Source organism: Sphingomonas sp. AC435 (genome assembly GCF_979253005.1).
The window spans coordinates 513271-570941 of sequence record NZ_CEEDCJ010000001.1; the positions used below are offsets into that span (position 1 = coordinate 513271).

50 protein-coding genes and 5 pseudogenes (2 of these 55 only partly in view) are annotated in these 57671 nt (G+C 64.3%); 16 read left to right on the forward strand and 39 right to left on the reverse strand.

Annotation, left to right across the window (positions count from 1 at the left end; genetic code table 11):
* The 3 genes from AC0CH8_RS02360 to AC0CH8_RS02370 all read right to left on the reverse strand — a co-directional run.
* Positions 1 to 1744 carry the 5' portion of a transglycosylase domain-containing protein gene (locus AC0CH8_RS02360; protein WP_465238523.1) on the reverse strand. Its footprint begins 422 nt before the window's first position, so only the first 1744 of its 2166 coding nucleotides appear in the window; its start codon is at positions 1742 to 1744; the stop codon falls past the left edge of the window.
* Between the two features lie 206 nt (positions 1745 to 1950).
* On the reverse strand, positions 1951 to 2883 hold the full coding sequence (locus tag AC0CH8_RS02365) for a Gfo/Idh/MocA family protein (RefSeq protein WP_465238524.1): 933 nt from the start codon (positions 2881 to 2883) through the stop codon (positions 1951 to 1953).
* A gap of 22 nt (positions 2884 to 2905) precedes the next feature.
* Positions 2906 to 3637, reverse strand: a complete 732-nt coding sequence (locus AC0CH8_RS02370; protein ID WP_465238724.1) for a FadR/GntR family transcriptional regulator — start codon at positions 3635 to 3637, stop codon at positions 2906 to 2908.
* Positions 3638 to 3766: 129 nt separating this feature from the next.
* On the opposite strand from AC0CH8_RS02370, the gene AC0CH8_RS02375 reads away from it, so the two are divergent.
* Genes AC0CH8_RS02375 through AC0CH8_RS02385 form a run of 3 tightly spaced genes read left to right on the forward strand, consistent with a single transcriptional unit; the run spans position 3767 to position 6886 of the window.
* Positions 3767 to 5359 carry a sodium:solute symporter family transporter gene (locus tag AC0CH8_RS02375; protein WP_204199139.1) on the forward strand — a complete coding sequence of 531 codons (1593 nt, stop codon included), beginning with the start codon at positions 3767 to 3769 and terminating at the stop codon, positions 5357 to 5359.
* 10 nt (positions 5360 to 5369) lie between these two features.
* Positions 5370 to 6263 (forward strand): 2-dehydro-3-deoxygalactonokinase, encoded by an 894-nt coding sequence (locus tag AC0CH8_RS02380; RefSeq protein ID WP_204199138.1) that lies wholly within the window; start codon positions 5370 to 5372, stop codon positions 6261 to 6263.
* Entirely contained in the window at positions 6263 to 6886 is a 624-nt protein-coding gene (locus AC0CH8_RS02385; protein ID WP_465238525.1) for a 2-dehydro-3-deoxy-6-phosphogalactonate aldolase, read from the forward strand. Before AC0CH8_RS02380 ends, AC0CH8_RS02385 begins: the two co-directional genes overlap by 1 nt.
* Before the next feature lie 10 nt (positions 6887 to 6896).
* Here the strand turns inward: AC0CH8_RS02385 and AC0CH8_RS02390 are convergent, their stop codons facing one another.
* The 8 genes and pseudogenes from AC0CH8_RS02390 to AC0CH8_RS02425 all read right to left on the reverse strand — a co-directional run bounded on the left by AC0CH8_RS02390 (position 6897) and on the right by AC0CH8_RS02425 (position 19397).
* Positions 6897 to 7766, reverse strand: coding sequence for an SMP-30/gluconolactonase/LRE family protein (locus AC0CH8_RS02390; protein WP_465238526.1), 870 nt, complete (start codon positions 7764 to 7766; stop codon positions 6897 to 6899).
* Positions 7767 to 7987: 221 nt separating this feature from the next.
* Positions 7988 to 10786, reverse strand: coding sequence for a TonB-dependent receptor (locus AC0CH8_RS02395; protein ID WP_465238527.1), 2799 nt, complete (start codon positions 10784 to 10786; stop codon positions 7988 to 7990).
* Positions 10787 to 11035: 249 nt separating this feature from the next.
* Positions 11036 to 11195, reverse strand: a pseudogene (locus tag AC0CH8_RS02400) (integrase core domain-containing protein); the annotation flags it as partial.
* A gap of 189 nt (positions 11196 to 11384) precedes the next feature.
* Positions 11385 to 12737, reverse strand: coding sequence for an HlyD family type I secretion periplasmic adaptor subunit (locus AC0CH8_RS02405; RefSeq protein ID WP_204199134.1), 1353 nt, complete (start codon positions 12735 to 12737; stop codon positions 11385 to 11387).
* Positions 12734 to 14503 carry a type I secretion system permease/ATPase gene (locus AC0CH8_RS02410; protein ID WP_465238528.1) on the reverse strand — a complete coding sequence of 590 codons (1770 nt, stop codon included), beginning with the start codon at positions 14501 to 14503 and terminating at the stop codon, positions 12734 to 12736. Before AC0CH8_RS02410 ends, AC0CH8_RS02405 begins: the two co-directional genes overlap by 4 nt.
* Positions 14504 to 14547: 44 nt before the next feature.
* Positions 14548 to 15069, reverse strand: a complete 522-nt coding sequence (locus tag AC0CH8_RS02415) for a PEPxxWA-CTERM sorting domain-containing protein (protein WP_204199132.1) — start codon at positions 15067 to 15069, stop codon at positions 14548 to 14550.
* Positions 15066 to 16706 carry a TolC family outer membrane protein gene (locus tag AC0CH8_RS02420; RefSeq protein ID WP_465238529.1) on the reverse strand — a complete coding sequence of 547 codons (1641 nt, stop codon included), beginning with the start codon at positions 16704 to 16706 and terminating at the stop codon, positions 15066 to 15068. The genes AC0CH8_RS02415 and AC0CH8_RS02420 overlap by 4 nt, the downstream gene beginning before the upstream one ends.
* 63 nt (positions 16707 to 16769) lie before the next feature.
* On the reverse strand, positions 16770 to 19397 hold the full coding sequence (locus AC0CH8_RS02425) for a S8 family serine peptidase (RefSeq protein WP_465238530.1): 2628 nt from the start codon (positions 19395 to 19397) through the stop codon (positions 16770 to 16772).
* Positions 19398 to 20136: 739 nt separating this feature from the next.
* On the opposite strand from AC0CH8_RS02425, the pseudogene AC0CH8_RS02430 reads away from it, so the two are divergent.
* A pseudogene (locus AC0CH8_RS02430) lies at positions 20137 to 20550 on the forward strand (transposase); the annotation flags it as partial.
* 807 nt (positions 20551 to 21357) lie between these two features.
* On the opposite strand, the pseudogene AC0CH8_RS02435 reads toward AC0CH8_RS02430, so the two are convergent.
* A pseudogene (locus AC0CH8_RS02435) lies at positions 21358 to 22107 on the reverse strand (IS5 family transposase).
* Positions 22108 to 22475: 368 nt separating this feature from the next.
* Between AC0CH8_RS02435 and AC0CH8_RS02440 the strand changes: the two are divergent.
* From AC0CH8_RS02440 to AC0CH8_RS02460, 5 genes and pseudogenes are all read left to right on the forward strand, one after another.
* Positions 22476 to 23411: a DEAD/DEAH box helicase gene (locus tag AC0CH8_RS02440; protein WP_465238531.1), complete on the forward strand. Its 936-nt coding sequence runs from the start codon at positions 22476 to 22478 to the stop codon at positions 23409 to 23411.
* 42 nt (positions 23412 to 23453) lie between these two features.
* Entirely contained in the window at positions 23454 to 23840 is a 387-nt protein-coding gene (locus AC0CH8_RS02445) for a helicase-related protein (protein ID WP_465238532.1), read from the forward strand.
* A gap of 10 nt (positions 23841 to 23850) precedes the next feature.
* A pseudogene (locus AC0CH8_RS02450) lies at positions 23851 to 24090 on the forward strand (transposase); the annotation flags it as partial.
* Entirely contained in the window at positions 23994 to 24572 is a 579-nt protein-coding gene (locus AC0CH8_RS02455) for an IS5 family transposase (protein WP_465238533.1), read from the forward strand. The pseudogene AC0CH8_RS02450 and the gene AC0CH8_RS02455, both read left to right, overlap by 97 nt.
* 502 nt (positions 24573 to 25074) lie before the next feature.
* The gene (locus AC0CH8_RS02460) at positions 25075 to 26343 is read left to right on the forward strand and encodes a tyrosine-type recombinase/integrase (RefSeq protein ID WP_465238534.1); all 1269 of its coding nucleotides are present in this window, start codon (positions 25075 to 25077) and stop codon (positions 26341 to 26343) included.
* A 354-nt stretch (positions 26344 to 26697) separates the two neighbouring features.
* Here the strand turns inward: AC0CH8_RS02460 and AC0CH8_RS02465 are convergent, their stop codons facing one another.
* The 18 genes from AC0CH8_RS02465 to AC0CH8_RS02550 all read right to left on the reverse strand — a co-directional run bounded on the left by AC0CH8_RS02465 (position 26698) and on the right by AC0CH8_RS02550 (position 42068).
* The gene (locus AC0CH8_RS02465; protein WP_465238535.1) at positions 26698 to 27810 is read right to left on the reverse strand and encodes a DUF4062 domain-containing protein; all 1113 of its coding nucleotides are present in this window, start codon (positions 27808 to 27810) and stop codon (positions 26698 to 26700) included.
* 363 nt (positions 27811 to 28173) lie between these two features.
* Positions 28174 to 28914: an arsenical resistance protein ArsH gene (gene arsH / locus AC0CH8_RS02470; protein ID WP_465238536.1), complete on the reverse strand. Its 741-nt coding sequence runs from the start codon at positions 28912 to 28914 to the stop codon at positions 28174 to 28176.
* Positions 28914 to 29237 (reverse strand): YnfA family protein, encoded by a 324-nt coding sequence (locus AC0CH8_RS02475; RefSeq protein ID WP_465238537.1) that lies wholly within the window; start codon positions 29235 to 29237, stop codon positions 28914 to 28916. The genes arsH and AC0CH8_RS02475 overlap by 1 nt, the downstream gene beginning before the upstream one ends.
* Positions 29234 to 30520 carry an arsenic transporter gene (locus AC0CH8_RS02480; RefSeq protein WP_465238538.1) on the reverse strand — a complete coding sequence of 429 codons (1287 nt, stop codon included), beginning with the start codon at positions 30518 to 30520 and terminating at the stop codon, positions 29234 to 29236. Before AC0CH8_RS02480 ends, AC0CH8_RS02475 begins: the two co-directional genes overlap by 4 nt.
* Complete coding sequence (gene arsC, locus AC0CH8_RS02485) at positions 30520 to 30948, reverse strand: arsenate reductase (glutaredoxin) (RefSeq protein ID WP_465238539.1); 429 nt, start codon at positions 30946 to 30948, stop codon at positions 30520 to 30522. The genes AC0CH8_RS02480 and arsC overlap by 1 nt, the downstream gene beginning before the upstream one ends.
* Before the next feature lie 11 nt (positions 30949 to 30959).
* Positions 30960 to 31292 carry an ArsR/SmtB family transcription factor gene (locus AC0CH8_RS02490; RefSeq protein WP_465238540.1) on the reverse strand — a complete coding sequence of 111 codons (333 nt, stop codon included), beginning with the start codon at positions 31290 to 31292 and terminating at the stop codon, positions 30960 to 30962.
* Positions 31293 to 31485: 193 nt separating this feature from the next.
* A complete protein-coding gene (locus AC0CH8_RS02495) occupies positions 31486 to 31836 on the reverse strand; it encodes a DUF3147 family protein (RefSeq protein WP_121905639.1) in 351 nt (116 codons plus the stop codon).
* A gap of 32 nt (positions 31837 to 31868) precedes the next feature.
* Positions 31869 to 32786 (reverse strand): cation diffusion facilitator family transporter, encoded by a 918-nt coding sequence (locus AC0CH8_RS02500; RefSeq protein WP_121905640.1) that lies wholly within the window; start codon positions 32784 to 32786, stop codon positions 31869 to 31871.
* Positions 32786 to 33223 carry a CopM family metallochaperone gene (copM, locus tag AC0CH8_RS02505; RefSeq protein WP_259466945.1) on the reverse strand — a complete coding sequence of 146 codons (438 nt, stop codon included), beginning with the start codon at positions 33221 to 33223 and terminating at the stop codon, positions 32786 to 32788. Before copM (AC0CH8_RS02505) ends, AC0CH8_RS02500 begins: the two co-directional genes overlap by 1 nt.
* Positions 33220 to 33903 carry a ZIP family metal transporter gene (locus tag AC0CH8_RS02510; RefSeq protein ID WP_121905642.1) on the reverse strand — a complete coding sequence of 228 codons (684 nt, stop codon included), beginning with the start codon at positions 33901 to 33903 and terminating at the stop codon, positions 33220 to 33222. Before AC0CH8_RS02510 ends, copM (AC0CH8_RS02505) begins: the two co-directional genes overlap by 4 nt.
* Positions 33904 to 33934: 31 nt before the next feature.
* A complete protein-coding gene (locus AC0CH8_RS02515) occupies positions 33935 to 34315 on the reverse strand; it encodes a hypothetical protein (protein ID WP_121905643.1) in 381 nt (126 codons plus the stop codon).
* Entirely contained in the window at positions 34312 to 34827 is a 516-nt protein-coding gene (locus AC0CH8_RS02520) for an SRPBCC family protein (protein ID WP_465238541.1), read from the reverse strand. Before AC0CH8_RS02520 ends, AC0CH8_RS02515 begins: the two co-directional genes overlap by 4 nt.
* Complete coding sequence (locus tag AC0CH8_RS02525) at positions 34814 to 35155, reverse strand: DUF190 domain-containing protein (RefSeq protein WP_121905544.1); 342 nt, start codon at positions 35153 to 35155, stop codon at positions 34814 to 34816. The genes AC0CH8_RS02520 and AC0CH8_RS02525 overlap by 14 nt, the downstream gene beginning before the upstream one ends.
* Positions 35152 to 38397, reverse strand: coding sequence for an efflux RND transporter permease subunit (locus tag AC0CH8_RS02530; RefSeq protein ID WP_465238542.1), 3246 nt, complete (start codon positions 38395 to 38397; stop codon positions 35152 to 35154). The genes AC0CH8_RS02525 and AC0CH8_RS02530 overlap by 4 nt, the downstream gene beginning before the upstream one ends.
* A 3-nt stretch (positions 38398 to 38400) precedes the next feature.
* Positions 38401 to 39564, reverse strand: coding sequence for an efflux RND transporter periplasmic adaptor subunit (locus tag AC0CH8_RS02535; RefSeq protein WP_183128848.1), 1164 nt, complete (start codon positions 39562 to 39564; stop codon positions 38401 to 38403).
* Positions 39564 to 40934, reverse strand: a complete 1371-nt coding sequence (locus AC0CH8_RS02540; RefSeq protein WP_465238543.1) for a TolC family protein — start codon at positions 40932 to 40934, stop codon at positions 39564 to 39566. The genes AC0CH8_RS02535 and AC0CH8_RS02540 overlap by 1 nt, the downstream gene beginning before the upstream one ends.
* Before the next feature lie 65 nt (positions 40935 to 40999).
* Positions 41000 to 41350, reverse strand: coding sequence for a hypothetical protein (locus AC0CH8_RS02545; protein WP_259466931.1), 351 nt, complete (start codon positions 41348 to 41350; stop codon positions 41000 to 41002).
* Between the two features lie 67 nt (positions 41351 to 41417).
* The gene (locus AC0CH8_RS02550) at positions 41418 to 42068 is read right to left on the reverse strand and encodes a cation efflux transmembrane domain-containing protein (protein ID WP_121905548.1); all 651 of its coding nucleotides are present in this window, start codon (positions 42066 to 42068) and stop codon (positions 41418 to 41420) included.
* Between the two features lie 70 nt (positions 42069 to 42138).
* Between AC0CH8_RS02550 and AC0CH8_RS02555 the strand changes: the two genes are divergently transcribed.
* On the forward strand, positions 42139 to 42531 hold the full coding sequence (locus AC0CH8_RS02555) for a MerR family transcriptional regulator (RefSeq protein WP_121905549.1): 393 nt from the start codon (positions 42139 to 42141) through the stop codon (positions 42529 to 42531).
* Positions 42532 to 42634: 103 nt separating this feature from the next.
* Complete coding sequence (locus tag AC0CH8_RS02560) at positions 42635 to 42844, forward strand: hypothetical protein (RefSeq protein WP_121905550.1); 210 nt, start codon at positions 42635 to 42637, stop codon at positions 42842 to 42844.
* 8 nt (positions 42845 to 42852) lie between these two features.
* On the opposite strand, the gene AC0CH8_RS02565 is transcribed toward AC0CH8_RS02560, so the two are convergent.
* The 4 genes from AC0CH8_RS02565 to copC all read right to left on the reverse strand — a co-directional run bounded on the left by AC0CH8_RS02565 (position 42853) and on the right by copC (position 47137).
* On the reverse strand, positions 42853 to 43236 hold the full coding sequence (locus tag AC0CH8_RS02565) for a MerR family DNA-binding protein (RefSeq protein ID WP_037527196.1): 384 nt from the start codon (positions 43234 to 43236) through the stop codon (positions 42853 to 42855).
* Positions 43233 to 45515, reverse strand: coding sequence for a heavy metal translocating P-type ATPase (locus AC0CH8_RS02570; RefSeq protein WP_465238725.1), 2283 nt, complete (start codon positions 45513 to 45515; stop codon positions 43233 to 43235). The genes AC0CH8_RS02565 and AC0CH8_RS02570 overlap by 4 nt, the downstream gene beginning before the upstream one ends.
* A gap of 319 nt (positions 45516 to 45834) precedes the next feature.
* Positions 45835 to 46764 (reverse strand): copper homeostasis membrane protein CopD, encoded by a 930-nt coding sequence (copD, locus tag AC0CH8_RS02575; protein WP_465238544.1) that lies wholly within the window; start codon positions 46762 to 46764, stop codon positions 45835 to 45837.
* A 1-nt stretch (position 46765) separates the two neighbouring features.
* Positions 46766 to 47137 carry a copper homeostasis periplasmic binding protein CopC gene (gene copC, locus AC0CH8_RS02580; RefSeq protein ID WP_465238545.1) on the reverse strand — a complete coding sequence of 124 codons (372 nt, stop codon included), beginning with the start codon at positions 47135 to 47137 and terminating at the stop codon, positions 46766 to 46768.
* A gap of 123 nt (positions 47138 to 47260) precedes the next feature.
* On the opposite strand from copC, the gene AC0CH8_RS02585 reads away from it, so the two are divergent.
* From AC0CH8_RS02585 to AC0CH8_RS02605, 5 genes are read left to right on the forward strand one after another with little or no spacing between them, the layout of a single operon-like run.
* Positions 47261 to 47536: a hypothetical protein gene (locus AC0CH8_RS02585; RefSeq protein WP_133192473.1), complete on the forward strand. Its 276-nt coding sequence runs from the start codon at positions 47261 to 47263 to the stop codon at positions 47534 to 47536.
* Entirely contained in the window at positions 47533 to 47973 is a 441-nt protein-coding gene (locus tag AC0CH8_RS02590; protein ID WP_465238546.1) for a periplasmic heavy metal sensor, read from the forward strand. The genes AC0CH8_RS02585 and AC0CH8_RS02590 overlap by 4 nt, the downstream gene beginning before the upstream one ends.
* Positions 47970 to 48563, forward strand: a complete 594-nt coding sequence (locus AC0CH8_RS02595) for an RNA polymerase sigma factor (RefSeq protein ID WP_465238547.1) — start codon at positions 47970 to 47972, stop codon at positions 48561 to 48563. The genes AC0CH8_RS02590 and AC0CH8_RS02595 overlap by 4 nt, the downstream gene beginning before the upstream one ends.
* 44 nt (positions 48564 to 48607) lie before the next feature.
* On the forward strand, positions 48608 to 50551 hold the full coding sequence (locus AC0CH8_RS02600; RefSeq protein WP_465238548.1) for a copper resistance system multicopper oxidase: 1944 nt from the start codon (positions 48608 to 48610) through the stop codon (positions 50549 to 50551).
* Positions 50548 to 51765 carry a copper resistance protein B gene (locus AC0CH8_RS02605; RefSeq protein ID WP_465238549.1) on the forward strand — a complete coding sequence of 406 codons (1218 nt, stop codon included), beginning with the start codon at positions 50548 to 50550 and terminating at the stop codon, positions 51763 to 51765. Before AC0CH8_RS02600 ends, AC0CH8_RS02605 begins: the two co-directional genes overlap by 4 nt.
* Positions 51766 to 51824: 59 nt before the next feature.
* On the opposite strand, the pseudogene AC0CH8_RS02610 reads toward AC0CH8_RS02605, so the two are convergent.
* The 5 genes and pseudogenes from AC0CH8_RS02610 to AC0CH8_RS02630 form a co-directional block, all read right to left on the reverse strand.
* A pseudogene (locus AC0CH8_RS02610) lies at positions 51825 to 54803 on the reverse strand (Tn3 family transposase).
* Between the two features lie 4 nt (positions 54804 to 54807).
* Positions 54808 to 55392 carry a recombinase family protein gene (locus AC0CH8_RS02615; protein WP_465238550.1) on the reverse strand — a complete coding sequence of 195 codons (585 nt, stop codon included), beginning with the start codon at positions 55390 to 55392 and terminating at the stop codon, positions 54808 to 54810.
* A gap of 221 nt (positions 55393 to 55613) precedes the next feature.
* Positions 55614 to 57032, reverse strand: a complete 1419-nt coding sequence (locus tag AC0CH8_RS02620) for a YncE family protein (RefSeq protein WP_037535052.1) — start codon at positions 57030 to 57032, stop codon at positions 55614 to 55616.
* A complete protein-coding gene (gene copM, locus AC0CH8_RS02625) occupies positions 57029 to 57397 on the reverse strand; it encodes a CopM family metallochaperone (RefSeq protein WP_465238551.1) in 369 nt (122 codons plus the stop codon). The genes AC0CH8_RS02620 and copM (AC0CH8_RS02625) overlap by 4 nt, the downstream gene beginning before the upstream one ends.
* A gap of 35 nt (positions 57398 to 57432) precedes the next feature.
* A protein-coding gene (locus tag AC0CH8_RS02630; RefSeq protein ID WP_043150680.1) for a hypothetical protein crosses the window boundary here: on the reverse strand, positions 57433 to 57671 show its final stretch. The gene runs 241 nt beyond the window's last position; the window shows 239 of its 480 coding nt (coding positions 242-480); its start codon lies beyond the right edge, outside the window; it ends in the stop codon at positions 57433 to 57435.

The window sequence follows — 57671 nt, forward strand, 5'->3', positions numbered from 1 at the left end:
CCAGATCGCCTGCGAAGCCGATGAACCATGCGTCGCGGCTGTCCTGCGACGTCCCCGTCTTGCCATAGCTCTTGATGCTCAGCACGGCTTCCTTGCCGGTGCCACGGATCGAGGAATTGAGCAGCGACAGCATCTGCTCACGCTGCTGCGCCGGGATTTCACGTGTGCCGCCGGTCAGTTGCTCGTACCAATTCTTGTCGTCCTTGGTATCGACGCCGCGCGGCGACACCGGATAGCGTCCGTTGGCGATGCCGGCATAGGCAGCGGTCAGTTCCAGCAGCGACACCTCCGAAGTGCCAAGGCCGATCGTCGCCTCGTTCGCGATCGGGGTGGAGATGCCGAGATCGCGCGCCGCCTTGATGACGTTCTTGACGCCGACCTCCTGCGTCAGCCGCGCGGCGGCGACGTTGGACGATCGGGCGAAAGCGCGCGCGAGGCTGATCTCGCCCAGATAGCGGCCGTCGTCGTTTTTCGGTTTCCATCCCGCGATCTCGACCGGGCTGTCGTCGACGGTTGACGAGGTAGTCATGCCGGCGCGGATCGCGGCGAGGTATACGAACAGCTTGAACGTCGATCCCGGCTGGCGGCGGGCCTGTGTCGCGCGGTTGAAGGGGCTTTTCCCGTAATCGCGGCCACCGACCAGCGCGACGACACGGCCGTCCGGGTGCATCGCGACGAGCGCTGCCTGTGCCTGACGCAAGCCGGCAGAGCGAATGGAGCGTTCGGCGATCCGCTGCATCCGGCGGTCGAGCGTCGTCTTGACGGTCGTCTCGGACTGCACCTCGCCCGCGCTGTCGCGCGCGGCGGGGAGGACCCAGTCGGCGAAATAGGTACCGCTGGGCAGCGCCCCCGCCTGCCGCGGCAGCACGCGCTGCGGCTGCACCGCCTGCGCCTGCGCGTGCGTCAGAAAGCCCGCGTCTTCCATCGCGCCGACCACGACCATCTCTCGGGCGCGGGCGCCCTTCAGATTCACGGTCGGGGCAAGGCGCGAGGGCGCCTTGACGAGGCCCGCGAGCATCGCCGCCTGACCGATGTTCAGCGCCTGCGGCGTACGGCCGAAATAATGCTTCGATGCGGCGGTGATGCCGTAGACATTGTCGCCGAAATACACGTTCGAGAGGTATCGCGACAGGATCTCGTCCTTGGTCAGCCAAGCCTCCAGCCAGAACGCGATCATCGCTTCGCGCAGCTTGCGCGTGGCGGTGCGGTCGGAATCGAGGAAGGCGTTCTTCGCCAGCTGCTGCGTAATCGTGCTGCCGCCCTGACGCACGCCGCCGGAGCCGACGTTCGCCCACGCCGCGCGCGCGATGCCGCGCGGATCGATGCCCCAGTGCGAATAGAAGCGCCGATCCTCGATCGCCAGAAACGCCTCGCGGACGTGACCGGGCAGCTTGGCGGCGTCAACCGGCGCGCCGATCACTGCACCGCGCCGCGCGATCGGGGTGCCGTCCTCTGCGGTCAGCGTGATCGAAGGCGGCGTTGGCGGCTTCAGCGATTGCGACAGCGGCGCGGTGATCGCGAGCCAGCCGATCGCGACGACCAGCAGCACCAGCGCCGCCGCCATGCCGCGCACGATCCAGCGCCCCCAGCGGATGCTGCCCCAGCGAATGCCGCGCCGAGGCGGCTCCGGCGGTTCGGGCGGCGGCGTCCACTGGCCGCCGGTCGGATAGGGCGGCGGCGTATCGCCGTCCCGCCAGGGTCGTGAACCGCTGAGCGCGTAGGGATCATAGGGGTCGGGGCGCATCGGCGGGTTCCAGGACACGGCCGCTGTCATACAGGGCTAGGACACCCGGCGCAATGACGCCGGTCGAAGCAGGTTTTGGGCGGAAAATCCTCCGCTGCAAGCGGACGTAGCGGTCCGCAGGGCTGACGGAGGGGTGAGACGGCCGGCGTGGACACCCCTCCGGCGCTTCGCGCCACCTCCCCTTTCGGGGGAGGATCGAGCGAACCTCAGAACTCGAAAGGGTCGGCCACGACGCGGTGAGCGACGAGGTAAGCGTCCGCCACCAGTTGCAGCGGGCGCAGGTCGACGTCGCGACCGGCACTGGGGACCAGCTCGGCGAAGCGGGCGTAGAGCCGCGGATACTCACCCTCGTCGATACCGCCACCCTCGGTCGCGCCCTCGCCGTCGATCGACAGTGTCTTGCCACCGTCGCGCAGCGTCAGCGTGCCAGCGGTCGTCTCCACGACGATATCCCACGACTGAGGGCCGGTCTGGAGGAAGTCGAGGTCGACGCGGCCCGGCGCGCCGTTGCCGCAGCGCATCTGCACGGTCGCGGCGATCGGCGACTCGCGGCCGTCGGGCACGTGCAGGGCACCGCTCTCTACCGACAGCTCGGTCGGCAAAATTTTCGTGACGATCGACAGGGCGTTGATGCCGGGATCGAACACGCCGAACCCGCCCGGCCCCAGGATCCAGTCCTGACCGGGATGCCAGACGCGGATGTCCTCGCGCCACGAGATCGCGACCGCCGTCACCTGCTTGTTCGCGAGCCAGTCGCGCGCAGCATCGACGCCCGACGCCTCCCGCGAATGCCATGTCGCGAACAGCGTCACGCCGGCATCCGCTGCCAGCCGCTCCAGCGCGACGACTTCGGAGACGGTGGCACCCGGCGGCTTCTCGATCATCACGTGCTTGCCCGCGGCGATCGCGGCACGGACGATGTCGCTGCGTCCGCCCGGCGGCGTGCAGATCGACACGGCGTCGAGATCGGGAACGCCCGCCAGCATATCCTCGATCGTCGCGAAGCTGGCGATGCCGTCGACGCTGGCATGGCGGCTGGCGGCAGCGACCAGATCGAAATGCGGGTTGGCGGCGATAGCGGGCAGATGCTGGTCGCGGGCGATCTTGCCGACGCCGACGATCCCGAGCCGGATAGTCATGAAGTCACGTTCCTTGTTACAGTCATTCGCGCTGGTCGGTATCTCGCTCGATCAGCTGGAGGACGTCGTCGATCAGCTTCGCCATCGCAGATCGCGCCGCGGTGGCATCGCCGGCCTGGATCGCGTCGGCGACCGCGGCATGATCCGCGATGCTGGCGCTTCTCCCGCTGATGCGATTGGTGAAACGGATCGACGTGCGCAAGGCCGTCGAGACGACTTCGCGAAATTGTACGAAGAATGGATTGTTCGACGCACGCAGGATGGCGACGTGGAAGGCGATATCGGCGTCCAGCGTGTCGTCGTCGCCCATTTCAGCATCGCGCATCCGGTCCAGCCCCGCGGCGATCGCCGCGCGCTGCTCCGCCGTCGCGCGATGCGCAGCGAGCCATGCCGCCTGCGGCTCGACGCCGATGCGCAGCTCGTTGAAGCGGCGTAGCAGCACGATCGAGGATTTGCGTTCGAGGAGCCAGCGCAGCACGTCTGTGTCGAACAGGTTCCACTGCTCGTCCGGCTGCACGAACGTGCCCTGTTTCGGGCGCGCGCCTAGCAGGCCCTTCGCGCCGAGCATCTTCACCGCCTCGCGCGTGACCGAACGGCTGACGCCGTGCAGCTTCACCAGCTCCGCCTCTGTCGGAAAGGCGCGGCCGCGATATTCGCCGACCACGATCGATCGGCCCAGAACCTCGAGCAGACCGAACGTCAGGTTGCGGCCGAGCTGGCCCCGAACCTGCAATCCGCCCTCCCCGCCAACCATGTCGCCGGTCACGTCATCCTCCCCGATGTTTGCGTGCAGCATGGCGAAGGTTTCCGCCCTCGACAAGTCCGAACGATCATATAAAAAGACCGTAACAGCCGGCGCTGATCGGCGGTGAGGGGATCGCAGATGCAGTTGGCCACGCTCGATATCATCGTCGTCATCGCCTACGCGATCGGCATCTTCGCGCTGGCGCAGTGGGTATCGCGCGACAAGGCCGGCGCCGGGCCGAAGAACTCGACCGATTATTTCCTCGCGTCTAAGAATCTGCCGTGGTGGGCGATCGGCGCGTCCCTGATCGCAGCCAACATCTCCGCCGAACAGATCGTCGGCATGTCCGGCTCCGGCTATGCCATCGGGCTGGCCATCGCTTCGTACGAATGGATGGCGGCGCTGACGCTGCTGATCGTCGGCAAGTTCTTCCTGCCGATCTTCCTGAAGAACGAAATCTACACGATGCCGCAGTTCCTGGAGCGGCGGTACGGCCCCAACATCCGTACGCTGATGGCGGTGTTCTGGCTGCTGCTGTACGTGTTCGTGAACCTGACGAGCATCATATGGCTCGGCTCGATCGCGGTCACCAAGGTGGCGGGCGTCGATCAGGACGTCGCGCTCTTCGCGCTCGGGGCGTTCGCGTTGCTCTATCAGTTGAAAGGCGGACTGAAGGCGGTGGCGCTGACCGACATCGTGCAGGTCACGTTGCTGGTGCTGGGTGGCCTCATCATCGCCTATCTGACGCTGGGCGAGATCGGCGGCGACGCGGGCGTGATCGGAGGCTTCAGTCGACTGACCACCGAGCTGCCCGGCCATTTCCACATGATCCTGGAAAAGGGCGATCCGCATTACATGGACCTGCCCGGCCTGTCGGTGCTGATCGGTGGCATGTGGATCGCGAACCTCAGCTACTGGGGGTTCAACCAGTACATCATCCAGCGCGCACTTGCCGCCAAGTCGCTGGACGAGGCGCAGAAGGGCGTGCTGTTCGCGTCGTTCATCAAGCTCATCATGCCGATCATCATCGTCCTGCCCGGGATCGCCGCGGTTGTACTGGCGCCGAACCTCGCCAAGCCGGACGAAGCCTATCCGACGATGATGCGGCTGTTGCCGACCGGCCTGCTCGGCCTCGTCTTCGCGGCGCTCATCGCGGCGATCATCGCGTCGACCGCATCGAAGATCAATTCCATCGCCACGATCTTCACGCTCGACGTGTGGGCGAAGATGAAGCGGCAGCGCAGCGCCGCGGAGGACGGTACCGGCGCCGACGACCGCAAGCTGGTGCTGGTCGGCCGGATCGCCGCAGCGGTGGCAATCCTGATCGCGATCCTGACCGCACGGCCGCTGCTCGGCGCGTCGGATCAGGCGTTCCAGTTCATCCAGGAGTTCACCGGCTTCTTCACACCCGGCATCACCGTCATCTTCCTGCTCGGCCTGTTCTGGAAGCGTGCGAACGAGGCTGGCGCGCTGGCGGCGGCGATCGCCTCCGTGGTGCTGTCGTGGCTGTTGAAGGTGGCGATGCCAACGCTGCCGTTCATGGACCGGATGGGCGTGGTGTTCCTCGCCGCGCTGGCGCTGGCCGTGGTCGCATCGCTCGTCATCCCGACGCGACGGGCCGCCGACACGATCGATACGGGTGACGTGCGCTACGCCACCAGTTCGGGGTTCAACGTCGGCGCGATCGGCGTCGTGCTGATCCTGATCGTCCTCTATGCGACCTTCTGGTGAGGCTGGGCGCATGACCGACATTTCCTTCATCGCCGTCGACTGGGGTACCACCAACCGCCGCGCCTACGCCATCGACGCGAACGGCGCGGTGTTGCGGACCGAGCGGGACGGCGACGGTATTCTCGCGGTGCCGGCGGGCGGCTTTCCCGACGCCGCCGCCGCGATCCGCGGACGTTTCGATAGCGACGCGCCGATGCTGCTCGCCGGGATGGTGGGATCGAACCGCGGCTGGGTCGACGCCGGCTATGTCCCCTGCACCGCCACACTGGATGCAGTCGCCGCCGCGACGGTCGTCGCCGGCGACGGCATCCGCATCGTGCCGGGCGTCAGCCGCAGCGCCGATGGGCGCGGCGACGTGATGCGCGGCGAGGAGGTGCAGTTGTTCGGCGCGGTCGCCGCCGGACTGGCACCCGGCGACGCGCTGCTCTGCCAGCCGGGTACGCATTGCAAATGGGCGTGGATGGCGGCAGGCGCGATCGCCGACTTCACCACCGCGATGACGGGGGAGTTGTTCTCGCTGTTGAAGGCGCACAGCCTGATCGGCGCGGACATGGCCGCGGGCGACGTGGCGGACGGCGACGCATTCCGCGCCGGTGTCGAGGATGCCCGCACGCGCGACCTGCCTGCCGCACTGTTCGGCGTTCGCGCGTCGGGCATCCTCGGGCTGCACGCGCGCGAGGACGCCGCCAGCTACGTCAGCGGCCTGCTGATCGGCAGCGACTGTCATGCGCGGCTCAGGGGCGATGCGCGCGACGTCTATTTGCTTGCCGATCCGGTGCTCGGCGCGCTCTACGCCACCGCCATCGACATCGCGGGGGGCCGTGCCCATCTGATCGACAGCCATGCCGCGTTCGTCGCCGGCATAACACGTATTCACGCCCGTATTCGCCAGGACCCGATCTGATGGACTTCGCCCCCGCCTTTGCCGCCTGCCCGCTCGTCGCGATCCTGCGCGGTGTGCGCCCCGACGAGGTCGAGGCGATCGGCGGCGTGCTGGTGGAGGCGGGCTTCACGCTGATCGAGGTGCCGCTGAACTCGCCCGATCCGTTCACGAGCATCGCGGCGCTGGCGAAGCGGCACGGCGACCGGGCTATGATCGGCGCGGGCACGGTGCTGACGGTCGAGGACGTGGCCCGCGTTCAGGATGCGGGGGGACGGATGATCATCTCCCCCAACACCAACCCCGACGTCATCCGCGCGACGGCAGCAAAGGGCATGGCCTCGCTGCCCGGCTATTTCACACCATCCGAGGGATTCGCCGCGCTGGCAGCGGGCGCGACCGCGCTGAAGCTGTTCCCGGCGGAGGCGGCCAGCCCCGGCGTGTTGAAGGCGCAGCGCGCGGTTTTGCCGAAGGATGTGCCGATGCTGGTCGTCGGCGGTGTCGCGCCGGATACGATGACGCCGTGGCTGGCCGCAGGGGCGAACGGCTTCGGCCTGGGTTCCGCGCTCTACAAGGTGGGCGACGATGCGGCAAAGGTCGGCGCGGCGGCCAAGGCGTTCGTGGCGGCGATCAACGCCGCGCGCTGAGCGCGCCCGTTCACCCCCGATACCGCAGCGTCGGCAAGCCGCGGACGCCCGGATCGACCTCGAACAGCGCGCCGCCCGCTGCTTCGTCGACACCGTCGCCCGACGACGTGACGAACATCCGGTCGAGGTTCGGCCCGGCAAAGGTGCAGCTGGTAATCTGAGACGCGGGCAGCGCGATGCTGCGGTCGCGTTTTCCCTCCGGCGTGAAGCGCGTGACGCAGGACCCGCCCCAGCAGCCGACCCACAGCCCACCCTCGGCATCGAAGGTCATGCCGTCCGGGCTGCCCCAGGCGTCCTCGAACACGATGAACGGCGTGCGGGGACCCAGCGAGCCGTCGTCGTTCACCGGATAGCGGAAGATGGTGCCGAGCGCGGTGTCGGTGTGGAGCAGGAACGACCCGTCCGCCGCGATCGCGGGGCCGTTGGCAATCGTGTAATCGTCATCCACGCGCGTCGCAGTGCCGTCGGTGTCGAGGCGGTAGAAGCTGCCGCTCGGCCGGTCGCAGGTGAAGGGCATCGACCCGGCCCAGATGCGGCCCTGCGCATCCGCCTTGGCATCGTTGAAGCGATTGCCTTCGCGATCGTCCTCCGGCGCGGCGATCGGCTGCACCGTCACCGGATCGAGCGTCAGCGCGACGAAGCGGCGGCCGACACCTGCGACGAAGCCAGGTCTATCCTCGCGCTCCACGACCCAGCCGATCGTGTCGGGCATCTCCCAACTCGTCACCGCATCGCTGGCGAGATCGAGGCGGCTCAGCCGCTGGCCGAGGATGTCGACCCAATACAGCGCATTCTCCCGCGCCGACCAGGTCGGGCCCTCTCCCAGCCGGTCGCTTCGGTCGCGGGTGATGATGCGCACACGGGGGGCCGGGGTGGTCATATCCGTCTCCTGATCGTCGCCAGCGCCATAGCCTAGCGGCGATTAGTCATACAAGATCGGTCATGACCGATCCGCAAGGCGGACTTGGCAGCCCTGAACAATCCCGTCGAGCAGTCGACCTCAACGAGATGCAAAATAGGAATATCGCGGCAGTCGACATGTCCGGGGAACTCCCGGAAAGGGCGCGGTGTCTTCCGACACGCGCGCCATTCCATGTCACATCAATACCGAACGCGAATGCTGCCTTGCACCGTTCGCGCCTGAAGCCGCACACCACTGCCGAGCAGGTTTTCCTTACCGAAATATTGGTATGCATTGTTGTTGGTCAGGTTCGTGGCTTCGATCGAGAACGTGACCCACCGCTTCGGCGTGTAGTTTACTGCTACGTCGAGACGTTCCGTTGCGTCCGAGAACTGCGAATATTCCGGGTTTCCAAGATCAGCGCCGTTTCTATAAGGTGAACGATAATTATACGCGATCCGAGTGCTGAACATCGGCGTGGTGTAGAACAGTGCCGCGTTGGCAGTCCATTTGGAAACGCCGTTACCGTCGTAGGCGCCCGGAAATCCTTCCTCGAACGGCAGGACCTGCCGCGCCTTGATCATATAGGTGCCGTTCAACGAAGCGCCGAAATTGGCCAGGGCGCCAGGCAAGAAGTCAAAAAACGCCTGCGCCTGTCCCTCGGTGCCGATGAATTCCCCAGCTCCGCCATTCCGGTTGGTCCGCAAGAATCCGGACCGACCCGGCTGGCCGTAACGACCCAGATCCAGAATCGGTTCACGATCATAATAGAGGAATCCGGTCGCCTTTTTATAGAAGCCGGCAAGGCTGAGGATGCCCCCGCGACTAAAATAGTTTTCAAGGCTCACGTTATACGAACGCTCCCGCTGCGCCCTGAGGTCCGGATTGCCAGCATCGACCGTTGGCGGATTGTCATTCGGGTTGATGAAGTAGGATGGACTCAACGCACCGAAGCCAGCGCGCTGGACATTCGTCGTGTAGGATAGACGCATCTGCGTTCTGTCGGTGAAATGAACAGTCGCAGTCACGGACGGCAAGAGATCGACGAAATTCCCACGGGCAAATGCAGCCCGGTTGACGTCATTCTCTACGATTTCGCCGTTCACGGTGCGCCGAATTCTTTCCGTGGCAGTGCTGCGGTTCGTGCCGAAATTGTTGACGTACCGCAGTCCGATCGTGCCGTCGATCGGAAATCCTAGTTTAAAACCATAGTTGATCTGACCGTAGAGTGCGAAGTTGTTTTCACGGCTGGCAAACTGTTGCCCCAATTGGCCTTGTGGGAAAACCGTGGCAAATTGGGCGCCTCCCTGACCTGGTACGGCCTGCTGAAGATAGGTACGGATGTCAGCGATCCTGTCGTAAAGCACCTTGCCCGGGATCGCTGCCCATTGCTGTGCTCCCCTGATGGGTGGCCCGATCGGGCGAGCGGACTCGGCCCCCGGCAAAGCCGCCAGGGGAGCGAAAAACTCCTCGCCCCCTATCACTATTCTCGGAAACGCATCACGAAAGCCAAAGCTGTTTGCTACCTCGCGGCGATTGGCGCGCATTCCGGCCTGGAACGTACGAAGAAAGCCGGTCTCGCTGAATTTGAGGGTCAGATCGACCTGAGCCTGATATTCCTTGTTGTGATCGCTGCCGCGAAGATCCTGGAAACGCTCCAGTCCCAGATCGTTGATATTGGTCGGATCGATCCCTTCTAGGGTAATCGTCGGCACCGAGTACCCGCCGACATTGCTGGCGAAATCGACCGTAGTCCGCTCCAATAGCGGAGGGCGGGGCAGGTTCTGGATGTTGTAGTTTCCGGAGTTGCTCCAGCTATGCAAGATGCTCGATGTGATGTCGGCGCGATCGCTCGTCCATCTCATCTCCCCGTTGATCTGGTAGAAACTGTTTTGGCTTCTGATGTAAAGATTGTCGATCCCGACGGCTATCGAGCCCGGTCGGTTCGAGATCATCGTCACCTTATCGACCGTTCGGCCGTCCGGCCTGATCGAGATGTCGGTAAGAGTCTCACCATATCCGCCTGTGATGGCGTAATATCGGTTGAGCTCGCGGCGTTCGCGTGAGCCCGTGTAGAGTCCTTCGACAACGAAACTGAGATTGGAGGAGGGTGCCCATTGAAATGCGGCGTTGAGCGATGGGCGATCCACATATCCGATGTCGATGCCTGACCGCGCCGCGAATGGAACGATGATGTTGCGCAAATTGGCCGGCAGCCGGGCGCGTGACGAGTTGGAATCGACCGTTCCGGTCTCGTCGTCACCGCAACATACCCTTGACGGCGACTCGCTCTGGATGAACGTCTCCAGATAATTCTGGCGGGTGAAGGAGCCGTTGACCAGAAAGCCCATATCGCCGATCCCGGTTTCCGCTCGATAGGCTACCAAGGCGCTCAGGAAGGGACCAGCCTTCTTGGCGATATCGTCATACAGGCCGCGCGCGCTGCCCGCGAGCGTCAATCCCTTGCTGAGGTCGAGGGGCCGGCGCAGTTCGATGTTCACCGTACCGGAGATGCTGCCTTCCACCTGATCCGCCGTACGCGTCTTGAATACGTCGACGGCCTTGATGAGTTCGGCCGGAACGTCGGCAAGGCTGATCGATCGGGCGGTGCCCAAATTGGCGTTGTTGCCGTTGACCGTTGTCTGAACGCCGCCCAGACCGCGGATCAACACTTCCTGCCCCTGCCCCCGTTCTCGGGTGATCTGAACCCCGGGAATTCGAGCAATGGCATCGACGACGTTGTTGTCCGGCAATTTGCCGACGTCTTCCGAAACGACGGAGTCCACGATCTGCTTCGCATTGCGCTTTTTATTGACCGCGCTGGTGATGCTGCCCCGAATACCGACGACGATGATGGCATTCTTGGCTGCCTCCTCCTCCGTCTCGGCCGTGCTATCGGATGAGACTGCCGACTGACTGCGAGACGCGTCTGCGGATTGTCGCTGTCTGGCCGAATCGTCTTGAGCGTGCGCGCTGCTCGTACCGAACACGAGCGCCATGACCCCACAAGTCATGGATAGATATGCCTTCGTCATACAGCCCCCCACTTACCCATATTATATGGTATAATATTGAGCATATCGGCTTGCAGGCGCTATTCAATATAAAAGTGCGTTTCGCAGCAGAAAACTTGACGAAGATTTTCTGCAGACTCGCACCAGGAGTTTGCCGCTGCTCCGCCGACTGAGCGGCGCCCAGGGGGTGGTCCGGGTAGATAGTTAGTGCACCGTGGTTTCCGCCATTGTTGCCTATAGGTGGAGCGAAGCGGATCGGGAGGCCGGCAATGGCGGCGTGGCCGCTTCCGGGGCCGGCGAGCGGTAGCCCAGGCTACTGTGTGGGCGCTCGGCGTGTAGTGCCGCCGCCAGGCTTGAATCAGCACCTAGCCTCGACGAGGCTGTAGACGATCTCGCGGCCTTCCTCGATCCAGACTGTCATAGTCAATGGATCACTCAGACGGGGGCAGCTCATATGAGCGCGAAGGTGCTTGTGTCGGATGATCCATAGGCGGAAAATAGCTCATGCAACCGACGAGGATATGGATTGATACGTCTTGTATCGAAGCAAGCGGAAAGTGGAGCGGCTAACAGCGCGCTTTGGTTAACGCTCCGAGAAGGACCGGGACAAAGTCTCCGTCAGGGGATCTAGCATGTACTGGAGTGCGCTTCGCTTTTGAAGCGTGACAGTTACCTGCACGGGTACGCCGGCGCGGATACCGGTGTCCGCGCCCCGCGCCGCTCGCAACATGGCCACCTGATCGTCGGGTATGACGATCGTGGCGGTGAACTGGCTGAGCCCGGTGCGATCGTCGCGGACGCTATCGGCCGACACCGTCCGGACCACGCCCATCAGGATCGGCAGGTCGCGGTCGTGCAGCGACAGAAACTTTACTTCCGCCGGCTTGCCGGACACCACACCGTCGATATCCTCCGGCGCGAAGGTCGCGCGAACCTCCAGCGGGGCGGCATCAGGTACGATGTCGAGGATCGGCTGTCCGGCCGCGATCACACCGCCCGCGGAATGCACCCTGAGGTCGACGACGCGCCCCGACACCGGCGCACGGACGATCGTCCGCTCCACCTGCTCCTTTGCGGCGATCCACTTGGGCAGCGCATCATTGAGCTGAAACTGCGTCTCACGGAGCATCTTCGCGTTTTCGTCGACGAGCTGCCGACGGGCTTGGGCGACCTGATCGCGCGTACCCGCGACCTGGGCGCGAGACGCGGCGGCCCGTGCGATTAGATCCGCGTTGCTGCCGTCCAGTGCCGCCATGTTTCGTTCGAGCGCACGGACGGTATTGCGCGAAACATCCCCGCTCTCGGCGAGGCGGCGCGTGCTTTCCATTTGCGCCTGCAAGGATTCTCGTTGCTCCGCCGTCGATGCGGACTGCGCCTCGAAGCCTTGGATCTGCCTCGCAAGTTGATCACGTTCGGATCGCAGTATACCGTAGCGAGACGACAAAAGATTACGCTGCGCCTGGGATTGTGCGAGCTGAAGCCGCTTGGCCGCGTCCACCAGCAACCGGTCCGCGCCCTCGACTTGCGCGAATTCCTTGGGCCAACGGATCGTCCCGCCGGTCACCTCCGCTTCGAGCCGCGCCCGTTGTGCCTGGAGATCGATTACCGCTCCTGCGAGCGCGCGTTCCGTCGCGGCGACTTCGGACCCCGATAGCCGGACCAGGGCATCGCCGGCGCGTACGCGCTGCCCGTCCCTGACCAGCACCTGCTCTACATCTCCGCCGTAGCGGTGCTGGATCACCTGCCGATTGCCGGCAACGACAACCTGACCGCCGCCGAAAGCCGCTGCGTCCAGTCGCGCCATGGCGGCCCAGCCCAGAAAGACGACGAAGAACAGAATCGCGACACCGCTGCCGACGATCAGCGCCCGCCGCGGGGAGTCGTCAAGATCGTTGACATCGCCGAACCGCCCGTGCGCCGGGGCCACCGCGATCATGCTCCGACCTCCGCCACTACCTTGGGCCCCTGCTGCGGCGCTGAAACACCTTGCGCAGATTGCCCGGCCATCGCCTCGGCGCGGCTCTTGAAGAACTCTACCTCGCCATCGCGAAGCAGCAGGATATGGTCGGCAACTTGCAACAGGCCGGTGCGATGCGTCGAAACGATCGTCGTGATGCCGTTCGCCTTTGCATGCGCTAGGACACCCGCCAACATCACCTCGCCATTCGTGTCGAGATGAGCGTTGGGCTCGTCGAGAAACAGGAAGCGGGGACGCCCGAACAGGGCCCGCGCCAGCGCGACGAGTTGCCGCTGCCCGGCAGAGAGGCCGCCGCTCTCGCGGATCGATAGCATCGTGTCATATCCCTGCGGCAGACGTAGGATCATCTCGTGTGCGCCCGCGCGCCGTGCAGCGTCGATCACCGCGGCATCGATATCACCCGATGTTTCCGATCTACTGAACCGCGAAATGTTCGCGTGGACACTGGCGGGGAACAGCGTCGGTGTCTGCGGCATGTACCCCAGATATCCACCGAGAGCCTGCGCATCCCAATCCGACAACTTGGCACCGTCTATCCTGACCTCGCCCGCGTCAGGTCGGATCGCACCGACGAGCGCGCGCAACAGGGTCGACTTGCCTGCGCCGCTGGGTCCGACCAACGCAACGACCTCCCCCGGCTTGGCAGAGAAGCTCACCGCCTTCAGAATCATCTTGTCGCTGCCAGGTGCCCGAACAACGACCCTCTCGACGTGGAGCAGGCCTTCCGGGGCCGGCAATGTCGTGGGCGGAGCCGTTGAGGAATTCAGGGCGAGGAACGTGGACAGGCCCTGGTACGCGGCACGGGCGCCGGTCACGTTCTTCCACGCGCCCAGTATCTGTTCCACGGGTTGAAGTGCCCGACCGACGAGCAACGACGCGGCGAAGATCGCGCCAGCCGATATGCTCTGCTGGATCGCCAGCCAGGCGCCCAGCGCCAGCGCCAAAGATTGGAACAGCAACCGCAGGAATTTGGTAGTTGCGAGAAAGCCGCCCGATGTCCTGGCGACCAGGCCCTGATCGGCCACTACGCTCGCGCGCTCCGACAGATGCCGGCCGACCAGAGCGTCGCGCATGCCCAGCGCACGTCCGACCTCCGCTGTCGCGATGGAGTAATCCTGCGAACGCGTGAGCACGCCCGCGCCCGCAGTCGATGCCGCAATTCCCGACCGCGTTGCACGCTCGCCGAGGAATGCCACAAGACTCAGCAACACCAGCGCGGCCACCGCCAGTAAACCGATCCATGCGTGCAACAGAAAACAAACGATCAGATACACCGGAGTCCAGGGTGCATCGAACACGGCCACCACGGCCGGTCCGACCAATGTTCCCCGCACGGTGTCGAAATTGCGGAGCGCCGTCATCCGGTCGGAGACCGTCGCCCGATTGGCATCGAGAATGCGGTGGAGGATAGCAGGAGCGGCCAGCTTCTCCAGCCGAACGCTGGCACGCAACAGCAAGCGCATGCGCACTAGGTCCAGCACCGCGAACACCGCCAACGTCACGATCAACACCAGGATCAAAGCCAGCAGCGTGGCTCCACCGCGGGTGGGGACGACGCGGTCGTAGACCTGCAGCATGAAGATGGATGGTGCCAGGTAGAGGATATTGACCAGGCCGCTGAACAACGCCGCGGCCCACAGATGCCGCCGCGCCGCGCGTAAGGCATGGGACAGGGGATTGGGAGCAGCGTTGTCGGACATCGGGGCTTTCCGGTCGTAGAACATGCGTCCGGCCGTTTCGGGCCGGGCGCATGCATGATCGTGGCAGGTCAGGCGAAGCGGACGGTCCGCCGGTTCGCGGTGCGACGCCGCGCCGCAAAGCCTACCGCGCCGAAGCCGCCGATCATCATCGCCCATGTGGCAGGCTCCGGCACGGCGGCCATGCCCGGCGTGATCGTCAGCGTCACGACGGACTGATCGATGTCCGATGCCAGCGTGTAGACGCCGGTCAGCAGCGTCGGCATCGCGGTCGTTCCGCTGAACAATTGCGAGCCCAGAAAGCCGCGGAAATCGTCATCGGGAAGTTGGATCGTCAGACCTCCATCCCAGGCGGTCGTATTGAACGTCACGGACCGCGCGATCTGCGTCACGCCACCAAAGGTGCCGGGCGTGTCGAGAATCGTGAAATAGCCCGCGGCGACCTCGGCGGGCGGCATCAGATCGTCGGTATCGACCGAAAAGCTCGCCTGATAGGCTCCCGTGATCTGGAACAGGAACGTTGCGGCATCGGCCGGTGTCGCGGCGAGGGCAATCGGGGCGGCCATCATCATCCATGCGGTCTTACGGTTCATTGTACTATCTCCCTCTTGGTGGTGCTGGATTGCGGCAAGTCGGGTAGGTCGCTGGCAAGCGGCCCCCCCGGCGCTGCGGCTGTCGTCGCCAGCATCTGCGGCGTCGGCACCGGCGCGGGCACGGGTGCGTCGCGGCTCCGGCCGCTGGGTACCGACAGCTTGTCGTAGGCGCGGACGAACGGCACGTAGGGGCCGATCTGCGAGCGACGCTGCTGCACGAGATTGTTCGTGGGATCATAGGGGGTGACGCCCCAGACCAGCGCATCCGCGCGAAGGCGGCCGATGAACGCCAGCAACGTCGCCTGGCCGAGATACTGGCCATATCGCGCGTTCACGACGAGAACCTGTGCGTTGAGCAGCCGCTGTTCGGAGTCGATCACCTCGAAGTTGGAGCGCAGTCCTTCTCCGAAACCACGACGGACGCCCGTCGCCGCGGCCTCTGCCGCCTGGATCGCAGCCATGCCGGCGCTCAACTGTTCCTGCGCGGTGACGGTCTGGTTCCAGGCATTGAGGATGCCGGCGGCAATGCTTCGGCGTGCATCCTCGATCTGGAAGCCGGCCGATTGCTGCGCCGCGATCGCTGCACGGACGCGTGATCCCACTACGCCCTGGGTCAGGATCGGCAGCGTGAACGTCACGCCCCCGCCGACGTTGCTGCCCAGATCACGGGTCTGGAAGCCCAGCGGATTGACGTAGCCGAACGACCCCTGCGCCGCGATCGTCGGGTTGCGTTCGGCCCGGGCGGCGGCGATCCTGTGCCGGCTCGCCTTCTCCGCCAGCTTCGCCTGCCACAGCACGGGGCTGTCGTCAGCCGCCAGCGTCTGCGCCTCTCCCGATGTCGCGGGCACGCCCGGGAGCGGCGGTTCGGTATCGAGTGCACCGGGATTGCGGCCGACCAGCGTGGCGAAGCGGGAGCGGCTCTGTTCCAGATTGGCCTTCGCCTGTGCCAGTGCCGCCCTGATGATGAAGAGCTGGGCCTGAGCCTGCGAGACGTCCGTCCGGGCAAGATCGCCCTCCCGTTCGCGCGACTGGTTCTGCCTTACCTGACGATCGTAACTTTCCACGGCCCGCAACTGGATCGCGATCAACTGCTGATCGCGACGGACGGATACGTAAGCGTCCACGACTTGCAGCAGCGTACTGTTCTCCAGCTCGCGCAGGCGTTCGCGAGCCGACAGGACATCGGCCTCCGCGGCCGACACCTGCGCCGCGGTGCGTCCGCCGCTGGTCAACAGCTGATTGACGGTCAGCGCCACGCCGATCGTGCGCTGCTCGAACAGCGTGAACCCCTCGGTCGAGATGCCGCGTTGGCGACGCTCGTTGTAGTTGAGGTTGCCGGCGATCTGCGCGCCCAGGCGATAGGGACTCAGCGCCTCGATCACGGTTTCGTCCAGCGCCCGCAACTCGGCGCGCTGGGCCTGCAGCCTGGGATTGCTACGATAGGCATCGACGATCGCATCGGCCAGTGTTTCGCCGGAGGCGGTCGTTGGCCCTGCCAGCAGCAGCAACGACGCGACCAGCCGCCCACCGCGCCCGCGCGATGCGACCGGTTGAACCCGGCTGGCGCTACCGAAAGCAAGGCGCCGCCGATGGGCGAACGTCGTGCGTCGATCGCCTATGCTGAGCAGGGTCGCCAAGGGAACAGACTCCGATGTCAAGAAAAGGACCGGGGCGGCGTGGCGCCGCCCCGGTCGGCCGGATCAGGCCAGGGTCAGCGCGCCCGTCGACATGGCGTCGCCCATCGTGTCGTACAGGTAGAAGGCTGCGTCCTGCATCTCGAACGTCGTACCGGCGCCGCTCGCACCCAGCGATGCGGCGAACGCTCCAGGCAGTGCGCCGGCATCGCTGCTCACGGAGCCGGTCTGGACCGACGCCATCTCCATCACGCGACCATCGGTGAAGCCGTCCGTCCCGTCGGAGACGAAGTCGTACCACCAGTAGCCGCTGGACCGACCGGCTGCGCGCAGTACCGCGCCGCCCTCTCCGACGAGTTCCGCGGTGTCGCCGCGAAGGCTGTTGTCGAGCAGCAGCAAGGCGTTGGAACCGACCGTGATGAGACCCGTCACATCCGCACCGCGCAGCTGCTTGGTCGTCGCGATCCGGTCGCCCCCGCTCCAGTCGAGGATCTGGTCGAAACCGCTGATCCCGGCCGTATCGAACGCGAAGACATCGGTGCCCGCACCGCCGAACAGCCTGTCGTTGCCGGCCCCGCCGTTCAGCCAGTCGGCACCGCGCATGCCGTACAGCCTGTTGTCCAGCCCGTTGCCGGTCAGGCGATCGGCGCCGTCGCCGGTCACCACATTCTCGATCCGGCTGTTCGCCGCGATCGTGAAGGCATCCTGTGTGCCGAAGCGGGTCGTTGCGCCCTCGACCAGCGACACGTCGATGTTCGCCGCCACCGCCGCAGCGTTGATCCAGTCGTTGCCACCGTTCGTGTCGGACAGCGTGCGACGGGCCCCCTCTCCGGCGATGGCCGCCATCGTGAAGAACTCGCTGGTATAGCTATGCACGTCGTCACGCGACGCGCCTGCGCCGAACATGTCCATCGTCAGGCTGTTGATCGTCAGGCGGGTGTCGTTGAGCCCGAAGAACGAGGGCCTCGCGTCGAAGTCGAGATTCATGAACTGAAGCGTCCATTCACCCTGCGTTGCGACGCCCCGGAATCCCGAGAATCCGAACGTGAACTCCTGATCCGGAGAGTTCCGGTCGACTTGCGCCAATTGACCCGTCTGGGCCGTGAAGGCGGTCGTGCCGTCCGGTGCGACGAGTGCGATCTGGCTGATGAACATCTGCGCGAAGGCAGATCCCAACAATTGGTTCTCGTTGCCGTAGACGTCCACCGGCATCCTGAAATTGAGCGTCAGGTCGATATGCTCGACATCCACGTTCTGGCCGACCGCGAAATTGAACCTGACGGGCTCTTCCAGGAAGCCGCCGGCGAACTGTCCGGGAGCGGCACTGTTGAAATCGACCGAGCCGTTCGACGTCAACCCGACGGGAACCACGCCCGTGGAAACCGAGACCTCGTTCGCGGATGTCCCGGCCGCTCCGAACAGCGACCACACTTCGGCCATCCGCACCGCGTTATAGGCATCGACCGCGCCATAGCCATAGTCGTTGCTGTAGTGCATCGCACCGCCGTTCCAGCCCGCGGCATCGCCGGCGAGCTGGAAAGACCGTTCGTTCAGGACGCTCCGTGCCGTGCTCGAACCGGACTGGAAATCGATGGCGACGGGTCCGGTTTCGAACGCCACCGGCAGCTTGGCCGAGGCCGCGAGAATGTTCCTGACGTCGCGCCAGCCGAGATCGTCGTTTGCGTCGAGCATCAGGGCCACGACACCGGTGACGATCGGCGTCGCGCCCGACGTACCGCCGAACTGATTGGTATAGTCGGCTGCGCCCTGCGGATCGAAGGAGGTGTTGTAGCCGGCCTCGCCGAGCAGGTCCGTCGTGACGAGACCGGTGCCACCGATTATTGCGCTATCGCTTGACGGCGCCGCGACGAGGAGGTGCGGTCCGTGGTTGCTGTAACTCGATGCCGCACCATCGGCCTCTCGGTAGGCGGACACCGCGATAGTATGGCGATCGGTCTTCCAGCCATCGTTCTGGCCATCGTCCGGCGTGTTGCCCGCGGCAGCGACGATAATCGTTCCAAGCCCGGCTCGACCCGTCTCGGCGGCCATCTCCGCGGCCTGCGCGAGAGCGTTCTGGGCCGTTGCCACGACGCCGCGTGAATTAGACGACCTGATAAGCGGGTTGTATGAACCCCAGCTATGGTTGGTGACGTCATACCGGTTCATCTGGGACATGGCATCGAAGAACGACGCGCCGCCATTCACATAGAGGGGGCTGTCGGGATCGAAGATGTTCACGCTGGTGAGCGAGGCGTTGAATGCGACACCGACACCGCCGCGACCGTTGAGGGCGGCACCGATCAGGCCGGCAACCGAGGTGCCGTGCGGCCCCGGAGCCTCGTTGCCACCGATCGTGACGCCGTCAATGACGACATGACGCGATGAATCGTAATTGGCGCTCAAGTCCCAATGCGTGCTCTGCACACCTTCGTCATAGATGCCGACGCTGACGCCGCGACCGGTAAATTCCTGCCATACCGGAAGGATATCGCCAAGCCGGGTCAGGTGCCACTGGCGCAGGGTTTCAGCATTCGTAGCGGGCACATAGAAGTCGAACGCCGTGGTGACTGCAAGGCCGGTCCTGACGTCGTAAGCCTTTCCGGTCGGCGGCGCGGCTACCGCTGCTGCGACGTTCGCATCGGCAGCAAATCCAAGCGTCGTGTTCGCCGCCGTAAAGTTCGAACTGTTACCCATCGTCGTATAACCTCCCTGAATAGATGACAGCCAATGTAGGACGATCATGGAAACTCGGACCCGATGACTTTAGGGCACGCCGATCCCCGGCCCGGCGCGTTGCGGCACGGCTCTACGGCCAAATTTCGGCATGCCGTCCGATCGATGCACATCTCCCGACGCGCGACGATTATGGCTAGCGGATGTATGTTTTCCCGAACTTGTCACCCCAGCGATACGGCCGCTGCTACGGCTACGTGATCGATGAGCCTCCACTACCCTCCCGACGCGATTACTGCGCTGATTAGGGGTGAAAGCCATTTTTGAGTCAAGGGCCAGGGCGCGCCGTGAAGAGTCACTGCTAGTGTGGTATCGGTCCGGACTCTGCCTGCTAAATAAGTCTATATATTATAAATGGTTAGGTCGGGCAGAATTTACTTCGTTCCAAGGACCGATTTGAATTGTTTGCCGCAAATTCAATGTTTTAATCAACGTATATCTACACAACGACATAATGCGATATTTCACCAGCCTATAGTGTAATCAATTGCCCAGTTTTGAAACACTGTTAAAACTTTATTGTTAGCGACTAAAGTGAAATTATTTTCGTTTGGCTTGCCGGGGTGCATCTGCCCGGGAGAGCTGCCCCTTCTGAGTGGTCCATCGACGATGGCGGTCTGGATCGAGGAAGGGACGACGAACGCCTGCCAGGAAGCACAAGCCTGAGGAGATTACCGGCACGCTGCGCGAGGTTGAGATCATGCTGGATCAGGGCGGCATGACCGCCGAGGCCGGTCGGCGCATCGCGGTCAGCAAGCAGACCTGCTATCGCTGGCGCAAGGAGTAGGGTGGCCTGGAGACGGATCAGGCTCGGCGCGCATGAAGGATCTGTAGAAGGAGAACCCTTCGACAAGCTCAGGAGAGCCCCCCGGCTGCGCCGCGCGATCTCGGACCTGACGCTGGACAAGCTCATCCTGCAGGAGGCGGCGCGGAGAAACTTCTGAGCCTCGCACGGCGTCGTCGGTGCATCGATCAAGTGCGAGAGGTGCTGGAGGTATCCGAGCGACGGGTGTGCCGCGTGCTCGGGCAGCACCGGTCGACACAGCGCAAGGTGCCGTGTGGGGCAGATGACGAGCAAGCGCCTACCCAGGACGTCGTCACGCTGGCCAAGCAGTGCTCCAGCGGAGCGGCGCGCTGCTCGCCCGGATAGCCGTAGAAGAACTCGATCAGAGCCTCCGCCTCGCCGGTGACCTCATCAATGGCAACAAAGCACAGGGCACGGGGAGTCCGGCCGACACGCCGATCGGGAAGGCGAGTGCCTCCGACCACATCTGCTGCGCCTTACAGTCGTCCGCCTTCTTAAACAGGTACTTATGGCCGGGGATCAGGAGGGGGTGGCGCGAATTCGCAGGAGCGACGAGGGTTCGCTTGGATTTCAAACCGTATCAGTGGATGCCAAACTCTTCGTCCTCGGCCCACTCCCTATGCGGATGGGAGCTTGGAGCGACGGGATGTGTCGGCCATGACCACGGACTGCTTCGCCAAGCGGGCGAGATCAATCGGAAACACCACGCGGCCCGCATCCCTCGCTGGCGTCTCGTCGCACCCAAGGGTCCGATTAGTATTTGCGCAACTCAGTGGACGATTGTGTGCGGTGATGTCCCGGTGATGCCCGACGTTCGCTCACACACCGGAAACGTCGCACAAGTCGTTAAATGCCACTGGCCCTTACAAACTTCTTAGGTGATCAGCGCAATTGCAACCGCTTAGCACAGTTTCTGCTACTTTAGCGAAACTCACTTCGTTCAACCATGTTACCTATGAAGTTCGCAAATCTGGGGCACGTTTGATCCTTTAGGAGCGCTTGCTGAAAGAGGTGGCAGTGCTCTCGTTCGATCGGCCAATCAGGGAAGCCGCTCGTCGCCTTCTGACGCGATCGGCAGGCTAGAGCTGCGCAGGTACAGCTAGGGTGTGTGGGGATTCATCGTGAGTTGATGACGGCAGCGGTGAGGTAGATCATCGCGGAGAAACTTTGGTCGGTTTTGCAGGCACGCATGGCGATGCGTTTGAAATCCTTGAGCTTGCAAAGAAGTTCTCGATGAGATGGCGCCACTTGTAGAGGTCGCGGTCAATCCGGAACGCGCCGATCCGCCGAGGGTGCTGGGAGATCACGATCTTGGCACCGCTCTGGTTGAGGTCAGTGATGATCGCGTTGGTGTCGAACGCCTTGTCCGCGATCAGCCCGCGGAAGGTGACGCCATCGAGCAACGGTTCGACGCCGATCGTGTCGAACCGCTGTCCGGGCAGTAGCTCGAAGCGTACGAGATTGCCCAACGCATCGGTCAGCGCCAGGATTTTGGTGGTCACGCCGCCTTTGGAGCGGCCGATGGCCTGGCTCTGAGTCCCCCTTTTGCGCCTTGTCCATGACGTGAACCTTCACGATCGTGGCATCGACCATCGCATATTCCATGTCCGGCTCGTCCGAGCAGGCATCGAATATCCGCTTGAACACGTCGGCAGCGCGCCAGTCACGAAACCGGCGAAAGGCTGTGCTCCAGTTGCCGCGATGCACCGGCAGATCACGCCACGCACTACCCGTGCGAGCGATCCACAGCACCGCCTCCATGAACAGCCGGTTGTTCGTCCCGCTGCGGCCGGGATCCGTCGCCTTGCCCAGGCAATGCGGTTCCATCCTCGCCCATTGGGCGTCGGTCAAAATCAAACGATCCATCCGCAACTTGAATCACGTCCACGGCGACATGTGAATCCCCACAAGCCCTAGTCCAAGTCGGCCAACCTAACTCGGGCATGTCGGCCCTGTCGGTTGCGAATACCGGCAATAGCGGCAGGCGCTGCCATGCCACTAACAACGAGGAAGGCGCGTCGCGGGCTGCGAGCTGCACTTGTAGATGCTCGACGGGATCAAACGTCAGACGGACTCAAGTTGAGCAACGGTATCGACGAATGGCTGAGTCAGCGATCCCGGCATTGCCATAGCCGACTGCTTGGCGGCTGGTCGCCAACGGACGCCTGAAGCTGAAGTTCGCCTTTGCGGAGCACGTCGACGACGCCAGGCTCTATCATGAGAAGATCGGCATCGTGACGCTCGAGGATGGCGACCAGCTGGCGTTCACCGGGTCGGCCAACGAGACGGGCTCGGGACAGCGCCGCAACTACGAAAGCATCGACGTCTTCCGCGGCTGGCTCCCGGACGAACGGCGCCGCGTCGAGGTCAAGGGCGCCCAGTTCGAGGAGGCATGGAGTGATGCCGCGGATGGTCTGCGGGTCCTTGAGCCGACGCCGGCCGTCATCGAGCGGCTGCGCGCGCGGGCGCCGAGGAATCCGGGGCCGGCGAAGGAGGGTGCGGCCGTGGAGGCGCCTCCCACGCCGTCGATGTGGCGCCATCAGGACGAGGCGGTCGCGGCGTTCATGGAGACCGGTGCCGGCGTCCTCGAGATGGCGACCGGCACGGGCAAGACGCGAACGGCCTTACGCATCCTCACCGACCTCGCCGTCGCTGGCGACGTGGTCTCGGCGGTCGTGACGATGGACGGTACCGATCTACTGGACCAGTGGACCCTTGAGCTGGAGGAGTGGGTCGCCAGGTCCGGGCGGCGCTGGGTCATCTACCGCCAGTATGAACGCCACCACGATCTGGACGAGTACCTGCTTGATCCGGCGTCCTCGCTCATGGTGATCTCCCGCGGGCAGCTGCCGCGCCTCATGCGGGGGTTGAGCAAGGCCAATGCGGCCAAGGCGATAATCATCCACGACGAGGTTCACGGGCTGGGCACGCCGTCTTCCGTGCGCGATCTTGATGGCACGCATGACCGATTCCGCTGGCGGCTCGGTCTCAGCGCCACGCCGGACAGAGCCTACGACGCAAAGGGCAACGACTTCCTCGAGAGCGAGATCGGTCCCGTGCTCTACCGCTTCCCGCTAGAGGCGGCGATCGCGAGGGGTGTGCTCAGCGAGTTCGACTACGAGCCGCTGCACTACGACCTAACGGACCGCGACCGTCAGCGCCTGCGCTAGGTCTACACCAAGCAGGCGAGCCGTGCCCGTGAGGGGCGTCCGATGAGCCAGGAGGAGATCTGGACCGAGATCGCGCGGGTCTACAAGACGGCGGAGCTCAAGCCGGACGTGTTCGCCGACCGTCTGGCCGAGGACCCGACCATCGTCGATCGCTGCATCGTCTTCGTGGAAACGCGGGAATATGGCGAGCGCATCCTGGAGATCGTGGACCGTTACACGCATCGCTACCGGACTTATTACGCGGATGACGACCGGGCGCATCTCGTGGCGTTCGCCAACGGCGAGATCGACTGCCTAATCACGTGCCACCGAATCTCGCAGGGAATCGACATCCGGTCTTTGAACACCGTGGTGCTGTTCGCGTCCGCGAGGGCTCGGCTGGAGACTATCCAGCGTATCGGCCGGTGGGGATCAAGCGGTACGAGTTGAGCGAGGCGCAATGGTTGCGGATTGCGTCGCTGGTCCGGGCAAGACGGCTGATCCTGGCCGAACGGGTGCGGATAACCGCTTGTTCGTGAATGGATGTTTGTGGGTGCTGCGCTCTGGCGCGCATTGGTGCGATCTTCCGGAACGCTACGGCAAGTGGAAGACGGTGCACCGGCGTTTCAGCCGATGGTGCCATGCAGGCGTCTGGGAGCGCGTGTTCGAGGCGCTGACGGCCGACCGGGACAACCAGTATCTGATGATCGACAGCACCATCGTTCGCGCTCACCAACAGGCAGCGACCGGAAAAGGGGGGCCAAGGATCAGGCGCTGGGGCGTTCCCGAGGAGGGCTGACGACCAAGGTTCACATGCTCGCCGACACGTTCGGCCGGCCCTTGCGCTTTCACATCACGCCCGGGCAAGCCAGCGACATCGCTTCGGCACCTGGACTGCTCGAAGGCCAGCGCGGCAAAGCCGTACTTGCCGACAAGGCGTATGACGGCAATGACTTACGTAGCCAGATCGCCGCGATGAACGCCGAAACCGTGATCCCGTCCAAGCGCAACCGTAAGGTCGCCATCCCGCATGATGCCGCCATCTATAAACATCGCAACCAGATCGAAAGATGCTTCAGTCGCCTCAAGCATTTCCGACGCTTCGCCACTCGCTACGACCGCCGAATCATCCACTTCACCGGCTTCGTCCACCTCGCCGCCGCCATGATCTGGCTGCGATGAATGTCGATCCGTCCTAGTTCATCGTGCGGAAAGCGGTTCGCATTAGACTGACAGCACCCCGACGGAGGATCATCCACTCCGGACGGCTGATAGCCTTCGCTTCACCATCCGAGCATGTGCCAGCGCCACGACTCGCTGCGAAGCTCCACGTCCTTCGGTCGATAACGGCGTGCCGTCCGGCGCGGCGCCGCAACGCTTGGACGCTTCTGTCGATCCGCTCCGTAGCGAACGGCGTGATGCCCTGGTGATGCCTGGCTCATCGGACGCGGCCCCGAAGGGCTTCTAAGTCATTGAAAAAATGGTGCTGCCGGTGAGGATTGAACTCACGACCTCAGCCTTACCAAGTCCACGATAAGTGTTTGATAGCGTTGCCTAATGTTGCCCGACGTGGGTTTCCCTGAGTGCAAGACCGATAGTATCCTAGTCTCGATTGCTCACTGCTGCCTCCCGTTTCCTTCGGGCTGAGTGCCGGATGAGTACCAATCGGAACAGGAGGACTGAGGTGGCAACGGCGAAGGTTTCCAAGAGGACGGTGGACGCGATGGAGGCGCCCGCCGAGGGCAAGCGGACTTGGCTCTGGGACGACCAGGTTAGGGGCTTCGGCGTCGTCATGTCCGCGTCGGGGCGTAAGGTCTACGTCGTCCAGTATCGCGTCGGCGGGAAATCGAACACGGCGAAGCGACTGACGATTGGGACGCACGGGTCGCCCTGGACCCCCGACGCCGCGCGCGAACGGGCGCTGGAAATGCTCAGGGTGGTCGAGACGGGCATCGACCCGGCGATGGCCGAACAACTCGCGGCCGAGACCGAGGAGGCGGCCGCGCGCGCTAGACGCGAGTTCGGGTTCGGCGCCTTCGCCGACCGCTTCATCGAGAAGCACGTCATCGCCGGTCAGCTCCGCAGCCGGAAAGACATCGAGGGCACCTTCGACCGCGACCTGCGGCCTTGGTTCGGCGAGCAGCTCGTGACCGAAATCACCAATAAGGACGTCAAGAAGATGCTGGCCCACGTCGGCGAACGGAGCCGTTCGGCGGGGAACAAGGCCTACAAGTGGCTCAGTCGCATGTACACGTGGGGCATCCAGCACGACCAGCTTGAGAGCCATCCGCTGGTCGGACTCAAGCGTCCGTTCCCGGAGCCGAAGCGGGAGCGCGTGCTCCAGAAGTTCGAGATCAAACTCGTCGTTGGCGTCGCATCGAAAATCACCTGGCAGTTCGGAGCCCTTGTCCTCCTGCTCCTTCTGACGGGACAGCGGCTGCGCGAGGTTGCTGGCATCCGGTGGGACGAGATCGATCTCGCCAAGAAGGAATGGATCATCCCAGGCACCCGCACGAAGAACAAGCGGGTCCACCTTGTGCCGCTGAGCCGACAGGTTATGGCTCTTCTCAAGCACCTGCGGAAGCTGACGTTGGGCGATGGCCTCATCCTGACCACCACGGGCAAGACCCCAATCTCAGGCTTCTCGAAGGCGAAACTCGCCATCGACGAACTTGTCGCTCGCGCGACCAACCGGATCGTTGCGGACTGGGTGATGCACGATCTGCGGCGCACAATGGCCACGGGATGCGCCGAACTTAAGGTTCCGCTCGAGCATTCTGAGGCGGTGCTCAACCACATCTCCGGCACGCAGGGCGGGATCGCCGGTACCTACCACCTATACCGCTATGCTAAGGAGAAGCGGGCAGCGTTGCAGCGTTGGGCGGACCGGGTCGAGGCGATCTGCGGCGTCATTCCGCTCATTGGCCCACAAATGAGCGACCCGTGCGAATGATACCCGTCAAGGTTGGCCACAATGTATGGCCTGATGGCGCGGTGCACGTTGGGCCCTGGCTGAGGCTAATGCCCACGCGGCGCGGCAAGTCGCGAAGCGAGGATACACGCACCGTGGCTGGTTGATTAACTTGCGCGGGAAAAATCGTGTCGTTCGGCTGCGCGCCAAGCGATCTCCCACGACAAGGGGCGTCTAGCTGAAGTGAGCGGTAACCCGGGGACGGCTGCCGGGCGACGATCGTGCTGCTCGACAGGATCCGGGCGCTCAGTTGATCGAGAGAAGTCACGTCGACACCCCTCAGTCGACTGCGCCCACGTCAGCGAGCACGTCGACACCCGCTGGCCGAGGGATGATCTATCTGAACTGCCGCCTCAAAAGCGTCACAAGATCCTCGACCATGCGGGTCCGATCGAACTCCAGCGCGGCACGCGGCCGGTCGGGCGGCTGAAAGTGGATCGGCGGGCGCTCGCCCTGACTGAACGCATTAGACATCGTCATTGAATTCGGGCTTGCCGCGTCCTCGCCACGCGTCCGCCAACCCATCACTCCGTTGCCGGCCAAGGATATCGCGACCACCAACCGCGAGAGGCGCTGCGCATCGTCGATCCGGCCCATGATATCGGCGGCACGGGCCAGACCACGGTCAAGGGCGTCGATGACGTTCTCCTCGATCAGGGCACCCATCATGCCGGTACCCCTTGCGACGGGGACGCTGAGCCGTATCGATCCGCGCTCGTCCAGTAGGATCTCGGCACCGGTGTCCTGGACCAGTCGCAGCATCCCCGCGGGAAGATCCTGCTTCGAGCCGTGTGCGGGATCGAAAATCGGATGCCCCCCATAGGTGGCCTCGCGCAGGAGCATGCGGGCGAGTTCCGGCTTCTCGATCTCCATCGGCCGCAGGATAGTCTGGGCCGGCCCGCCGACGACGGCGATGTGCAGCAACGGGCCGGTCATCCGCACGAAGCCCCGATCCTCGCGCGGAATCAGCGCCTGCGCCCGCGCCAGCATCTCGGTAGCGTCCACCGCGGCCGTGGCGCTCGACAGCTCCAGCCTGTGAATAGTGCGCGTCATCTGATCGCGCAGATCGTCCGCGTCGCGGAACCCACCGCGAAACAACCCGCCGGTCCAATCCTGCACCTCCCGGACGAATTCGGCCTGCCGGGCGTCACGGTCAACGCCGTCCTGAACGAATGCGATCACGGGCCGCCTGTCCTTCGCCTCGCGCCATTCCTCGTGCGTTGCGGAGAGATCGGAGTTGGGCTGCACCGCGCCGTAGGCGCTACCGAGCACCATCACCACGAGGTCCGAATCTCGCACACCTTTCAGACAGGCGATCCTAGGCGACGTCAGGCCGGGATCAAACGTCTCGGCCGTGACGGGCTGATGCCCAAGCGACCGGACGGCCGCGACGGCGGCGGCGCGCATGTCCTCGAAACCGGCGATAAGCGAACTGATGAAGATCTTCATTTGCTCAAGATGGCGATTAGTGTCGTTCCATCAAGCGGTTGCCGGTCTGGGCATCGACCTGTTCCCAAGACTGTCGTCAGGAATGCGCCCCAATCTCGGCCGTTCGCCCGGTTCCTGCATCCTCCTGAAACCTGCCGTTCGTTCAGCTCACTTGGCGATACGCCCTGACGGCTGAAACTGGGACATTCACGTCTTTCGCGCCAGCCGCCTTGGACGGCGGCTTCGACCAGGAGCGGTCATCCCGGATGACGTTATCAAAGCCTCCATACGCGAAGATTGATCGGGCATTCCCGAGCAAGTCTTGGGCAGGGGCGGGTCAGGATCAACCCCTCGCTGGTGTCGTAAACGTTCCGGTTCTGAAACCTATTTGCTTGTGGCGATACTCGACAGGTCCGTTACGCTGTCGATTGGCACCCCAGCCTCCTTGCGCTCGGAGTAGCGATTGACGAGCTGGACCGCATGAGGGCGCAGCAGCACCGTGAACCGCACCAGTTCCTCCATCACATCGACGATCCGGTCATAGTAGCTGGACGGCTTCATGCGCCCGGCATCGTCGAACTCATTGAACGCCTTGGCAACGCTCGACTGGTTCGGGATCGTGACCATCCGCATCCAACGGCCCAGCACGCGTAGCGTGTTGACGCTGTTGAACGACTGCGACCCCGCCGATACCTGCATGACCGCCAGCGTGCGCCCTTGCGTTGGTCGCATCCCGCCCATCGACAGCGGCAGATGATCGATCTGCAGCTTCATGATGCCGGTAATCTGGCCGTGCCGTTCGGGGCTGCACCACACCTGACCCTCCGACCATAAGGACAGTTCACGCAGCTCGTGAACGGCCGGATGGTCGTCGTCGGCGACCTGATCGGGCAACGGTAACTCCGAGGGATCGAAGATGCGCGTTTCACACCCGAAGAAGCGGAGCAAGCGCGCCGCTTCTTCGACGCACAGCCGGGAAAAGGACCGTTCGCGCAGCGAGCCATAGAGCAACAGGATACGCGGAGCGGGATCGAGCGATCCGAGCCCTAGGGCCGGCCGCTCGATGGCATAGGCAGGATCAAGCGCCGGCAAGGTGTCGGGATCGTGGAGAGTGCGTAGCGGCATCAAGCGGTTCGTGGTCCCAAGATGATGATGCAGGTGCCAATCAGACAGAGCGCCGCTCCACTGACATCCCAGCGATCGGGCCGCACGCCCTCGACAGCCGAGAGCCAGGCAAGCGATGCGCAGATGTAAATGCCGCCGTAAGCGGCATACGCCCGTCCTGCGGCATCGCTGTCCACGCGGGTCAGGAGCCATGCGAACAGGATCAGTGAGACGACGCCGGGAGCAAGCCACAAGGGTGACTTTCCCATGCGAAGCCATGCCCAGAAAGCAAAGCATCCGCCGATCTCGGCAAGCGCCGCGCCGATGTAAATCAGGGCTGTCATCCGATCGTGATCCTCAATGCCAAGGCGGCAAGCGTGACCAGCAGCACCGGAACGGTGAGCGTCACGCCAACGCGGAAGTAATAGCCCCATCCGATCCGCACGCCCTTCTGGCCGAGGACGTGAAGCCATAACAGCGTCGCAAGCGAGCCGATCGGCGTGAGCTTGGGACCCAGATCGCAGCCGATGACGTTGGCATAAATCATCGCTTCCTTGATCGCGCCCGTGGCGTGGGTGGCGTCGATCGACAGCGCCCCCACCAGCACGGTCGGCATGTTGTTCATCACCGACGACAGGACGGCCGCGATCACACCTGTGCCGAACGCGGCGCCCCACACGCCGCCTTGAGCGGTGCGATCGAGCAGCGCGGCCAGATGGTCGGTCAGGCCCGCGTTCCGCAAGCCATAGACGACCAGGTACATGCCGAGAGAGAAGATCACGACCTGCCACGGCGCGCCGCGCAGCACCTTGCCGGTCTGGATCACATGGCCCCGCCCCGCGATCACCAGCAGGAGGACTGCGCCAGCAGCGGCGACGGCGCTGACCGGCACGCCAAGCGGTTCGAGAAGGAAGAAGCCGGCGAGCAATAGCGCCAAGACGATCCAACCGGCGCGGAAGGTCGCGACGTCGCGGATCGCTTCGCGGGGCGCACGTAGCGCGCCTACGTCATAGTCTTCCGGTATGTCGCGCCGGAAGAACAGCAGCAGCGCGCCGAGCGTGGCGGCGATCGATACCAGGTCGACCGGCACCATGACGGACGCATATGTGCCGAACCCGATTTTGAAAAAGTCGGCCGACACGATGTTGACGAGGTTCGACACGACCAGCGGCAGGCTGGCCGTGTCGGCAATGAACCCGGCCGCCATGACGAACGCGAGCGTCGCATTGTCCTTGAAGCCTAGTACCCGCAGCATGGCGATGACGATCGGCGTCAGGATCAGCGCCGCGCCATCGTTGGCGAACAGCGCGGACACCGCCGCGCCGAGCAGCACGATCAGGACGAACAGTCGGCGACCATGCCCCCTGCCCCAGCGCGCGACATGCAGTGCCGCCCACTCAAAGAAGCCGGCTTCATCTAGCAAAAGGCTGATGACGATGATCGCGACGAACGCGGCCGTCGCGTTCCAGACGATGCCCCACACTACCGGCACGTCGGACAACGTGACGACGCCCGCGAGCAGCGCCACGACGGCACCACCCATCGCGCTCCACCCGATGCCGAGGCCCTTGGGTTGCCAGATGACGAGCGCGATCGTGGCGACGAAGATCAGGACGGCAAGCAGCATCAGGCGACGCGCTGCCCCGACGCATCGACTACCTGTTGTCCGTCCTCCTTCGCGAATGCGCCGAGCTGATCGCCCGGCAGCAGATCAAGAACGGCTTCGGACGGCCGGCACAGCCTTACGCCGAGTGGCGACACGACCAGCGGCCGGTTGATGAGGATCGGGTGCGCCATCATCGCGTCGACCAGGGCATCATCGGACAGCGACGTGTCGCCCAGGCCCAACTCTGCATAGGGCGTCCCCTTCTCGCGCAGCAGCTCGCGGGGCGTGATCCCGGCGCGGGCGATCAGCTGGACCAGCAGCGCGCGCGAGGGCGGGGTTTTCAGATACTCCACGACATGCGGCTCGATGCCGGCATTGCGGATCAGGCCGAGCGTGTTGCGCGACGTACCGCATTCGGGGTTGTGATAGATGACGATATCGACGGCCACGGGGCGTCCTTTCAGCAACAGGTGGTAAGCTCGGCGATCAGCGGAGCGCACAGCTCCGCATTGCCGGCGCAGCAATCCTTGACGAGGAACAGCGTGAGCGCGCGCAGGCCACCCAGATCGGCACGGTAGATGATCGAGCGGCTATGCCGTTCGGATCGCACCAGTCCGCCACGGGCCAGAATGCCGAGGTGTGCGGACATGGTGTTTTGCGGCACGTCGAGCTGGCGGGCGATTTCGCCCGCCGCCAGGCCATCCGGTTCGTGCCGCACCAACAGGCGAAACACGTCGAGCCGCGTTCCTTGTGCGAGCGCACCTAGTGCTGAAATTGCCGAGTCATTTTCCATATATCCAGATTAACAGATATCTGAATTAAATCCATCCTTGTTCTTGGCCTTATGCTCAACAAGCAGCTGCGTTTGGATGTACGTCCGTCGTCCAGGATCGCGTCGACGGTGTCGATCACACGCCGTGCCGACCATGAAGTAACAAAGATGCGGGGCGGATCGTCCCGCAAACCGGCATGCGGCGACAATGACGTTAGAGGCGCACACCGAGGCGCGGCGCGATAAAAACTAGCCCAAGATAAAGCAGCATTGTCAGCAGGCATCCTGCGCTAAGCGACAGCCAAAACGGCACATGGCGATCAAGCAACGCCGGGATCAGCAGAAACATCGGCAGCGACGGTAACACGAACCAGAACGTCGCGCCGGCGTGTGAGGCCATCAAAGCCCGATCTTGCGTGTCGCGCCACAACCATATCATGCCCAGCACCGAGACGAGCGGCAACGATGCAACCAACGCGCCGATGCCGGGACTTCGCTTGGCGATTTCCGACACGGCCGCGATGATCGCACCGGAGATCAGTGCCTTGATGACGACATAGAGCATCCGCCGGTTGTGACTTCTAATCGTCTCGCTGACTAGCGGTGAAGGTGTTGATCGTCCTCGCACGCTTGCGAAGGCGCTTCGGTCTGGATCGTCGAATGTTCGATCCCGAACCTTTCATCGAGCGTCGTCGTGACCGCAACCCTGACGCCATCGGGATCAACACCCTCGCCGAGCGTCACGTGCGCGGTGCAGTTGATCTCGTCGGTAGCCATCGACCAGACGTGCAGGTCGTGAACGCCAGCAACACCCGGAATGGCGGCGATCGCAGACCGGATTTCCGGCAGCTTCAGCCCGCCAGGCACGCCTTCCAACAACACGTTGATCGTGCCCTTGAGTAGCACCCAGGTTCGCGGCAGCACCCAAAGCCCGATGCCGACGGCGATGATAGGATCGACCCAGGTCCAGCCCGTAAACCGGATCGCAAGCGCGCCCAGGATCACGCCGACCGAGCCGATCATGTCGGCCCAGACCTCCAAATACGCCCCCTTGACGTTGAAACTCTCGTCCTTGCCAGCGGTCAGCAGCCGCATCGAGGCGAAGTTTACGATCAGGCCGATGACCGCGACGATCAACATGCCGGTCGACTGGATCGCTTGCGGCTCGCGGAAGCGCTGGATCGCTTCGTAGAGGATATACATGGCGACGACGAACAGCAGCATCGCGTTGAAGGTCGCGGCGAGGATCTCCAATCGCTTGTAACCGAACGTCCGCTTGTCGTCGGCAGCCTTCTTGCCAAGATGGATCGCCATCAACGCGATAACGAGACCGGCGACATCGGTCATCATGTGCGCCGCATCGGACAGCAGCGCGAGACTGTTGAACACAAAGGCGCCGACCACTTCCGCAACCAAATAGGTCGCGGTAAGCGCTAGCGCCCATCTGAGCATCTTCGCGTTGGCACCGGCCGTATGGTCGTGGCTATGTCCGGCTTCGCCGTGGTCGTGGGCCATTATCGGGCTTCCTTCTTCGCGGCCTGCCGCTCGGCGAGCCATGTCTGCATTGTCTGGATTTCGGCTTGCTGCGTCCGGATCACCTCCTGCGCCATCGCACGGATCTTCGGATCAGTTCCGTTGGCTATCTCGGCGCGCGCCATTTTCACCGTACCTTGATAATGCGGGATCATCCCGCGCAGGAAGTCGGCATCGGGATCGCCGGTCGACTGCATCGCCATCCCGGCCTGTCCGTGGGCAGCGTTCGATCCGTGGATGGCATCGGTCGCACCCGCTTCGTTCGATGCGAACTGCCCTGCTGGTTTGCCGCCGGAACATGCGGACAGGGCAACCATGGCGGCCAGAAGCGCGCACCGCGCCGTGACGATCGACATTCTCTTCTCCTGACGGGGTTTGTTGCAGCGCCTATGGACGACGCCCACGATAAGGCCGGTCACATCGCGATCTCTTCGATCAGCAGCAGCGCGAGGAAGCCGACGAAAAACATGGCGCTGATGAGTGGTGAGTCCGGCTTCTCGTGCGCCTCGACCAGCAGCTCTTCGGTGACGAGGTAGAGCAGCGCCATGAGGCCGAAGCTCAGGAAACCGGTGATCCACGCCGGTGACAGGAGCGCCACCGGTTGCGCGACGAGCGCGCCGACCGGCATCAGCAGTGCCAGTGCGCAAGTCAGGCTGATCGCCTTAATCTTGCGATACCGGGACGTCAGGTCGTTGGTCAGCGTCAGGGCCAGGAACAGCACTTCGAGCGTCAATGCGACCGCCAGCAGGGTGCCCGCCTTCTCGCCGGCAATGAAAGCGAGGCCGAGGACCAGGCCATCGATCGCCAGATCAAGCCCGATCGCGGCGAGCAGCGCCACGGGGCCTTCAAATCGGCTTTCCGCCGCCTTGAGGCCGAGCATCACCGCGACACCGATCGCGCCGCCGATTAGCGTCGCGGTTGGCGATCCGCCGTGCATCACCAGCGGCAGGATCTCGGTCGCTGCCGCGGCGAACACCACGCCAGCCGCGAGATGCTGCATCGCCGCTACCAGCTTCTCGCCAGGCGTGCGCCAACCCGCAATGAGCGCGCCGATAATGATCGCCACCATAGGGATCAGGGAGAACTTGAGCGCTGCCATCGTCAGCGCTCCCAGCCATAGAGCGTTGCCATCATGACGCGTTTTCCTTCGTGCAGAGGATCGGGCGCTTGCCCGGTGCCTCGATCTTGATCTGATTGCCGGCGAAGGTGGCGCTTTCCACGTCGCCGACATATTGGAGGCCCTGCATCGGCGCGGTCAGGACGGTCGGCGCCGCGCGCGCGTCGCGCCGGAACTCGACCGTGAGGCCCTGATCCTTGTAATCAACGATGAGCGTCTGATCGTCGTCGCATCGGTAGAGATGGCGGCCAGGCGCCCCACTCGCCACGCCGCTGTCGCCGGCGTGAATTTCCTGCTCGGTTGGCGGCCCCTTCTGGGGTTGCTCGGAACAGGCGGCGAGCGCCAGCGCGAGACAGACACCGGCACGGCCAAATCCGGTTCGAAAGGGTATCATCTGTGCCCCCGGGTTTTCCGACCGCCATGACGTGGCGACGCAGGACGCGGCTTCACACCGGGTTGCACTGCCAACCGCCGCAATTGGCGGTCCAGACACAGGTCGGACTGCACGAGTCCGGCCTGTAGTTTCCGGCGCAGCAGCGCTGTCCACATCCCGCTAAGGAAGCCGTGAAGGCACAAGCTATGTCGCAAGCGGGTGCCGACAGGATCGCGCTCCAGCTCATAAATTTCTTCGAACTGCAGAAGCTTCGCCACCCCCGCGGTCCAGGCGAACGCGACCGGCTTTTCGACACGGGTGATGTCGGCCGCCGTCGTTACAGGCTTCCCAAGCCCTCCGATGAGGAAGCTGTACGTTGCCTCGCCACCCTCGACCGCTTCACCCGCGAGTTGGGTGAACGGCTTCCATTGCGAATGCGCGGCGAAGTCCGTGAGGACCGACCACACGCGCAGCGGAGATGCCGTCAGAATCACGACATTCTCGATCGCGGCGCCATGCTCAACGTCCGTCATCGCCCGCGTCCGCATCGGCATGAAGGGCGACGATTTCCACCGCCTCCAGCGTTATCAGGCCGATACCCTTCAAGTCGCGCAGTCCCGCTATGAAGGTCCGGAGTTTCGCCTCGTCGTCGACGATCTCGATCACCACCGATCGATCGTTCTCGAGGATATGACGACGGTGCGTGTGCGCCGATCGCCCGATCCCGATCATCGCCTCGATCACCGTCGCACCGCCGAGACGGGCGTCACGCGCCCGCTCGGCAATGAGTTCGAAGACCTTGCGGTCCCCAAAATACGCATTCTCGTCGGTATACACCCGCAGCAGTTTCATCATCGTCATGCCGTGGCCCCCTCGTGTGCGTCGGTCGGTTGGTCGTCATCCTTTGTTCGTTTGCCTGACGTCGCCCCCAAGACGACCTTGGCGATGGCGGGAAGGACCAGCAGCGTCAGGATCGTCGCGGCGACGAGCCCACCGATCACGGTGACGGCGAGCGGCTTCTGCACCTCCGCGCCGGTGCCGTGCGCGAGCGCCATCGGCACGAAGCCGATCGCGGGCACGAACCCGGTCATGATGACCGCCCGCATCTTGTCGGCCATGCCTGCCCGGATCGCCTCCGCGACCGGCATCCCAGCTTCGCTGTGATCCCGGATCGCGGTCATCACCACGAGCCCGTTCAACACCGCCACACCGGCAAGGCAGATGAACCCCACGGCCGCCGACACCGAGAAGTTGATCCCGGTTAAGGCGAGCGTGAACACGCCGCCGGCGAGCCCCAGCGGCACCGCCAGGAACACCGATGCAGCCCTGCCGAATCCGCCGAGCGCCATGTAGAGCAGCCCGAAGATCGCCAGGAAGCAGAGCGGCACGACGATCGACAAGCGTGCCGAGGCCGCCTGCAGGTTCTCGAACTGACCACCCCATTCGAGGTAGTAGCCGGCCGGCAGCTTCACTTTCGCGATCTTTGCCTGCGCTTCTGCCACGAACGAGCCCGCATCGCGTCCGCCAAGGTTTACCTGAACGACGACACGACGCTTTCCGTTCTCCCGGCTGATCTGGTTCAGCCCCTCGGTCAGCCGGATTTGTGCCACCTGTGCAAGCGGCACCTGTGCCCGGGGACGTCCTTCGACTTCCGGCAGCAGCACTGGCAGCGACCGAATGTCGTCGAGGTTGGCACGCGTCGCCTCGGGCACGCGCACGGTGACGTCGAACCGACGATCGCCCTCGTATACCAATCCCGATTCACGCCCGCCCAAGCCTGCCGCGATCGTATCGGATACATCGCGCACCGTGAGGCCGAGCCGCGCGATGGCCGCACGGTCGAGCTTCACGTCGAGCGCCGGCGCGCCACCGACCTGTTCGGCCTTGACGCTTGTGGCACCAGGGACGGTCTGCAGGACACGCACCATCTCATTCGCGGTCTGCGACATCTTGTCGAGATCGTCACCGTAGAGCTTGATCGCGACGTCGCCGCGGACGCCGGCAATCAGCTCGTTGAAGCGAAGCTGGATCGGCTGGCTGACCTCGTAAAGGTTACCGAGCAGTCCGCCCGTCGCCTTTTCAATCTTGGCGACGACATCGGCTTTGGTAACGCCCTCGGCCCATTCATCCTGGGGCTTCAGGATAACAAAACCGTCCGAGACGTTCGGCGGCATCGGGTCGGTCGCGACTTCTGCGGTACCTGTCTTGGAGAACATCAAGGAAACTTCGGGGATTTTCTTCACCGCCTCCTCGACCTTGCGCTCCATCAGCAGCGATTGTTCGAGACTGACCGAGGGCACGCGTGTGGACGCGAAAGCCAGGTTCTTTTCGTCAAGCTGGGGGATAAATTCCGATCCCAGCAACCCGAACGCCGGGATCGCCGCCAGGAAGAAGGCAAGTCCGCCGAGGATAAACGGCCACGGCCGCGCAATCGCCTGATCTAGCAGCGGGAGATAGCGCTCCTTGGACTTGCGGATCAGCCACACGTCCTTTTCCGCGACCTTGCCGCTGATCAGGATAGCAACCAGTGCGGGAACAAGCGTGATCGCAAGCACGAATGCCGCCACCAGCGCCAGCATGATCGTGATCGCCATCGGCGAGAACGTCTTGCCTTCGGTGCCCGTGAAGGTCAGCAGCGGCGCGAATGCGAGTAGGATGATAGCTTGCCCGAAAACGGTCGGCTTGATCATCTCCTGCGCCGCCCGCATCGTCTCTTCCAGCCGTTCCCGAAGCGCGAGCAACCGGCCTTCATGTTCCTGTCGATGCGCCAATCTGGCGAGACAGTTTTCGATGATGATGACTGCGCCATCCACAATCAGACCAAAGTCGAGTGCTCCCAGGCTCATCAAATTGCCGGGGACGTTGAACGCGTTCATTCCCATGGCCATCATCAGGAACGAAAAGGGGATTACCAGCACCGCGATCACCGCGGCACGCCAGTTGCCCAGCAGCAGGAACAGCGCAACCGCAACAAGGATCGCGCCCTCGGTCAGGTTGCGCTGCACCGTAGCCACCGTAGCGCCGACCAGCTCGGCCCGGTTCAGCACTACCTTTACCTGTATCCCGTTTGGCAGGGTCTTGGTTATCTGATCGAGCTTGATTGACGCCTGTTCGGCAACGACGCGGCTGTTCTGCCCGATCAGCATCAGTACCGTGCCGATCACCGCTTCCCGCCCGTTCATGCTACCCGCACCCGTGCGCAGATCGCCGCCGATGCGGACGTTGGCGATCTGGCCGATCGTAATCGGCGTTCCGCCGCGCGTTGCCGCGACTGCGTTGCGGATTTCGTCGACCGTCCGCACGCGGGAGTCGACGCGCACGAGATAGGCTTCGCCGCCCTTGTTATAATAGTTGGCGCCGACCGCGAGGTTGGCGTTTTCAAGCGCCTGCCCCAGCTCGCTGTACGAGATGCCGAAGCTGGCGAGCTTTGTCGGATCGGGCTCGACCACGAACGTCTTGGCAAAGCCGCCGATGGAATCGACGCCTGCCACGCCTTTCACCGAGCGAAGCTGCGGACCGATGATCCAATCCTGCACGGTGCGCAGATAACCGGCTTTCTCGACAGCGTCGGTCAACCGTTCGCCTTCCGGCGTCAGGTAGCTGCCATCGGGTTGCCAGCCGGGTTGTCCCGCCACCTTCTTCGCGCCTTTTCCGTCCGGATTAGCGTAGCCGACTGTGTACATGACGATCTCGCCGAGGCCGGTCGTTACCGGTCCGATCTGCGGTTCCACGCCGTCCGGCAAGTTCTCGGCGGCCTGTCGGAGGCGCTCGCCGACCTGCTGCCGCGCGAAGTAGAGGTCGGTGCTGTCGGTGAAAATCGCGCTGACCTGGCTGAAGCCGTTGCGTGAGATGGAGCGCGTCGTTTCGAGGCCGGGGATGCCGGCGAGCGAGATCTCTACCGGGTAGGTAACGAGCTTTTCGATCTCGACCGGTGAGAGCCGCGGATCGACCGTATTGATCTGAACCTGTTTGGTGGTGATGTCGGGCACCGCGTCGATCGGCAGCTTGGTAAGCTGCCACACGCCGAGGCCAGCGATGACGAGAAATAAGGCTAGGACCGTCCAGCGGGCGCGGACGGAGAGCGCCATGAGGTTGGCTATCATGGTCTATTCTTCCTCACCCGCGCCCTTGCCGAGTTCGGCCTTGAGCAGGAATGCGTTCTTGGTCGCGACTTGGCTGCCAGCGGGCAGCCCCTTCAGGATCTCGACGCGGCCATTGCTGCGCTGTCCGATCGTGATGTTTTGTGCGCGGAAGCCCTTGGCGGTCCGTACGAACACGACATCGCGCCCTTCGAGCGTCTGGACCGCATCTTCCGGCACCACGATCGCATTCGACGTGCTGCCCCGGCTCGGGAGTAGACGCACTCGCACCGCGAGACCCGGTTGCAGTGTTCCCGTCACATCAAGGACTGCGGTCGCCGAGCGCGTGTCGTTGGCGAGGCCCGGCGTGATGGCGCGTACCCGCGCCTCCACCGTCCGCCCATCGGGCAATTCGATGATCGCCCGATCGCCGGGAGAAAGCCGCTGTGCGTCGGTCGGTCCGACCGCAGCTTCGACCTGTATCTTCGACGCATCGGCGACGCGCATCAGCTCGGTTTCGGGCTGGACGAAGGCACCCAGGCTGACATTCTCCGAGGTGACGCGGCCTGAAATCGGGCTCGACACCAGCACGCCGCGTCCATCGGACGTGATGCGCGCGGCGCCCGCCGCGACGCTGGCGCGTCGCGCTTCGGCCGCGGCCGAGGCGGCTTCCGCCTGTGCCTGTTCCAGCTCGACCCGCGCCGAGACCTTCTGCCGATAGAGATAGCTTTCGCGTGCGAGCGCCTTTTGCGCCAGCGTCGACTTGGCAGCCGCAGCACTGCGATCGGCCGCGATCTGTGCCGCATCGCGGCTTTCGACGATCGCCAGCGTCTCGCCGGCACGCACCGGATCGCCGAGCCGCTTCATCAGCCGCGTGACGGCACCGGCTGCACGGGCGTTGACGATCGCCTCGCCTTGCGGCGACGCGCTCACCGTCGCCTGTGCGACGATCTCCGCGCCGAGCCCGCCGGGATTGATCGTCTCGGTCACGATGCCGGCCTGCTCGATCGCCTGCGCGGTCATCGCCACCGTGTCGGATGCTTTCTCTTCGGGTGCAGGCGCGGCCGTATTGCCGGCTGCGGCTTCACTGGCAGAAGGCTTGTCCGCGGTGCAGCGGGCGACGCCGAAACCACCGAGGGCGGCGACGAGCGCGACGGCCGCGCCGCCGCCAAGCAGGCGCTTATCCTTCATCATCGTTCATCTCCGGAAATCGTGGGGGCCGGCGTCGTGAGCCGGTCGAGCCGAGCCTGCGCGTCGTGGTACGCGGCGAGCGCATCGACATAGGTCTGACGGGTCTGTGACAGCGTGCGCTCGGCATCGAGGAGCGCGATCTGGTCGAACTTGCCTTGGCTCCAGCCGATCCGAGCGATGCGCGCAGCTTCCTGCGCCGCGGCCAAGCCGGGACCACCCGCCGCCCGTGCCGTAGCGGCAGCATTGGCCACTTCGGTCTGCGCGCTGGCAATCTGCTGACGGGTGTCGACGATCGCCAGACTACGCAGCGCTTGCGCCTGGGTCTGTTCAGCCTGCGACTGCGCGACGAACGCGCTGCCGTTGTTGAAGAACGGTATCGGGATCGAAAGGCCGACGACGGCCGCAGTGTCGTTGGTCGCCGCCAGTCGTCGCGCGAACGCGCTGACCGTCAAGTCCGGAACCCGCAACGAGCGGGCAACGCGAACCTGCGCATCGGCAGTGCGAACATCGGCTTGTGCCGCAACGAGCGCCAGCGTCCCCTCGATATCGACTGGTCGCTGTGGTCCATAGCCATCGATCCGCTCAAACCAGGCTCGGTCGAGCGGTCCCATTACGGCTGTATTGAGCAACGTCTCGAGATTGGCGCGCGCTGCCTGCGCCTGCCGGGTCGCGCTATCGGCCGCGACCTGCGCGTTGATACGCAGCACGTCCGCGCGCTGTTGCTCGATCGGGCTGACGTCACCGGCCTTCACGCGTTCGCTCGATACGCGGAACGCGTTATTGGCAATCCCCGCCTGCTCCGCCAGTACCTCAGAGCGACGCTCGGTCGCAGCGGCCTCGATGTAGAGCTGCGTGACCCTCAAGCGCAGATCGGCCCGCGCGATCTCGGACTGGATTTGTGCGCGGGTCAGACGAGCAGCCGCAAGGGCGACACGCGCGGGGCGCTTACCGCCCAGCTCGAGCGGCAGCGCCACGCCGACTGTTGTCTCCGAACTCCGGACACCCCTGTAGGCACCGCTGCCGCCGATATTTTCGACCTGCGTCTGAAACTCGGGATTGGGGCGCAGCCCGGCTACACGCCTTGCGGCGGTTGCGGCCGCGACGTTCGCGGTCGCCGCTCCGATCGAAGGCAGCGCGGGTTGCGTGCTGCCGCCGGAACCGGACGCCGCCGCGCCGGAGGTGGTGCCTGTTGCCGGCGTACCGGCAGCCGATGGCATGCCGGCAGCGCCAAGCGCGGCGTCGAGCGAAAAGGCGGGCGTCGCCTGTGACGAAGTGGTCGCCGCCGGGATACCGGGCGGCGGTGACGTTTGCGCCCCGGCCGCACTGGCCAGGGACGCCGCGACCATGAAGGCCGCGATTGTACGATGCATCGATGATGACTCCTGACGAACCTTATTTGCCCCGCGCGGTAGCAGCCGGCGGGGTTAACGGGTTGTCAGGCTTGTGGCGGCCTCAATGCGGGATCGGCCGTGGACAGAGGCAGCATCGATCGGCCTGCGAAAACGGGGGCAAGGCGAAGGTTGCGCATCAGGGTAGTGCTGGCGACTTTTGTCGGCGCTGCGACATGATCGCCGTGGCATCCGCCATGATGGTGGGGATATCCCTTGTCGCCATCCGAGGGCACCTGATCGGCATCGTCGGGCGTATGGCCTTCGGCGATTTGTTCGCCCGGCGTCTCGCTTGCGCTAATGCTGGCATCCGGCCGTTCCAGCGCGTGCGCCGTCGCCGTCGCTCCAAGGGAGCAGACGAGCATGAGGCAGGCAAGGATGTTCAGCAGGCGTCGCACGGGTCGCTCCGTAGCAGTAACGCCGATGATGGGATAGTCATGGCGATGGCGCGGCTAATTATGGCAGTCATCGCAAGACTCTCGGCAACATCGGTCCAGCCTGGCGCCACGCGGGAATCGCTTCTGCGAGTACCCGCCATGCCGATCGCAGGAAGATGAGGGCGATGATGCCGCCCACCGCGATGTCGGGCCAAGCCGCGCCGGTCATCGCCACCACGCCAGCGGCAGCCAGCACCCCGACATTAGAAGCGACGTCGTTGCGCGAACATTCAAATGTGCTGGACATGTTCACGTTCTCGGAGCGGAACCGCCACAGCATGGCGAGGCAGGTTAGGTTCGCGATGAGTGCAGCGCTGCCGAACGCCAGCATCAGAGTCGATGAAGGCGGTACGCCGTTGATAACTTTATTTACGATCTCGAACACGACCGCGATGCCGAACACGAGGATGATGCCGCCCTTGGCGAGCGCCGCCCCGGCTTCCCAACGCGGGCCACGGCTCAGCGCGTAGAGGCTGAGTGCATAGACGACCGCGTCGCCGAGCATGTCGACCGAGTCCGCCATCAGTGCCGACGACCGCGCGAACACGCCCCCGCCGAACTCGGCGACGAACATGACGAAGTTGATGACCATGACGACGATCAGCACGCGCCGCTGATCGGCCTTTCGGCCGAGCTGCGCGATTGTATCGCCTTTCCTGGAACAGCAGTCGTCCGCCATAATGCTCTCGATTCGCGCGTCGGACCCCCCATATGCACCCTCATCCTACTAGAGGGTCAAGGGGCGGCGCATGAAGATCGGCGAAATCGCGAAACTGACCGGCCTGAAGGTCGAAACCGTCCGCTATTACGAAGGCGAAGGGTTGATCGATGCGCCACGCCGCAACGGCGGAAATTACCGGCTTTATGACCGGTCACACCTTGATCGCCTGTCTTTCGTCAAGCGCTCGCGCGACCTTGGCTTTACACTCGATCAGGTGCGCGACCTGCTACGCCTGGCGGACGACCCGCGCGGATCATGTGATGCGGTTGATGAAATGGCCGTGCTGCACATCGCTGAGATCGATCGCAAACTTGCCGATCTGCAGACGCTACGTGACGAGATCGCCAAATGGGGGCGCTGCGACGCCTCGACGATCGCCGAATGCCGGTTAATCGACGCGTTATCTTCACGGCTACCTTGAGCGCGGGCCTGACAATGTCATCCGCGATATCTTCGTTCACCCTGCTCGGGTCAGTTCAACGCAAAGCGGGCAACGATCGCAGGCGACACAAGGACATGTTCGGGTGACCGATCAGCATGGCGCACGCTGGACGGGCGAGGCCGACGCCGAGCTACGCCGGCGTGTGACGGCCAAGCAAACCATCGCGCAGATCGCGCGCGAGATGGGACGAACGATGGACGCGATCCGCGGCCGGGCAGCGTCATTGCGCGTCACGCTTCGCTCGTCGCAACGACCATGGCGGGACGGGGTTGCTCGTCGCCGTAACGAATAGGCGCGACCTCATGCTTCCATGCGCCGGAGAATTGGACAGTCCGGTCGATCATCGCCGTGGCAGCGGTTTACCAATTCCAGCAGCGTCGATCGCATATCTTCGAGCGTGGCCGCCTTACGCCCAAGTTCATCAGCGCGCGCTTGAGCGAGCATTTTTACTTCGCTGCTCGAACGGCTGCGATCCGACCAGAGGCCAAGTAGCGTCCTGATCTCCTCGATTGGAAACCCAAGATCGCGGGCATTGGCGATGAAGCGAAGGCGATGAACGTCGGGGTCGGCATAGTCGCGGTAACTCCCACGCCTTGCCGGCGCGGGCACGAGACCGATCTTCTCGTAATGGCGGATCATGCGCTGCGAGACGCCGCTGGCGTCCGATGCCGCCCCGATATTCACAGTTTCACCGTGTTCAGCCGCAGCGCGTTGAGGACCACGGTAAAGGACGAGAGAGCCATCGCCGCGCCAGCCAGCATCGGCGACAGAAGGATGCCGGACACTGGGTAAAGCACCCCGGCCGCGACCGGCACACCGATCCCGTTGAACAGGAACGAGAAGAACAGGTTTTGGCGGATGTTTCGCATCGTTGCACGGGCGAGCTTGCGGGCGCGCACGATGGCTGAAAGATCGCCGCGCGTGAGCGTCATGCCTGCGCTTTCGATCGCTACGTCTGTTCCGGTTCCCATCGCGAGCCCGACGTCGGCAGCGGCCAGTGCGGGGGCGTCGTTGATCCCATCACCAGCCATCGCGACCTTGGCACCACCCGCTTTCAGTTCGCCGATGATCCGTGCCTTGTCTTCCGGCCGCAGATCGGCGCGAACATCGTCCAAACCGCCCACAGCGCGCGCGACCGCGTCGGCCGTTCCCCTGTTGTCGCCCGTCAGCATGATGACACGCAGCCCCTCTGCGCGAAGGGCCGCAATGGCATCTCCTGCCGAAGCCCGAACGGGATCGGCAACCGCGAGCAAGCCGGCGAGCGCGCCGTCGATGGCGATCAGGATGACGCCGGCCCCTTCGTTTCGATGACGATCGGCCGCAGCGTCGAGCGGTTTGGGATCGGCGCCGACCCTGTTCATCTGTGCCGCGTTGCCGATCACTACCGAACGGCCGCCCACCGTGGCACTGACACCCATCCCAGTTTGCGAGGCGAAGTCGGCAACGGTGCCAAGTTGTAATCCGCGTTCTTTGGCGGCGACGACGATCGCATGGGCGAGCGGGTGCTCTGACTGGCCTTCGACCGCAGCGGCGAGCGCAAGAACGTCGTTCTCCGCAACGGTGCCAATTGCCTCGATCGCGATCAGCGACGGCTTGCCCTCGGTAAGCGTGCCCGTCTTGTCGATGACCAGCGTATCGACCTTATCGAGCGCCTGCAGGCTTTCGGCGTTCTTAACCAGCACACCGGCCTGCGCGCCGCGTCCGGTGCCGACCATGATCGACATGGGCGTAGCAAGCCCGAGCGCGCACGGACAGGCGATGACCAGCACGGCAATGGCATTGAGGAGAGCATGACCCATACGTGGCTCAGGGCCGACCAATGACCACACCACGAAGGTCGCGATCGAAATCAGCACGACGAGCGGCACGAACCAGCCCGAGACCCGATCGGCGACCGCCTGTATCGGGGCGCGGCTGCGCTGCGCTTCCGCGACCATCCGGACGATGCGCGCGAGCATCGTATCCGAACCGACCGCTTGGGCTTCCATGACGAGGCTCCCCGTGCCGTTCACCGTTCCCCCGGTGACCGCGGCGTCGACTTCCTTGAGGACGGGAGCCGGCTCGCCGGTGAGCATGGCTTCATCAACCGAGGAGCGACCCTCGACCACCACGCCGTCGACCGGGATCGCCTCGCCGGGGCGAACTCGCAGCCGATCTCCGGTCGCCACGTCGGCAAGGCCGACCTCTTCCTCCGAGCCGTCAGACCGCAGCCGTCGCGCCGTCTTGGGAGCGAGGTCCATAAGGGCGCGGATCGCGCGCCCCGTCGCTGCCCTGGCGCGCAATTCGAGCACCTGTCCGAGCAGCACCAGCGTCACTACGACGCCGGCAGCCTCGTAATAGACCGGGACCATGCCCCCGTGCATCCGGAACGTCGCAGGGAAGATGCCGGGCGCGAGCGTTGCGACCAGGCTGTAGAGGAATGCCGCACCGACGCCGATCGCGATCAGCGTGAACATATTCAGATGGCGGGTGCGAAGCGACGTCCACCCCCGCTCGAAAAACGGCCATCCTGCCCATAGCACGATGGGCGCAGTGAGTGCGAGCTGGACCCAAGGCGAAGCGGCAGCGCTGACGACGTGGATCCCCGACATCTCAGCAAACATCGAGACGATCAGCAGCGGAATGGTGAGCGCCCCTGCCACCCATAGCCGGCGCGTGAAATCAACCAACTCGGGGTTGGGGCCGTCGTCGAGCGACGGTTCTTCCGGTTCGAGGGCCATGCCGCAAATCGGGCACGTGCCCGGCCCTTCCCGGCGTATTTCCGGGTGCATGGGACATGTCCACATCGCCCCCGGCGTTGCCAACGGCTCGGGCTTTGCTTTCGCGCCGAGGTACGCATCAGGGTCGGCGACGAATTTGGTGCGACACCCTGCGCTACAGAAATGATAGTCGTGCCCGGCATGCTGGGCATAGTGCGCTGTCTTTTCCGGATCGACGGTCATGCCGCATACGGGGTCGGTCACTGTGGCCGAGGGTTCGCTGCCCGCTTTCCCAGAGCAGCAACCTCCCTTGGCAGCTTGTGGCACAGACGAGGGTTCGGAGGGCGCGCAGCAGGACCCGGCAGCTTCGCGCTCGACGGCAGCCAGTTTGCCGTCGTGCTTGCCCGCGCAGCCGCAGCCCCCGGCAGAATGGGCGTGGGAATGAGGGTCGTTCATAGAAGAAACTCCTTCGACCCGAGGGCATGTAGGGTCTGACACCGTGTCAGGGTCAAGCCCCCTTTCCGGCGATGCACGGTTTGTAATGGTTTTACGCCGCCGCGCCCGATTGCCCTCGTCCCGATCTTCACATTGCTGATATGGGCGGCTCGAGGGTTCCCAGCCAAGAGACCAGCGCCAAGATCGCGACGGCGCAGGCCGCCTCGACCGCGAGGCTGCGCCGCAGCGTGCCGAGCGCGCCCCGATGATCGGCCGCGGCGATCGACCGCTCGAATGCCGGCATCAGGCGGAAGCGATTGAGCGACGCCAGCCCCAGCATCGCGCCAAAGAGCGCGAGCTTGGCGAGAAGGAGCTGTCCGTAGCGGGTGCTCGGAAGGTTCAGCAAATTGCCGGCGCCGACCAGCAACCAGCCATTCACCAGACCCGTTACGACGATCGTGCCGACCACAATCGTGCCCACCAGACCAAAGCCGTGCAGTGCGCGATGGGTCAGTCTAAGATGGGTGGCGTCGACCCGACCTGGCGCGCGCGTGACGAGCAGCGTCAGCCCGAGCAGCGCGCCGATCCAGGCTCCGGCTGCCAACAGGTGGAGAATGTCAGCTACCAGATGCACCCAGCCGGTCGCACCCTCGTCCATCGCGCCATGACCGGTCCAGGCGAGCGTCGCGAGCGCGATCCCTGCCGTAAGCGCAACCATGCCCAGCGGAGCCGCACGTCCTGCGGCGATCAGCGCGATGATCGAGGCAACCACCAGCGCGACCATGCGTGCCTCCCATGCCGCACCGGTCGCGGACCCGCTGAGCAGCATCCCGATCGCCTCGCGATCGATAGGCCAGGGCGGCGTGCCGGCCATGGCCGCAGCTAACAGCGTTAGGGCGATGACGGAGAGCAAAAGACCGAGGAGGCCGCTTCCGACCAGCCAAGGGCGCAAGGCGAGCGCGGCTGTGCGCTCGCCGGCTTTGAGCCCGTAGAGGCTGAAGGCCGACAAGCCGAACAGCCCGCTCAACGTCACATAGAGCGCGAAGCGGACCGCGATCAGCGGCCAGTCGGCCTCCACCTTACTTCACCGCGAAAGCGAAGTTACCCGCGACCCGGTGCGTGTCGGTCGAGACCACGTGCCAAGCGACGCTGTACCGGCCCGCGCCGAGTGGTGACCTGGGCGTGACGACAAGGGTGCGACCGTCACCGGAGACACCGGCTGCAGCCGCTACCTTCATCGGTGCGTGCGAGGCGCCGCCATGCCCGGTCATCATCAGATCCGCGCCCGAAAATTTCGGCATCAGCTTCTCGCTGAAGCGCAGCTCTACCCGGGCGGGCTTGGCGACGGTTGCGTTCGGCGTCGGAGACGCGGACACCAGCTTGGGGTGGGCGTAGGCCGCGCTGGCGATCCCGAGAAGGGCAAGGGCGGCAGGAAGGGCGACGCGACGCATAAGGTTACTCCGATGAAGGGCTCGTGTTCCCCTTTACGCGTCGCGAGCGCCGACCCCTCACGCTCGCATGAGGGATGATGGGCAGCGCTGCGTAAAGGATGGTAGAGGGGTGGAGTGGACAGCATGGACGATCTGGACAGAGCACTGGCGAGACTGGCGGGCGCACCCGTTCCGCTTGCCTTGGATGACATCGAAAGCCGGGTACTGGCGCGCATCGGCGCGCAGCCGGTTGTCGCGCGGCGGGCTGGGCTCGGCATCGGCGTGATGACAGTGGTTGCCCTGGGAATCGGGATGGCCGGTGCGGAGCTACCGGCGACCGCCAGCTCCGTCGCATCGCTTGCGCCACTTGGAGGGGCCTCGCCGCTCGCGCCTTCCGCGTTGCTGATCGGCGAGCCATGACATCGACCAAGCGTGTTTTCCTGTGCGTCATCCTCGCTTTTCTGGCGGCGATCGGGGGCGTGTTCGTCGGACGTGCGCTGTTGCCCCATCCCAAGCAGCCCGGCGCGGCGCTGCACGAAGTGCTGCATCACAAGCTCGCCTTGAATGGCGATCAGCAGGCGAAGTTGAAGGTTCTGGAAGACAGGTTCGCGGTGCAGCGCCGCGCCCTCGAATTGGAACTGCGCGCCACCAATGCCCGGCTCGCCGAAGCGATCGAGTCCGAGCACGGCAATGGTCCCCGTGTCGCCGCTGCGGTCGACCAAAGCCACGCCGCGATGGGCGAGCTGCAGAAAGCGACGCTCGCGCACATCTTCGCGATGCGGCAGCTGCTGCGTGCCGATCAGACTCCCCAATTCGATGCCGCGGTGGTGAAGGCGCTCACCGACGGCCAGGGGTGAGTCTCGAATGGACTTCGCTGACCGATGGCGAGCTGGCGACACTGAGCATCGCCGGTCGACACGCAGCTTTTGCCGAAATCATGCGGCGCTATCGCCAACCGGTCTTCCGGCTCGCCCGCGCCTGCACTGGGGAGCCGGACGAGGCACTCGATTTAGTGCAGGAGACGTTCGTCGCGGCTCACCAGGCCCTGTCGCGCTACGATGCGCAGCGGTCGATGAAGGCATGGCTGTCGACGATCGCGATCAACAAGTGCCGCGATTGGGGGAGAAAGCGGACTGTCCGCCGTTTCTTCTCCTTCGCCATTTCCGAGGATGGTCAGGCTGACGCGGTGATCGATGACGGTCCCGCAACAGATACCACCGTGGCCGATCGGCAGGAACTGGACCGGGTAACGCGCGCGATCGCGACCCTGCCGATGAACCTCAAGGAGGTGCTCGTGCTTCGGACGATCGAGGGCTTGAGCCAGGCCGAGACGGCAGAGGTTCTGGGCGTCAGCCAGAAAGCGATCGAGACCCGCCTGTATCGTGCTCGCGCTCGCCTGATCGAAAAGTTGAACGCGGCTCAAGGGGTAGGCTCCCGACCCGCGTAGAGGAATAAGACGGGCCGGCAGCGGCCCAACTCCAAGGAGCCACCATGTCGCGCGTTCTCGACCGCCGCCAGTTACTGCGCGGTGCTACCCTTGCCGGAGGAGGCGTCGCCCTGTCGGCGTACATGCCGGCTTGGGCGCAACCCGTTTCCGCCGGCATCGTGAAGCCACTGCCAACCGTGTCCGGCGAAGACATCCGGCTGCGCGTTGCGCATCAGATGATGACGATCGACGGGCGGCAGAGCCACGCCATCGGCATTAACGGAACCGTCCCCGCTCCGCTGATCCGCCTGCGCGAAGGCCAGACCGTGCGCCTGCATGTCGAGAACGGTCTCGACGAGCAGACCTCGTTGCATTGGCACGGTCTGATTGTGCCGTTCCAGATGGATGGCGTGCCCGGCGTTGCCTTTCCCGGTATCGAAAAGCGTACGACCTTCACCTACGAGTTCCCGATCGTGCAGGCTGGCACCTATTGGTACCACAGCCATTCTGGCTTGCAGGAGCAGATGGGCCTCTACGGTCCGATCGTGATCGATCCCGAGGGAGCCGACCCGATCCAGTCGGATCGCGAGCACGTCATCGTGCTGTCCGACCACAGCCAGCTCCACCCGCACCGCATCTTCATGAAGCTCAAGAAGCAGTCGGGCTATTTCAACCGGCAGCAGCAGACGCTCGCCGGCTTGCTGAAGGGCGAGGATCAGCCGCTGAAGGACCGCCTTGAATGGGGCAAGATGCGGATGGACCCGACCGACGTCGGTGACGTGACGGGATCGACCTATACCTATCTGGTCAACGGTCACGGCCCGCAGGACAATTGGACCGGCCTTTTTCAACCCGGCGAGCGAGTTCGCCTGCGCGTCATAAACGCGTCTGCGATGACGACCTTCAATGTTCGCATTCCGGGTCTGAAGCTCGCGATCGTCCAGGCTGATGGCCTCAACGTGCGCCCCGTCGAGGTCGACGAGTTCCAGATCGGCGTTGCCGAGACATACGACGTGATCGTCAACCCGACCGACGAGCGCGCCTACACGTTGGTGGGCGAGAGCGTCGATCGCTCCGGAATGGCGCGCGCAACCTTGGCACCGCGCGAAGGCATGGCGGCGGAAATCCCGCCGCTCCGCAAACGTCCCGTCGCCACCATGAAGGACATGGGGATGGACATGAACATGGACATGTCGGGTGGCGGATCGATGCAGGGTATGGATCATAGCGCCATGCCCGGGATGGATCATGCGTCGATGCCGGCTGCCAGCACGCCCGCTCCCGCAATGGATCACGCGCAGATGGGGCACGGCGCTGCCGGTGCCGGTGCCGGTGCCATGACCGGCATGGCGGGTATGGATCACGGCACCCAGGCCGGGGCTGCGATGCCGGGCATGGCCGGCTCCTCGAGCGCGCCCGACAGCATGGCGATGGGCGGTATGGCCGGCATGGACATGAACATGCGGGACTTCGCAAAGGCCCCCGGCGTGAAAAAGGGGCCAGGCGTCCAGACCATCTCGCCGATGCCGATGGACCGCACCGGCGATCCCGGTCAGGGGCTGGAGAATGTCGGGCATCGCGTGCTCACCTACCGCGATCTGGTCGCGGTCGATCGTAATCCCGATCTGCGCGCGCCGTCGCGCGAGATGCAGATCCACCTGACGGGCAACATGGAGCGCTACATGTGGGCGCTCGACGGCGAGAAGCTGTCCGAGGTGAAAGCACCGATCCCGTTCCTTGCCGGCGAGCGCGTCCGCGTCACGCTGGTCAACGATACGATGATGGGCCACCCCATCCACCTGCACGGCCACTTCTTCGAGCTGGTGACGGGCCACGGCGCGTACAGCCCGAGGAAGCACACCGTCATGGTGCAGCCCGGGGGCAAGGTGAGTTGGGATGTGACCGCCAACGAGGGCGATTGGGCGTTCCACTGTCACATGCTCTACCACATGCACGCGGGCATGATGCAGGTTGTCCAGGTGCGTTCCGCGAAGGGAGAGGCGGCATGAAGGCGCTGCTTCTCGCCGGGATCGGTGCATTCGTGGTCGGCGTTGCGCCCGCGACGGCCCAGACGATGGACCATTCGATGATGCCGGGCATGAGCATGCCCGGCATGAAGATGCCGGCGAAAAAGTCGGCTGCCAAACCCAAGCCCGCTGCTAGGAAAATCCCTGCCAAGAAGGCGACGTTGCGGAAGGCGCCCACGAAGCACCCGGTCGCTCCCGTAGCCGATCCTCACGCGGGACACGCCATGCCGGGAATGGACATGGGCGGTGCCAAGCCGGCCGATCCGCATGCCGGCCACGACATGTCGGGCATGCAGGGCATGGCCCCGAGTCCTGCTCCGGTCACGATCGAGGGCGAACACGCCGGGCATGACATGTCGGCAATGCCCGGCATGCAGATGGCACCCGGCCAGCCCATGCAGCACGACATGGCAGCGATGCCGGGGACGGCGGCGCCGGTCGGCACCGACCTGAAGCCGGGCAATGCTCCCGCACCTGCCCCTGCCGCGGGGCTCGCCGCGTCCCGCTACTATGGTGAGGCGGCAATGACCGTGGCCAACCGCGACCTGCGACGTGAGCATGGCGGGATGACCTATTACCAGGTGCTCTTCAATCTCGCCGAGTACCAAGCCCGCAAGGGCGGCGACGGCTATCGTTGGGACGGCGAGGCGTGGATTGGGGGAGACATCAACCGGCTTACGCTGAAGAGCGAAGGTGAGGGCACGTTCGGTAAACCGCTCGAAGCGGCAGAGGTCCAGGCGCTCTATAGCCGTGCGCTCGACCCCTATTGGAATCTGCAGGCGGGCGTCCGCTACGACTTCAAGCCGAACCCGTCCCGCACCTATGCCACGGTCGGTATCGAGGGACTTGCTCCTTATTGGTTCGATGTCGAGGGCGCCTTGTTCCTGTCCGACAAGGGCGACGTGCTCGGCCGAGCCGAGGCTTGGTACGATGAGCGAGTGACACAGTTCTTCGTGCTCCAGCCTCGCGTGGAAGCCAATTTTTCGGCCCAGGACGTGCGCCGCGATGGCATCGGCTCGGGGCTCACCGACCTCGAGCTCGGGCTTCGCCTGCGGTACGAAAAATCCCGAGAGTTCGCGCCCTATATCGGCGTGTCATGGGAACGGCAGTTCGGCGATACTGCGCGGTTCACGAGGGCACGGGGCGATGACACCGGCGGGTTCAGCTTCGTCGCTGGTGTGAGGACCTGGTTCTGAGGAGCGGCAGGCTCCGCCTCCATATCGGGGTCGGTACATAGAACGGACCCAGATATACGCTAAGGTTTCGCCGGGCCTTCTACGGCGCGGGTCTGGCGGAGCGGCCTGAGGGCTTTCGATGGCGCGTCGGGATCGGTCCAGAGATAATCGCCGGTGAGGTTGATGTGCTGCCAGCCGAGCGGCGAAAGGTGTTGCAGCAGGTCCGGGGAGACCGGCCGGCCGAGGTTGGCGAGATGCTTCCGGGCGGCTTGCAGGTAGGTCGTGTTCCACAGGACGATGGCACCTGCGACGAGATTGAGCGCGCTCGCCCGATGGCTCTGCGCTTGCAGCGCATGGTCGCGGATACGGCCGATCCGGTGGAAGAAGATGGCGCGTTTCAGCGCATTTTCGGCCTCGCCCTTGTTGAGTTCGCGGGTAGCGCGACGCCGCTGTTCGGGCTGCTCGATCCAGTCGAGCGTGAACAGGGTACGCTCGACGCGGCCGATCTCGCGCAATGCGAGTGCCAGGCCGTTGGCGCGGGGATAGGAGCCGAGCCGTTCGAGCATGATCGACGCGCTCACGACGCCGGTGCGGATCGATGTTCCCAGACGCAGCACGTCGTTCCAGTGCGCGGCAATCAGGGCTTCGTCTATCCCGCCCGCGACCAGCGGCGCGATATCGGGTCCGGGCTCAATGCCGTCGAACAGGTGCAGACGGCGCGCGGCGATGTTCGGGATGCGCGGCGCGAATCGAAATCCGAGCAGATGGCATAGCGCGAACACATGATCCGACACGCCCCCGCCATCGACGTGGTGCTCCTCAATATGCAGATCGGCACCGTGGTGGAGCAGCCCGTCCAACACCTGCGCGGCCTCGCTCGCGGACGCCGAGATGACGGTGGAATGGAACGGCGCGTAGCGATCCGAGACATGGCTGTAGAAGGAGACGGCAGGCTCTGCCCCCTTGTGCGGATTGACCGCGCCGGTTGCCTGGGCGCGGCGATCGAGCGGGAAGTTCTGACCGTCCGAACTGGACGAGGTGCCGGACCCGAACAGGGCGGCGAGCGGTGCGGTGTGCTGGGCATCGACCAGCCGGGCGAGAGCGCGGCCGTAGGTCTCCTCGCGCAGATGCCATGAGGCGAGCCAACCAAGCTGGCGCTGGGTCACGACATTGCAGGCTTCCGCCATGCGCGTGTGGCCCAGATTGGTCGCATCCGCGAGCACCGCCGTCAGGATCGCACGCGGTTCATCGGCGACACGGCCACTTTGCAGATGCGTGAAGCACTGGCTGAATCCGGTCCATCGATCGACTTCAGCAAGAAGGTCGGTGATGCGGATCGCGGGCAGATGGGCATAAAGCGGTGCGACCGCGGTATCGGCTTCTTCGGGCGTGATCGCCTTCAACGGCGAAATCCGCAGCCTGCCGAGGCTGAGCTGCACGTCTTCCAGCGCGTCCGTCTCCGCCTTTCGCTCGACCTCGGCCAATCGACGGGCAAGGCGGGCGCGTCGTTCCGCCAACCAGGCACCGGCGGTATCCGGTGCCGGGATCGGCAGGGGACCGGCCGCGCGCATGGCGGCGAAGACGGGACCGGAAATGAGTTGTTGTTCGATGGCACGATAGCGCCGGCTTCCCTCGACCCACATGTCGCCGGCGCGCAGCCGGTCGCGAAGCTCCACCAGCACGCACAGTTCATAGGTCCGGCGATCAGGAAGGCCGGAGCCGATCGTCCGACGCCAGGCCTGTCGGATGAAGCCGACCGGCGCATCGGACGGCAGTTTTCGCAAACGACCGAGATGAAGGTCGCGGATGATCGCAACCGCTCGCGCGAGCGCATGGCAGGCCGGCACCGCCCCGAACGTGAACGACGCGATGAATGAGGGGCCGACCTGTCGGAGAACGGGGTAGTGGGTCGCGGCGATCGTGACGGGATCGACGGCATCGGGGCGGATCAGCTTGCGGGCTTCATCGACCTCACGGCCGAGATCGTCCCATCCGATCGCGGCCTCGACCGCAGCGGCGATGTCGCCGCCCGACACCCTGGCGGCAAGCAGGGCATCGCCGAGCCGGGCGAGCAACCGGATTTTGCCGTTGATGGTACGTCGGTCACGCTTGAGCGCCGTGTCCGCGCTGTTCTGCTCGCGCCGGAACATCTGGCCCAGCAGGCGATCGAACATCAGCACCGCATCGTCGGTGAGCGTCACTATGGTTTCAAGTATGGTCGCCACCAATGTGGCGCGACGCCGTGTCGCTTGCAGCGTCCGAACGTGCTGCGCGGTCAGCCGCGCACCCTCCTGGCACAGGCGTCGCAGGCGTTCGGGATGTACGCCTGCGGCGATATCGGGATCGATCCCGATCGCTCGAAGCAGTGTCAATCGCTCGATGATGGCGGCAAACGTCTTGCGGCCCGGCTTGCCGGGTGGTTGCCGCACCCAGGCCAGATCGCTCTGGTTCGTGCCGGCATGAGGCAAAAGAAGGGCGTCGAGCAGTTGGCGTTGCCCGGCGTCCAGTCCTCGGGTGAGATGCTCGGCAACATGGCGTTCGGCATCGAGCAACGCCTAGGCGACCATCCGCTCGACGGAACTGATGCCCGGCACAATGATGCGCCGTCGCCGGCACTCATCCAGCAGCACCCGCGCGAGCCGGGGCCCGCTGGTGGTCGTTAGCGCGATCGGCAGGAGCCATTCCTGCAATGTTGTTCGCAACGGCCGACTGAGCGGCGTGAAACCGAACGCGTCGCGCAGCGCATCGAGCTGTTCGTACCGGGTCGGGCCGCGCGTCGCGTAGTCGGCCAGCACATCGGGTTCGACCTGCAATTGCTCGGCAACGAATGCGAGCGGGGTATCGGGAATCAGTTCCCCGGGGCGAAGCAGGCGGCCGGGATAGCGCAGCGCGCAAAGCTGGATCGCGAAACCGAGCCGGTTATGCGGCCGTCTCCGGCGCACGATGACAGCCAGATCGTCCTGGCTCAATGTCCAGTGCTGGACGAGCAGGGTTTCGTCGTCGGGAAGCGCAAGCAACGCCGCGCGTTGCTCATCCGACTGGACGGCGCGACGCGGCATCGAATCAGACTTTGGCCGATGCGGTCCAGCCGATCCGCGACAGCGTTCCGAGCAGGGTCGAGCGCGGCACCTTGAAGGTCCGGCAGACGGACGCCTTGCTCGCCCCACCATCCAGCGCGGCGGTGATCCGCTCGAGCGTTTCGGCGTCGATTATCGGCGGGCGACCGCCCTGGCGTCCCCGGCGTTTGGCAGCGGCCAGTCCCGCCATCACCCGTTCGCGAGTCAGCGCACGCTCATATTGCGCCAATGCGCCGAACAGCGAGAACAGCAACTCGCCGTGCGGCGTGGTCGTATCCATCTGCTCGGTCAGCGACCGGAACGCGATGCCGCGCGCCTTCAGGTCGGTGACGATCGTCAGCAGGTGCGGCAGCGAGCGCCCGAGCCGGTCGAGCTTCCACACGATCAGCGTGTCGCCCGCGTTCAGATAGTCGAGGCAGGCTTTCAGGCCCGGTCGATCGTCGCGCGCGCCGGATGCCTTGTCGGTATGGAGATTCCGATGATCGACGCCGGCTGCGACTAGCGCGTCCCGCTGGAGATCGACCGTTTGGCGATCGTCAGCCGACGATACCCGCATATATCCGACGAGCATGTACGACAAACCATCAAAAGCATGTTGTCGCACACTTTATCAAAGCGACAGGGTTTGTCGATCGTTATGGGCCGAGGCGCGTGTGGTTCGGCGAAGGCCCAGGTCAGGGGTGTCGGCTATCATGTGTTTTCCGACAGTCTCAAGACGCTGCGGCAACCTATACCGGCGTCATGACCAAGATACTGGATACGGACAGGAGATCGCAGGGTTCACCTGAACCCTCATTTCTGCACCTGAACGACAGCGCTCGGCATCATCGGGTCGCCTGACGCAATGACGAGGTACCGGCGCATGTCGCCCTTCGCGTCGCTGACGATCTGGCGGAGCGGTCCGAGCGTGTTGACGATCGCGCCGCCAGCCGGATTGGTCATGAACTTTGCCAGAGGCTGGATCACGCCGCCACCATCAGCGCGGGAGGATAGCCCAAGGACATAGGGCATCTTTGGGCTGAGGCCCGCAACCGCCGCCTGCAGGATCTGGACTTGGCCTTGATCGAACAGCGTGACCTGGCTGCGGCCAGTCCCGGCGAGGGTCAGCTGGATCTTCATGCCGGCCTGTGCGAGCGGTATCAGGTTTGCACGGCCTTCGCCTACCGGCACCGCGCCGGGAACATAGGCCACGCCTTGCGGCCCCTGACCGATCGGAATCGTCGCGATGACGGTGTTGCTGGCGGTGTCGATCGCCGCAACAGCGTCGGCGTTCTCCAGCCCGACATAGATCCGCGAGCCGTCGCCCGACGGCCACAGACCGTGCGGCAGCGCGCCGACCGGGATGCTCGCGACCTGCACGAAGTCGGTGGTGCGGAACACCTTCACGACATTCTCGGTGCCGACCGTCACATAGGCGAACTGGCCGGCCTTGGTGCGGGCGATGTTGACGTGGTTGGTGATCGCGCCGGTGTCGAACGTCTTCAGCACTGCGAAGGGTGGCTTGGCGTCGAACACCATGACCTTGCCGACGTCCTTCAGCGTCAGCCAGACCTGCTTGCCGTCGGGCGTCGCGGCGATGTCGGGGCAGAACGGGCTTGCCTGCTTGACGCGACCGACGATCTTCTTCGAGGCGGTGTCGATCACCACGGTCTCGGGTGAGAAGCTCGAACAGACATAGCCGTATTTCCCGTTCGGCGAGAAAATCGTCATGCCGGGGCCGTTGGGGACGGGGATGCGCGTGGTCGGCGCGAAGGTCTTGCCGTCGAGCACCTGGATATAATCCTCGCCGCGCACCGCGACCCAGACTTCGCGACCGTCGGGGCGGAAAAACGCCTCATGCGGCGAGCGCCCGACATAGGTCGTGTGCTTCACGGCATTGGTCGCGGTATCGATGAACGTCACCGAGTTCGAACCGATCGAGATCGCCGCCAGCGTCTTACGATCGGGCGAGAAGCCCATGCCGTGGACAAGCAGCTGCCCCTTGTAGAGCGGGCTGAGGTTGGCGGGGGTCTGGTCGCCGAGCTTGATGACGCCGAGCAGCGTGTTGGTTGATGGGTCGATCACCGACACGGTGTTGGAGAACTGGTCCGACGTGTAGAACCGGTCCTGCGCGCTGACAGGGATGTCGGGGGTCGCATTGGGCACTTGCTGGGCAAACGCAGGGCCTGAAAAGCACAAGGCGGTGCAGGCGGTTAGGGTGAAACGCTTCATGGACGGTCTCCGTGATGGGGGTGACCAGTCGCGGTCTGTCCGGTGTGACGTGGCAACGCGCCGCCTTCGGATAGGATGCCCTGCATCACCGCGATTTCCTGACGCTGTTCGACGATGATCCCTTGCGCAAGCCGGCGCAGGCGTTCGTCCTTGCCGTAACGCAGCTCGATCTCAGCCATGTCGATCGCACCTTGATGATGCGGGATCATCATCCTTGCGAAGTCGCGATCGGGATCGTTTGAATAGCCGGTCATCATCGCGCCGTGCATCCGCGTCATCGCCGCATCCATCGCGGACGCGAAGCCGTCCGTTTGCGCGATAGCAGCGGTCGATACGGACAAGCCTATCGCCATCAGCAAGGTCATGCGTGATCTCATCGTCCTGTCCCTAGTTTTCCTGTTTACGACACGCGAGCGATGATGCCGATAATCGTTGCTAGCACGGCCATGCAGGCCGGGAGAAAGAGCATCTGTATAGCCGCTTCGCGCCCTGTGATCGTGCCCGTCAAGATATCGACCGGGCCCTTGATGAACTCCGAGAACGAACGGAGGGGTTCGCCGGGGGCGGGAGTATCGCTGAGTACGATGCCGCCAGCAATCAGACCGAAATACAGGATCATGAAGACCGACACGACCGTCA

Bases quoted from the DNA above. Each gene is read 5' to 3' on its own strand.
- AC0CH8_RS02365 (WP_465238524.1), bottom strand. From the start codon at position 2,883: ATGACTATCCGGCTCGGGATCGTCGGCGTCGGCAAGATCGCCCGCGAC.
- AC0CH8_RS02370 (WP_465238724.1), bottom strand. From the start codon at position 3,637: ATGGTTGGCGGGGAGGGCGGATTGCAGGTTCGGGGCCAGCTCGGCCGC.
- AC0CH8_RS02375 (WP_204199139.1), top strand. From the start codon at position 3,767: ATGCAGTTGGCCACGCTCGATATCATCGTCGTCATCGCCTACGCGATC.
- AC0CH8_RS02380 (WP_204199138.1), top strand. From the start codon at position 5,370: ATGACCGACATTTCCTTCATCGCCGTCGACTGGGGTACCACCAACCGC.
- AC0CH8_RS02385 (WP_465238525.1), top strand. From the start codon at position 6,263: ATGGACTTCGCCCCCGCCTTTGCCGCCTGCCCGCTCGTCGCGATCCTG.
- AC0CH8_RS02390 (WP_465238526.1), bottom strand. From the start codon at position 7,766: ATGACCACCCCGGCCCCCCGTGTGCGCATCATCACCCGCGACCGAAGC.
- AC0CH8_RS02395 (WP_465238527.1), bottom strand. From the start codon at position 10,786: ATGGCGCTCGTGTTCGGTACGAGCAGCGCGCACGCTCAAGACGATTCG.
- AC0CH8_RS02405 (WP_204199134.1), bottom strand. From the start codon at position 12,737: ATGATCGCGGTGGCCCCGGCGCACGGGCGGTTCGGCGATGTCAACGAT.
- AC0CH8_RS02410 (WP_465238528.1), bottom strand. From the start codon at position 14,503: ATGTTCTACGACCGGAAAGCCCCGATGTCCGACAACGCTGCTCCCAAT.
- AC0CH8_RS02415 (WP_204199132.1), bottom strand. From the start codon at position 15,069: ATGAACCGTAAGACCGCATGGATGATGATGGCCGCCCCGATTGCCCTC.
- AC0CH8_RS02425 (WP_465238530.1), bottom strand. From the start codon at position 19,397: ATGGGTAACAGTTCGAACTTTACGGCGGCGAACACGACGCTTGGATTT.
- AC0CH8_RS02445 (WP_465238532.1), top strand. From the start codon at position 23,454: ATGAGCCAGGAGGAGATCTGGACCGAGATCGCGCGGGTCTACAAGACG.
- AC0CH8_RS02465 (WP_465238535.1), bottom strand. From the start codon at position 27,810: ATGAAGATCTTCATCAGTTCGCTTATCGCCGGTTTCGAGGACATGCGC.
- arsH (WP_465238536.1), bottom strand. From the start codon at position 28,914: ATGCCGCTACGCACTCTCCACGATCCCGACACCTTGCCGGCGCTTGAT.
- AC0CH8_RS02475 (WP_465238537.1), bottom strand. From the start codon at position 29,237: ATGACAGCCCTGATTTACATCGGCGCGGCGCTTGCCGAGATCGGCGGA.
- AC0CH8_RS02480 (WP_465238538.1), bottom strand. From the start codon at position 30,520: ATGCTGCTTGCCGTCCTGATCTTCGTCGCCACGATCGCGCTCGTCATC.
- AC0CH8_RS02490 (WP_465238540.1), bottom strand. From the start codon at position 31,292: ATGGAAAATGACTCGGCAATTTCAGCACTAGGTGCGCTCGCACAAGGA.
- AC0CH8_RS02495 (WP_121905639.1), bottom strand. From the start codon at position 31,836: ATGCTCTATGTCGTCATCAAGGCACTGATCTCCGGTGCGATCATCGCG.
- AC0CH8_RS02500 (WP_121905640.1), bottom strand. From the start codon at position 32,786: ATGGCCCACGACCACGGCGAAGCCGGACATAGCCACGACCATACGGCC.
- AC0CH8_RS02510 (WP_121905642.1), bottom strand. From the start codon at position 33,903: ATGGCAGCGCTCAAGTTCTCCCTGATCCCTATGGTGGCGATCATTATC.
- AC0CH8_RS02515 (WP_121905643.1), bottom strand. From the start codon at position 34,315: ATGATACCCTTTCGAACCGGATTTGGCCGTGCCGGTGTCTGTCTCGCG.
- AC0CH8_RS02520 (WP_465238541.1), bottom strand. From the start codon at position 34,827: ATGACGGACGTTGAGCATGGCGCCGCGATCGAGAATGTCGTGATTCTG.
- AC0CH8_RS02525 (WP_121905544.1), bottom strand. From the start codon at position 35,155: ATGACGATGATGAAACTGCTGCGGGTGTATACCGACGAGAATGCGTAT.
- AC0CH8_RS02530 (WP_465238542.1), bottom strand. From the start codon at position 38,397: ATGATAGCCAACCTCATGGCGCTCTCCGTCCGCGCCCGCTGGACGGTC.
- AC0CH8_RS02535 (WP_183128848.1), bottom strand. From the start codon at position 39,564: ATGAAGGATAAGCGCCTGCTTGGCGGCGGCGCGGCCGTCGCGCTCGTC.
- AC0CH8_RS02540 (WP_465238543.1), bottom strand. From the start codon at position 40,934: ATGCATCGTACAATCGCGGCCTTCATGGTCGCGGCGTCCCTGGCCAGT.
- AC0CH8_RS02550 (WP_121905548.1), bottom strand. From the start codon at position 42,068: ATGGCGGACGACTGCTGTTCCAGGAAAGGCGATACAATCGCGCAGCTC.
- AC0CH8_RS02555 (WP_121905549.1), top strand. From the start codon at position 42,139: ATGAAGATCGGCGAAATCGCGAAACTGACCGGCCTGAAGGTCGAAACC.
- copC (WP_465238545.1), bottom strand. From the start codon at position 47,137: ATGCGTCGCGTCGCCCTTCCTGCCGCCCTTGCCCTTCTCGGGATCGCC.
- AC0CH8_RS02585 (WP_133192473.1), top strand. From the start codon at position 47,261: ATGGACGATCTGGACAGAGCACTGGCGAGACTGGCGGGCGCACCCGTT.
- AC0CH8_RS02590 (WP_465238546.1), top strand. From the start codon at position 47,533: ATGACATCGACCAAGCGTGTTTTCCTGTGCGTCATCCTCGCTTTTCTG.
- AC0CH8_RS02600 (WP_465238548.1), top strand. From the start codon at position 48,608: ATGTCGCGCGTTCTCGACCGCCGCCAGTTACTGCGCGGTGCTACCCTT.
- AC0CH8_RS02605 (WP_465238549.1), top strand. From the start codon at position 50,548: ATGAAGGCGCTGCTTCTCGCCGGGATCGGTGCATTCGTGGTCGGCGTT.
- AC0CH8_RS02615 (WP_465238550.1), bottom strand. From the start codon at position 55,392: ATGCTCGTCGGATATATGCGGGTATCGTCGGCTGACGATCGCCAAACG.
- AC0CH8_RS02620 (WP_037535052.1), bottom strand. From the start codon at position 57,032: ATGAAGCGTTTCACCCTAACCGCCTGCACCGCCTTGTGCTTTTCAGGC.
- copM (WP_465238551.1), bottom strand. From the start codon at position 57,397: ATGACCTTGCTGATGGCGATAGGCTTGTCCGTATCGACCGCTGCTATC.